At 41.0% G+C, this 57,671-nt stretch carries 50 protein-coding genes and 4 tRNA genes (2 of these 54 running past the window's edge); 39 read left to right on the plus strand and 15 right to left on the minus strand.

Annotated features, from left to right (window positions below; translation table 11 throughout):
- The 3 genes in view from P2W71_RS07090 to P2W71_RS07100 are tightly spaced (each overlapping or abutting the next) and all read left to right on the plus strand, a layout consistent with a single transcriptional unit that may run on beyond the window.
- Positions 1–505, plus strand: partial view of a prolipoprotein diacylglyceryl transferase family protein gene (locus P2W71_RS07090; RefSeq protein WP_276368842.1) — the 3' portion only. 263 nt of this gene lie to the left of the window's left edge; only the last 505 of its 768 coding nucleotides appear in the window; its start codon lies beyond the left edge, outside the window; it ends in the stop codon at positions 503–505.
- Positions 495–1,892, plus strand: coding sequence for a radical SAM protein (locus P2W71_RS07095; protein ID WP_276368845.1), 1,398 nt, complete (start codon positions 495–497; stop codon positions 1,890–1,892). Before P2W71_RS07090 ends, P2W71_RS07095 begins: the two co-directional genes overlap by 11 nt.
- Complete coding sequence (locus P2W71_RS07100; protein WP_276368848.1) at positions 1,892–2,164, plus strand: hypothetical protein; 273 nt, start codon at positions 1,892–1,894, stop codon at positions 2,162–2,164. The genes P2W71_RS07095 and P2W71_RS07100 overlap by 1 nt, the downstream gene beginning before the upstream one ends.
- A gap of 121 nt (positions 2,165–2,285) precedes the next feature.
- Here P2W71_RS07100 and P2W71_RS07105 read toward each other — a convergent pair whose 3' ends face one another.
- The 4 genes from P2W71_RS07105 to P2W71_RS07120 all read right to left on the minus strand — a co-directional run bounded on the left by P2W71_RS07105 (position 2,286) and on the right by P2W71_RS07120 (position 7,050).
- Complete coding sequence (locus tag P2W71_RS07105) at positions 2,286–4,091, minus strand: SpoIIE family protein phosphatase (protein ID WP_276368851.1); 1,806 nt, start codon at positions 4,089–4,091, stop codon at positions 2,286–2,288.
- Between the two features lie 232 nt (positions 4,092–4,323).
- Positions 4,324–5,883 carry a SulP family inorganic anion transporter gene (locus tag P2W71_RS07110; RefSeq protein ID WP_276368854.1) on the minus strand — a complete coding sequence of 520 codons (1,560 nt, stop codon included), beginning with the start codon at positions 5,881–5,883 and terminating at the stop codon, positions 4,324–4,326.
- A gap of 84 nt (positions 5,884–5,967) precedes the next feature.
- Positions 5,968–6,882, minus strand: a complete 915-nt coding sequence (locus P2W71_RS07115; protein ID WP_276368857.1) for a DUF2652 domain-containing protein — start codon at positions 6,880–6,882, stop codon at positions 5,968–5,970.
- Positions 6,883–6,894: 12 nt separating this feature from the next.
- Entirely contained in the window at positions 6,895–7,050 is a 156-nt protein-coding gene (locus tag P2W71_RS07120) for a hypothetical protein (protein ID WP_276368859.1), read from the minus strand.
- Positions 7,051–7,182: 132 nt separating this feature from the next.
- Here P2W71_RS07120 and P2W71_RS07125 point away from each other — a divergent pair, with 132 nt between their 5' ends.
- The 11 genes from P2W71_RS07125 to P2W71_RS07175 all read left to right on the plus strand — a co-directional run bounded on the left by P2W71_RS07125 (position 7,183) and on the right by P2W71_RS07175 (position 18,356).
- The gene (locus P2W71_RS07125; RefSeq protein ID WP_276368862.1) at positions 7,183–7,677 is read left to right on the plus strand and encodes a hypothetical protein; all 495 of its coding nucleotides are present in this window, start codon (positions 7,183–7,185) and stop codon (positions 7,675–7,677) included.
- A 155-nt stretch (positions 7,678–7,832) separates the two neighbouring features.
- Entirely contained in the window at positions 7,833–8,702 is an 870-nt protein-coding gene (locus tag P2W71_RS07130) for a cytochrome c (RefSeq protein ID WP_276368864.1), read from the plus strand.
- Between the two features lie 168 nt (positions 8,703–8,870).
- Positions 8,871–9,170, plus strand: a complete 300-nt coding sequence (locus tag P2W71_RS07135; protein WP_276368866.1) for an antibiotic biosynthesis monooxygenase — start codon at positions 8,871–8,873, stop codon at positions 9,168–9,170.
- 1 nt (position 9,171) lies between these two features.
- Positions 9,172–10,344, plus strand: a complete 1,173-nt coding sequence (locus tag P2W71_RS07140; RefSeq protein ID WP_276368868.1) for an iron-containing alcohol dehydrogenase — start codon at positions 9,172–9,174, stop codon at positions 10,342–10,344.
- A 288-nt stretch (positions 10,345–10,632) separates the two neighbouring features.
- A tRNA-Cys gene (locus P2W71_RS07145) sits at positions 10,633–10,706 on the plus strand.
- A gap of 303 nt (positions 10,707–11,009) precedes the next feature.
- A complete protein-coding gene (locus tag P2W71_RS07150) occupies positions 11,010–11,873 on the plus strand; it encodes a hypothetical protein (RefSeq protein WP_276368878.1) in 864 nt (287 codons plus the stop codon).
- A 319-nt stretch (positions 11,874–12,192) separates the two neighbouring features.
- The gene (locus P2W71_RS07155) at positions 12,193–14,169 is read left to right on the plus strand and encodes a PAS domain-containing sensor histidine kinase (protein WP_276368881.1); all 1,977 of its coding nucleotides are present in this window, start codon (positions 12,193–12,195) and stop codon (positions 14,167–14,169) included.
- 364 nt (positions 14,170–14,533) lie between these two features.
- Positions 14,534–16,432 (plus strand): PAS domain S-box protein, encoded by a 1,899-nt coding sequence (locus P2W71_RS07160; RefSeq protein ID WP_276368884.1) that lies wholly within the window; start codon positions 14,534–14,536, stop codon positions 16,430–16,432.
- Positions 16,429–16,818 (plus strand): response regulator, encoded by a 390-nt coding sequence (locus P2W71_RS07165; RefSeq protein WP_276368886.1) that lies wholly within the window; start codon positions 16,429–16,431, stop codon positions 16,816–16,818. The genes P2W71_RS07160 and P2W71_RS07165 overlap by 4 nt, the downstream gene beginning before the upstream one ends.
- Positions 16,811–17,464, plus strand: coding sequence for a response regulator transcription factor (locus P2W71_RS07170; protein ID WP_276368889.1), 654 nt, complete (start codon positions 16,811–16,813; stop codon positions 17,462–17,464). Before P2W71_RS07165 ends, P2W71_RS07170 begins: the two co-directional genes overlap by 8 nt.
- 178 nt (positions 17,465–17,642) lie before the next feature.
- Entirely contained in the window at positions 17,643–18,356 is a 714-nt protein-coding gene (locus P2W71_RS07175; protein WP_276368892.1) for a response regulator, read from the plus strand.
- A gap of 1 nt (position 18,357) precedes the next feature.
- On the opposite strand, the gene P2W71_RS07180 is transcribed toward P2W71_RS07175, so the two are convergent.
- The 3 genes from P2W71_RS07180 to murF form a co-directional block, all read right to left on the minus strand.
- On the minus strand, positions 18,358–19,020 hold the full coding sequence (locus P2W71_RS07180; protein WP_276368895.1) for a DUF2461 domain-containing protein: 663 nt from the start codon (positions 19,018–19,020) through the stop codon (positions 18,358–18,360).
- A gap of 20 nt (positions 19,021–19,040) precedes the next feature.
- Entirely contained in the window at positions 19,041–20,255 is a 1,215-nt protein-coding gene (locus P2W71_RS07185) for a glycoside hydrolase family 172 protein (protein ID WP_276368897.1), read from the minus strand.
- A 61-nt stretch (positions 20,256–20,316) separates the two neighbouring features.
- On the minus strand, positions 20,317–21,600 hold the full coding sequence (murF, locus tag P2W71_RS07190) for a UDP-N-acetylmuramoyl-tripeptide--D-alanyl-D-alanine ligase (RefSeq protein ID WP_276368899.1): 1,284 nt from the start codon (positions 21,598–21,600) through the stop codon (positions 20,317–20,319).
- Positions 21,601–21,863: 263 nt separating this feature from the next.
- Here murF and P2W71_RS07195 point away from each other — a divergent pair, with 263 nt between their 5' ends.
- The 6 genes from P2W71_RS07195 to ftsY all read left to right on the plus strand — a co-directional run bounded on the left by P2W71_RS07195 (position 21,864) and on the right by ftsY (position 26,570).
- Positions 21,864–24,026, plus strand: coding sequence for a T9SS type A sorting domain-containing protein (locus P2W71_RS07195; RefSeq protein ID WP_276368903.1), 2,163 nt, complete (start codon positions 21,864–21,866; stop codon positions 24,024–24,026).
- Between the two features lie 166 nt (positions 24,027–24,192).
- The gene (locus P2W71_RS07200; protein WP_276368906.1) at positions 24,193–24,840 is read left to right on the plus strand and encodes an HAD family phosphatase; all 648 of its coding nucleotides are present in this window, start codon (positions 24,193–24,195) and stop codon (positions 24,838–24,840) included.
- 104 nt (positions 24,841–24,944) lie between these two features.
- Positions 24,945–25,187 (plus strand): 50S ribosomal protein L28, encoded by a 243-nt coding sequence (gene rpmB, locus P2W71_RS07205; RefSeq protein WP_276368908.1) that lies wholly within the window; start codon positions 24,945–24,947, stop codon positions 25,185–25,187.
- A gap of 15 nt (positions 25,188–25,202) precedes the next feature.
- Positions 25,203–25,385 (plus strand): 50S ribosomal protein L33, encoded by a 183-nt coding sequence (gene rpmG, locus P2W71_RS07210; protein WP_276368910.1) that lies wholly within the window; start codon positions 25,203–25,205, stop codon positions 25,383–25,385.
- Between the two features lie 2 nt (positions 25,386–25,387).
- The gene (locus tag P2W71_RS07215) at positions 25,388–25,543 is read left to right on the plus strand and encodes a DUF4295 domain-containing protein (RefSeq protein WP_276368913.1); all 156 of its coding nucleotides are present in this window, start codon (positions 25,388–25,390) and stop codon (positions 25,541–25,543) included.
- A 67-nt stretch (positions 25,544–25,610) separates the two neighbouring features.
- A complete protein-coding gene (gene ftsY / locus P2W71_RS07220; RefSeq protein WP_276368915.1) occupies positions 25,611–26,570 on the plus strand; it encodes a signal recognition particle-docking protein FtsY in 960 nt (319 codons plus the stop codon).
- Positions 26,571–26,572: 2 nt separating this feature from the next.
- Here the strand turns inward: ftsY and P2W71_RS07225 are convergent, their stop codons facing one another.
- Positions 26,573–27,283, minus strand: a complete 711-nt coding sequence (locus tag P2W71_RS07225; protein WP_276368917.1) for a DUF6048 family protein — start codon at positions 27,281–27,283, stop codon at positions 26,573–26,575.
- Positions 27,261–28,469: a DUF6452 family protein gene (locus P2W71_RS07230; RefSeq protein WP_276368919.1), complete on the minus strand. Its 1,209-nt coding sequence runs from the start codon at positions 28,467–28,469 to the stop codon at positions 27,261–27,263. Before P2W71_RS07230 ends, P2W71_RS07225 begins: the two co-directional genes overlap by 23 nt.
- A gap of 213 nt (positions 28,470–28,682) precedes the next feature.
- Between P2W71_RS07230 and rimO the strand changes: the two genes are divergently transcribed.
- The 3 genes from rimO (at position 28,683) to P2W71_RS07245 (ending at position 32,284) form a co-directional block, all read left to right on the plus strand.
- The gene (gene rimO / locus P2W71_RS07235) at positions 28,683–30,002 is read left to right on the plus strand and encodes a 30S ribosomal protein S12 methylthiotransferase RimO (protein ID WP_276368921.1); all 1,320 of its coding nucleotides are present in this window, start codon (positions 28,683–28,685) and stop codon (positions 30,000–30,002) included.
- Positions 30,003–30,073: 71 nt separating this feature from the next.
- Positions 30,074–31,642, plus strand: a complete 1,569-nt coding sequence (bshC, locus tag P2W71_RS07240; protein WP_276368923.1) for a bacillithiol biosynthesis cysteine-adding enzyme BshC — start codon at positions 30,074–30,076, stop codon at positions 31,640–31,642.
- 63 nt (positions 31,643–31,705) lie between these two features.
- A complete protein-coding gene (locus P2W71_RS07245) occupies positions 31,706–32,284 on the plus strand; it encodes a 5-formyltetrahydrofolate cyclo-ligase (RefSeq protein ID WP_276368926.1) in 579 nt (192 codons plus the stop codon).
- An 8-nt stretch (positions 32,285–32,292) separates the two neighbouring features.
- Here P2W71_RS07245 and P2W71_RS07250 read toward each other — a convergent pair whose 3' ends face one another.
- Positions 32,293–33,339 (minus strand): agmatine deiminase family protein, encoded by a 1,047-nt coding sequence (locus P2W71_RS07250; protein WP_276368928.1) that lies wholly within the window; start codon positions 33,337–33,339, stop codon positions 32,293–32,295.
- A 73-nt stretch (positions 33,340–33,412) separates the two neighbouring features.
- A tRNA-Val gene (locus P2W71_RS07255) sits at positions 33,413–33,487 on the minus strand.
- Between the two features lie 161 nt (positions 33,488–33,648).
- Here P2W71_RS07255 and P2W71_RS07260 point away from each other — a divergent pair.
- On the plus strand, positions 33,649–35,877 hold the full coding sequence (locus tag P2W71_RS07260) for a bifunctional alpha,alpha-trehalose-phosphate synthase (UDP-forming)/trehalose-phosphatase (RefSeq protein ID WP_276368930.1): 2,229 nt from the start codon (positions 33,649–33,651) through the stop codon (positions 35,875–35,877).
- Between the two features lies 1 nt (position 35,878).
- Here P2W71_RS07260 and P2W71_RS07265 read toward each other — a convergent pair whose 3' ends face one another.
- Together P2W71_RS07265 and P2W71_RS07270 are read right to left on the minus strand one after the other, a co-directional pair.
- The gene (locus P2W71_RS07265; RefSeq protein ID WP_276368933.1) at positions 35,879–36,640 is read right to left on the minus strand and encodes an SDR family oxidoreductase; all 762 of its coding nucleotides are present in this window, start codon (positions 36,638–36,640) and stop codon (positions 35,879–35,881) included.
- Positions 36,641–36,679: 39 nt separating this feature from the next.
- Positions 36,680–37,192 (minus strand): YdeI/OmpD-associated family protein, encoded by a 513-nt coding sequence (locus P2W71_RS07270; RefSeq protein ID WP_276368936.1) that lies wholly within the window; start codon positions 37,190–37,192, stop codon positions 36,680–36,682.
- A 112-nt stretch (positions 37,193–37,304) separates the two neighbouring features.
- Between P2W71_RS07270 and P2W71_RS07275 the strand changes: the two genes are divergently transcribed.
- From P2W71_RS07275 to P2W71_RS07295, 5 genes are all read left to right on the plus strand, one after another.
- Positions 37,305–37,754: a MarR family transcriptional regulator gene (locus P2W71_RS07275; RefSeq protein ID WP_276368938.1), complete on the plus strand. Its 450-nt coding sequence runs from the start codon at positions 37,305–37,307 to the stop codon at positions 37,752–37,754.
- Positions 37,755–37,819: 65 nt separating this feature from the next.
- On the plus strand, positions 37,820–38,401 hold the full coding sequence (locus P2W71_RS07280; protein WP_276368940.1) for a nitroreductase family protein: 582 nt from the start codon (positions 37,820–37,822) through the stop codon (positions 38,399–38,401).
- Positions 38,402–38,491: 90 nt separating this feature from the next.
- Positions 38,492–40,768 carry a TonB-dependent receptor gene (locus P2W71_RS07285; protein WP_276368942.1) on the plus strand — a complete coding sequence of 759 codons (2,277 nt, stop codon included), beginning with the start codon at positions 38,492–38,494 and terminating at the stop codon, positions 40,766–40,768.
- 11 nt (positions 40,769–40,779) lie between these two features.
- Entirely contained in the window at positions 40,780–41,652 is an 873-nt protein-coding gene (locus tag P2W71_RS07290; RefSeq protein WP_276368945.1) for a DUF4249 domain-containing protein, read from the plus strand.
- A 41-nt stretch (positions 41,653–41,693) separates the two neighbouring features.
- Entirely contained in the window at positions 41,694–43,907 is a 2,214-nt protein-coding gene (locus P2W71_RS07295; protein WP_276368948.1) for a PQQ-dependent sugar dehydrogenase, read from the plus strand.
- Here P2W71_RS07295 and P2W71_RS07300 read toward each other — a convergent pair.
- Positions 43,904–44,401: a cupin domain-containing protein gene (locus P2W71_RS07300; protein WP_276368951.1), complete on the minus strand. Its 498-nt coding sequence runs from the start codon at positions 44,399–44,401 to the stop codon at positions 43,904–43,906. The two genes, P2W71_RS07295 and P2W71_RS07300, sit on opposite strands and share 4 nt — an antisense overlap.
- 120 nt (positions 44,402–44,521) lie before the next feature.
- On the opposite strand from P2W71_RS07300, the gene P2W71_RS07305 reads away from it, so the two are divergent.
- The 4 genes from P2W71_RS07305 to P2W71_RS07320 all read left to right on the plus strand — a co-directional run bounded on the left by P2W71_RS07305 (position 44,522) and on the right by P2W71_RS07320 (position 50,908).
- Positions 44,522–44,594: transfer RNA gene (locus P2W71_RS07305), tRNA-Lys, on the plus strand.
- A gap of 21 nt (positions 44,595–44,615) precedes the next feature.
- Positions 44,616–44,690 (plus strand) — tRNA-Val (locus P2W71_RS07310).
- Between the two features lie 271 nt (positions 44,691–44,961).
- Positions 44,962–48,966, plus strand: coding sequence for a response regulator (locus P2W71_RS07315; RefSeq protein WP_276368953.1), 4,005 nt, complete (start codon positions 44,962–44,964; stop codon positions 48,964–48,966).
- 88 nt (positions 48,967–49,054) lie between these two features.
- Entirely contained in the window at positions 49,055–50,908 is a 1,854-nt protein-coding gene (locus P2W71_RS07320) for a PAS domain S-box protein (protein WP_276368955.1), read from the plus strand.
- Between the two features lie 85 nt (positions 50,909–50,993).
- On the opposite strand, the gene P2W71_RS07325 is transcribed toward P2W71_RS07320, so the two are convergent.
- Positions 50,994–51,374, minus strand: a complete 381-nt coding sequence (locus P2W71_RS07325) for a hypothetical protein (protein WP_276368957.1) — start codon at positions 51,372–51,374, stop codon at positions 50,994–50,996.
- Positions 51,375–51,505: 131 nt separating this feature from the next.
- On the opposite strand from P2W71_RS07325, the gene P2W71_RS07330 reads away from it, so the two are divergent.
- The 6 genes from P2W71_RS07330 to P2W71_RS07355 all read left to right on the plus strand — a co-directional run.
- A complete protein-coding gene (locus P2W71_RS07330) occupies positions 51,506–53,947 on the plus strand; it encodes an aminotransferase class I/II-fold pyridoxal phosphate-dependent enzyme (RefSeq protein WP_276368960.1) in 2,442 nt (813 codons plus the stop codon).
- Between the two features lie 103 nt (positions 53,948–54,050).
- The gene (locus tag P2W71_RS07335; protein ID WP_276368962.1) at positions 54,051–54,962 is read left to right on the plus strand and encodes a glycerophosphodiester phosphodiesterase family protein; all 912 of its coding nucleotides are present in this window, start codon (positions 54,051–54,053) and stop codon (positions 54,960–54,962) included.
- A gap of 84 nt (positions 54,963–55,046) precedes the next feature.
- On the plus strand, positions 55,047–56,045 hold the full coding sequence (locus P2W71_RS07340) for an adenosine kinase (RefSeq protein WP_276368965.1): 999 nt from the start codon (positions 55,047–55,049) through the stop codon (positions 56,043–56,045).
- A gap of 99 nt (positions 56,046–56,144) precedes the next feature.
- On the plus strand, positions 56,145–56,306 hold the full coding sequence (rpmH, locus tag P2W71_RS07345) for a 50S ribosomal protein L34 (protein ID WP_025538858.1): 162 nt from the start codon (positions 56,145–56,147) through the stop codon (positions 56,304–56,306).
- 50 nt (positions 56,307–56,356) lie between these two features.
- Positions 56,357–56,731: a ribonuclease P protein component gene (gene rnpA, locus P2W71_RS07350; protein ID WP_276368970.1), complete on the plus strand. Its 375-nt coding sequence runs from the start codon at positions 56,357–56,359 to the stop codon at positions 56,729–56,731.
- Positions 56,712–57,671, plus strand: partial view of a S41 family peptidase gene (locus P2W71_RS07355; protein ID WP_276368973.1) — the 5' portion only. It continues 690 nt past the right edge of the window; only the first 960 of its 1,650 coding nucleotides appear in the window; it begins with the start codon at positions 56,712–56,714; the stop codon falls past the right edge of the window. Before rnpA ends, P2W71_RS07355 begins: the two co-directional genes overlap by 20 nt.

Here is a 57,671-nt window from a genome sequence, read left to right on the forward strand (position 1 = left end):
TAAAACTATTGTTGGAGGTCTCCTTGGCGGATTATTCACGGTGGAGGTTACGAAGTATTTTCTGAATGAGAAATCTTCTTCAGGTGATCTATTTACTTTTCCTTTAATCCTTGCCATGATCCTGGGAAGAATAGGATGCTTTACGGCTGGTGTATATGAGCCAACATTTGGTATTGAGTCTAACCTTCCATGGGCAATGAATTTGGGTGACGGTTTGATGCGACATCCCGTTGCCTTATATGAAATTATTTTTCTTGTTGTACTTTGGATATTTTTATCACAACTGGAAAAGTATCGGCAGTTTGAGGGGGGCATACGATTCAAATTCTTTATGATTGCCTATTTGATTTTTAGATTTTTACTCGATTTTATTAAACCTACCCATGCTGTTTTGCTAAACCTCTCATCCATACAGCTTGCTTGTTTGGGTGGATTGCTCTATTACACCCGCACGTTATTTTTCATCTTCTATAATCCGCGTAAATTAATCCTGCATGCAAAATAATCGCGATTACATCTATTATGATCATACCATTAGCTTATGCAATGAGTGCCACAAAAGAATAGATGCCAAGATCATTTTTGAAAATGATAAGGTATTCCTTACAAAACGTTGTCGCGATCATGGCTTTCAAAAAGTGTTGATAGCCGATGATATCAATTATTACAAACAGATCAGGAATTATAATAAAGCGTCTGAGTATCCAATAAAGCCGCATACGGAAACTTATTTCGGATGCCCTTATGACTGCGGAATTTGTCCGGATCACGAACAACATTCCTGCCTCACTTTAATTGAAATCACAGATCGGTGCAACCTCACTTGCCCGACGTGTTATGCGAGCTCGTCTCCCACACACGGCAGGCACAGAACATTAGCAGAAATTGAATTCATGCTTAACGCGATTGTAAAAAGTGAAGGAGAGCCAGATGTGGTTCAAATCAGTGGGGGAGAACCAACAATCCATCCGGATTTTTTTGAGATACTGGATTTGGCAAACACAAAGCCAATAAAACACTTGATGGTAAATACGAATGGCATTCGCATCGCATCCGACCCCTTGTTTGCAAAAAGACTTGCGTCGTACATGCCGGACTTTGAAATATATCTTCAATTTGATTCTTTCGAACCTCATGTCTTGCAACAGCTGCGGGGAAAAGACTTAACAGATGTTAGAAGGAAGGCTATTGAAGTATTGAACGAACTTAACTTGTCCACCACCCTTGTCGTTACATTGCAGAAAGATTTAAATGATGGCGAGATTGGTAAGATCATTGCGTATGCCTTGGATCAACCTTGCGTTCGCGGTGTTACTTTTCAGCCGACACAAATCAGTGGACGTTTAAAGAATTTTGATCCGGCTTTGCATCGGTTAACCAACACGGAAATAAGACGTAAAATTCTCGAACAGACTTCTATATTTAAATCAAACGATTTGATCCCCGTTCCTTGTAACCCGGACGCCTTAGTAATGGGCTATGCCTTAAAGACGCCACAAGGTGTGCATGCGTTGACTCATCTTATAGACCCTGAAATGCTGTTAAACAATTCGAAAAACACCATCGTGTACGAGCAAGACGAAAGGCTGCATAATTATGTCTTAAAATTGTTTAGTACTGGTAACTCGATCGATTCATTACAAAGTGAATTTCATCATCTTTTGTGTTGTCTGCCAGATATTATTGCGCCGGCGTTTTCATATGATAACCTATTTCGAATTATCATTATGAATTTTATGGATGCGTACGATTTTGATGTTAGGGCCATTAAAAAATCCTGCGTTCACATTGTAGATCCTTCAGGCAAGATCATCCCTTTTGAAACGATGAATTTATTTTATCGTTCTGAGTTTGCAAAAAAATTATCGGACCTTAAAGCAGCCGTAATATAATGGAAGAGATAAAAAAAGTGGCAGGAATCAATTTAGCTATCCTGTTAGGCTATATGCTTTTAATTAATGTTGCTAATACGGGGCCTGAGCGTGGGCTTGGGGTTGCTATTTTCTCGGCAATGCTGATCGTAGTTCAAGTAGGTTTGAATATGCTGGTCGCTATCATCTACTTTGTGCAAAAGAAGCGCAGTGCGAAGTCGTATTTGCTGAGCGCGCTTATTGTTTTAATAATTGGCTTTTCGGCGTGCCTTGGAAGTACAATGATTGAATAGGGTATTCGTGATAACCGATCGGTTGAGTTAATGACCGTGCTCCAAATTAATTATTGAATTCTTTGTTTTGGGACTGCGTTGACGATGTAAAATTAGTTCGTAATCATTCATGTAGGCTCCATTATCCAAGCCTCAGGCCCATTATCAGGATGTCATCAGTTTGCTGACGGGTGCCTCTCCACTCTTCAATATTTTTATGCAAAATAACTTTCTGTTCCTGCATGGGTAAATGATGAATTTCTAATAAGAGTTTGTTCAGGTTTTTAGCGGAGTACTTTGCATTATTTTCTCCCCCAAACTGGTGTTTATACCCATCGGAATATAAGTAAATAATAGTGGGCTCGGAGATGGAGATTTCATGCTTCTTAAAAGTGAAATCATGACCTACTTTCTTTCTTCCACCAACCGAATGAATATCACCTTTTACCTGAAACAGTTTATTGTCTTGAATATATATCAACGGGTTTTTTGCACCAGCGAACTCGAGAATTTTTTCGCTTTGGCGATATATGCATAAAGCTACATCCATACCGTCGTTATTGCCGCTGACTTCTTGTTTAAGTGCTGTGCGTATTTCGTGGTCGAGAGACTCCAGCAAAACATTGGATTTAGTTATTCCCTGATTAACGAGGCCGTTTAACACATTGATTCCAATCATCGACATAAATGCACCTGGGACACCATGTCCAGTGCAATCAACAGCAGCGAATGCAAACGCATCGGCCTGCGATTTTTGTTTTATATCAGAAAACCAATAGAAGTCTCCACTTACCGTATCGCGCGGTTGGAAAAGAACAAATGAATTGTCGAGAATCTGGGGATACTGTTCAATTTTTGGAAGCATAGCCTCCTGAATTCTTTTTGCATAGTTAATGCTGCTCTTAATGTTTTTATTTTGCTGCTCAATTTTTTTATTGTCCTTATGTTTTTTCCGATAGCTGATAATCAATACAGCGATCAATGCTACAGACAACAGCGTCGCTACCATTATGGCGTTTCGTACGATTGCTTCATTTTTAATTCGGGCGTCCTGCTCTTTGATTTTTATATCTGCTAACTCATTGTTCTTCTGAAGAAGATCAATTTCCAGCTGGCGATTTCTGCTGATCGCTTCGATTTGCTTCAGTGAGTCGGTGGTAGCTAGTAGGGAGTGCGTTGTTTCTTGCAAGGTGCTCTCGGTCATTCGGAGAGAAGCATTGGTTTGTTGCAGCCTCTTATTTTGTTCCGAAAGCTTGGCCTGCGTAGCTTCTTTTTCTAAACCAACGGTCAGAATGTGTTCTTCCAATTCATTAATCTGCCGCGTCTTCAATGCATTATTCTGTTGCGCAGATATAAGCAGATTTAATTGCGCTTTATATTCAACCGACTTCTTTGTGTTACCTTGTTTGTTGTGATATTCTGATAACAACTGATAGCAGCGTTGCTGTAACAACGTGTCGTTGTTGGTTAAGGCTAACGACAAAGCTTCTTCTGCAAACTCAATTGATTTTTTAAATTTTTCCAAATAGCTATAAGTGATAGCAATATTGAGTAATTCTCCCTTCATGAGAATTGGGTCATTCATTTTTTGTGAAATTGTTAAGGCGCTTTGAAAGTTTTCCAATGCTTTAGCATATTTCTTAGCGTCTGTGTAATAGGCTCCCAACTGGTGAGACACTGAATACAAGAGACCTTGATCCCGCGATTTTTTTGCGTGCGCCAGAGCTTGATTTAAGTAATCCAATGCCTTAGGCGAATCCTTGGCCTCATTATAAGTCTTTGCTATTTCGTAGGCAAACTTGGCAGCTCGTGGATAATCTTTATTGCCTTCGGCTTCGTGATACAGCCTAAGGATTTCTGGTGCCGGGCCTTGCGACTGAGCTTTAGAATTTTGCTGTATTGCAAATATAAAAATTATACAGAAAGCGAAGGATTTAAAATTTGTCAAAGAGAGCGATTGACATTGGGAAAAGCACAAAACAGCGTTGCACATAATGGCAAGCAATTTTGCGAACTTACCCGATTAAATGGCAGGTAAAAACAATGGAAACTTACACAGGCAAGAAGGCGAGTCAGCCTCTGGTATTCACCAAATAACCTTAGCTGGACACGGGATTAATGCTTGTTTCCAAATTCGGGATAGAGCCATAGTTGGGATTTGCATTGGTGTCGGTGCGATTTCAGTGTAATCCAATTGTTTCCACATCCGGTATCCCTTTCATCTGCAGTTGGATGTGTCTATTGGCGGCCTTTGTCTTAAAATCGTGAAAGATTTCAAGTACATCATTATCAATATAGACACTATTCTCTCCGTCGATCTCTACGATGGAATATGCCGGTAGGTCTTCAAGCATTTGGCGAAATCTCTTTTTGTTCAGGAAGCTTACATTAAGCGCTAGTTCAATCGTGAAATGTTTTGTATGGCCCTCCAATCTTTCATGCAACGTATACCCCGCACGGTAGGTATGTTTTATAAGATAGAAAATGGCGTATGCCAGTCCAATAAGGACGCCTATCAGAAGGTCCGTAAAAAGAATGGAGATCACCGTCACTACGAATGGCATAAACTGTTCGCGACCTTGTCGATACAAAGCACGGACCATTTTCGGTTTTGCGAGGTTATAGCCTGTACGAATGAGAATTACAGCCAATACACAAAACGGGATATATTTTACAAGGGGTGCAGCAAAAAGCACAGTAAGCAACAACCAGATGCCATGGAGAAAAGCAGAAGCCTTTGTCTTTGCGCCTGCTTCGGCATTAGCCGAACTCCTAACGATAACGGAAGTAATTGGAATGCCGCCAGCAATTCCACTAACAAAATTTCCAACGCCTTGTGCAATCAGTTCCCGATTTTGCGGAGTGATGCGATTTTGAGGATCAAGTTTGTCGATGGCTTCGATACTCAATAACGTCTCTAAGGTTGCAACAAAACAAATTACTACCGCGTATTCCCAGATTTCTCTATTGGTGAACAAGGCTCCGAAATCAGGAAAGCTCAATTCAGCGAATATATTCTCAGGAATGCTAACATATTGGGATGGGGTCAATGCTAAGGAAGGAATGAAAACATGAAACGCTAATGCAATGATAACGCCAGCGATAACAGTTACAAACGATGTTGGGAGGAAGGAAATCTTTTTAGCGACTTTTTGTTTCCACAGAATCAAAATTATCGAAGACAATGCAGCAATGAGAATCGCCCCTGCTGAAACATGTTCATGCAAGCCGGTGATCTGCTCAAAACCATGGCGAAAAGTGAGAATGTTAAAAAGTTCTTCCTGCCAGAAGTCCGGCTTGTCATAACCAATTAAAAGCGGAATCTGTTTCATGATCAAAATTATGCCGATTGCAGCAAGCATTCCTTTTATGACTGACGATGGAATGAAATGTGTAAATCCGCCAAGGCGAAAAACGCCCAGTAGTATTTGCAGCAATCCTGCAATGGCCACCGCTAAAAAGAAAATTTCCATTGCGCCTAATTGTGTAATAGCATCTGCACAAATGGCCGTCAGTCCTGCGGCCGGCCCACTTACGCTCAGTGCTGATTTACTAATGGTTGAGATCACCACGCCTCCAATAATCCCGGCTAATAAACCTGTATACACAGGTGTGCCAGAAGCTAACGATACACCTAGGCAAAGTGGCAGGGCCACAAAAAATACGGTGATGCTCGATTTAACATCGTGGTTTACTATAGTGGATAACACATACTTTTGTTTTCGACTAAGTAGGTTCATAAAATTATCTTGATGAATAATAAAGTAAAGCAAAACTCCAGGCTTAGGCGAACAAATGCCGAATTTTGTTTCGCAGTATCTTTGCTAAGTATGAAGGGCGCTTGGTATTTTAAGATCCTTTACCAGGTTATCAAGGTTTTGAGAAGACTTCCTAAAGGTATTTTCCAGTGACCTTTTTCGTGTTAATCTAAAGAACAGCTGAGCCAACGGACTGCCCTTTACATAGTAATCAAGCGTGAGGATTGTTTTTTTTACATCGGCTCGTTCAAGCGTGTATCGTGTACAAAACACTTGCTTTTCATCCGACTCGGTAAATTGAATTTTATGTTCGCTATAATGATAATCGCTTGCGTGAATTATGTATATGCCCCGATCTGTTACACATCGACATTTCATTCCAACGCGAGGTAAATAATGATTTAGCGCTTGTATGGATAGGATCCCGTCCTGCCAGCGATGCCGATAGCGAAAATCGCCCGTTGCATGAAAAAGCGTTATGATGTCGGTTGGATATTCCCGATGGATCGAAAATACTTTTGACATTTTACTCAGGTCAATAAACGAAGGGATTTCCGGCTGTATTTTATTTCGAAGCTGACCAAGTTGTGCATAATGGAAGGAGATATCTCCGGTTTCTGTTTGCTTGGAGCTGCTTTGCCATTTCATCCATTGTGCAAAATCCAGTTGCTTTTGATCATTTAACAAGTTTTGGGTTATCAGCCAGTATTCGTGTCGGGGAATATCATTTTTTAATAATTGATGTGCGACAATAATATCCTTCCCAAGAAGCTTATGGAAATTCTTTACTTTATATTCTGTGAACTCACCGTAATGGGTAATAATCTTCAAGGTTAAATTAATGGTAGAGATACAAGCTTCGCATTGACAATAACGCTTGTTGTCGTAAGCGATGATGTTGCGATGGAATTCAACAAACATTTTCTCCACCTGTTTATATACTTCTTTTAGAGTTGGAGGGTCACCGAATTTGTAAAACAAAATTGCATCACCTTAAATTTCGGAGATCTCCAAACCCAGATCATTGGCATTAATAAGGATCTCTAATAACTCCTGAATGATCAGACGGCTATGATCAATTTCTGTTTCCGTTACGAACTTGGAAAACCCACTGATGTCCGGTATAAATATGAGACCTTCGTTTTTCATTTACGTAAAGTTACGCAACGCGAAGATTCCCGTCGTGAATGGGCATTTTATTTTTACCCCCGCGCTGATCACAATTGGTACTAAAGTACTAATGGAGGAAATGTTTTATGAGCCTAGTTTTGCTCCAAAAAAATGAAAAAGAATTATTCCCTATCTGTGTTCGCCTTTGTTGTTTTCGGATGCCTTTCTTTCTATAGTTTCGGCACAGCGATGATGGATTATTTCCTGTTATATCCGTCTCGATTTTTTGTTGGGGAAAGGGAGTTTGTCACATATCACAAATTTCTCGAATCTGCGATTCTCCCCATCAGCGTTTTTCCCTTTCTGTTTATCATCTTATTGAATATGGTATTGCTTCGGTTCACGCCGGATCAAGTGCCGAAATGGCTTCTTTGGACATCGCTGGTGTGCCTTGTGTTGGATCTTATTTCTACGGCATTTTTTCAGGCCCCTTGGAATTTTGAATTAAGCGCAGGAAAAAATATTGAATTGATGCAAAAGATTACCGATACAAATTGGGGTAGAGTAATTTTGGAATCGACACAGGCGATTCTGGTTGGTATAATGTTTTATAGGAATGCTACACCCTTGTATAGGTCACCCGTTAGTAACGCAGACCAACAATGAAGAAGTACATTTTTTCCCATGATGAGCGAACTTAATCGAAAAAAATATTTCTATTTTGATCAACCTCCTCAAAACATGTTCGTATACATACCACTATTATGATATCGTCTTCCGGAATCTCGAATAAGATCTATTAAATTATCATCCTTTAATTTATGAAAATTCTAAAATGGATTGGTTATGCTCTGCTAACCATTCTGCTCCTTGCTACAGCTTTTTACATCAAAGCTTACGTTTCAACAGAAAACCGGTTGAGCAAAAAGTATAACTACACGTTGCAACCATTCGAGGTAAAAACGGATTCTGCGATTGTTGCCGAAGGCCATCGGATATTGAAAACCAAGGGCTGCAAAAGTTGCCATGGCGAAGATCTTGCTGGGAAGGTATGGCTCGATGATGCAATGTTAGGCCGCATTGTCACGCCTAATCTGACGAAAGGCAAAGGTGGCTTACCTAAGGATTACAGTACTCATGATTGGCTTCGAAGCCTGAAGCATGGGTTAAAAAGAGATTCAACACCGTTGCGCATTATGCCCTCACATGAGATTTCCCATTTAGGGGAAGAAGATATGAACGCGCTTATTGCATACCTCTCTCAACTTCAGCCAGTAGACCATGAGTTACCAGAGACCAGTCTGGGAGTTTTAGCCTACGTGCTGACGGACTTGGATCAAATACTCCTGATACCGGCAGATAGCATTGATCATTCAAGGCCATTAACAAAAGGAGTATCGCGAGAAGTAAGCGTAAAATTTGGTGAATACTTATCAGCGAATTGTTCAGGGTGCCATCGTAAGAATATGAAAGGCGGACCTCCGTTAGCTCCTGGATTTCCTGTAGTAGCCGACATATCAAGCACTGGTAATCCCGGTAAATGGTCGGAAGAACAATTCATCAATACCTTAAAAACCGGTACTACTCCTGAAGGAAAAAAACTAAAAGCTGAAGAGATGCCTTGGATTGCTTTCAAAAATTATAATGAGACAGAGATGAAAGCATTGTATCTGTTTTTAAAAAGTATGTAACGCTATATAAACCAGAAGGTCGGACCGCAGTTGCCTTTAGCCAAAGCACTGCGGTTTTTGTGTTTTTATGCATGTGTTAAGATCGAGCATACCATTCGTTCCCGAAAGAGCTGTATCTTTTGATCTCTGGCTTTTGCCAGCTACCTTTGATTATACAAGGAAAAAACTATGACAGCAACGTTTGTTCACGTTTATGTTAAACCCGAATTCATCCAGGCTTTTATAGAAGTCACACGGGTAAACCATGAACATTCTGTGAAGGAACCCGGAAATCTGCGCTTTGACATTTTGCAAGATGCCAAGGACCCGGGAAAATTTGTTTTGTACGAAGCATATGAAACGGAGGAACAGGCCGCTGCGCATAAGGGCACAGCACATTACTTAAAGTGGCGTGATGCAGTTGCCTCGTGGATGTCAAAGCCCAGAGAAGGTTTGAAGCATGCCTTGTTGTACCCAGCTTCAAATTGACATGCAAGGTTCGTTCAATTTTTCGCACACACCACAATTGCATTTTGGCCCTGGAAAAATTTCCGATTTACTGTCGATCATTAAACCATTTGGTTCAAAAATCTTGTTGATAACGGGCGCAAAATCTTTTACATCGTCACCATATTATAAAAGCATTTTAGAACAACTTCAGGCTGGCAACATTTTTTGTGCTCACCACACAATAGATAGTGAACCAAGTCCGCGGATAGTGGATGACGCAGTTAGAAAATATGCACACATTGAACTGAACGTTATAATCGCTATAGGAGGCGGGAGTGTGTTAGATGCAGGGAAAGCAATTTCTGCGATGCTACCATTAAATGAGCCAGTAAAAAATTATTTGGAAGGTGTAGGCACACAATCTCATCCTGGAAAGAAGGTTGCCTTTATTGCTGTTCCGACCACTGCGGGTACAGGAAGTGAAGCAACGAAAAATGCGGTCATTTCGGAGACTGGAGAGTTCGGATATAAAAAATCGTTGCGGCACAACAACTTTGTTCCGAACGTGGCAATTGTTGACCCGATGCTTACAAGGAGCTGTACGCCAGCGATAACAGCGTCAAGCGGTATGGACGCCTTCACACAGTTGTTAGAGTCCTACCTTTCAACAACGGCGAATCCAATGACCGATGCCTTAGCTTACAAAGGATTAAGATATGTCTCCGATTCATTGAGGGCCTGCTATCAGGATGGCACAAACCTTGATGCGCGTACAGGCATGGCGTTGGCAGCTTATCTTTCGGGCATCACATTAGCTAATGCCGGCTTAGGGCTGGTACATGGTTTTGCCGGTGCCATCGGAGGTTACTTTCCGATTTCGCATGGAGTGATCTGTAGTTCATTGATGACGGCTACAAATAAAATTACCGTCCGCAAATTGCGCCGTGAAAAAAATAATGACGAAGCATTGGCTAAATATGTTCAGATCGGAAAATTGTTTGCAGGTAATGAAAACAGGTCTGATGGTTATTACATTGATTATCTCTTAGACACTATTCAAGTATGGGCCGAAGAGATGAAGATCCCAAGATTACGGCAGTGCGGAATCGATCCAACCCATTTTGGAAAAATCGTTCAGTCGTCTGATAACAAAAATAATCCAGTTGCATTGAATGCGGAAGAGATGCTTGAAGTGCTGACGATGGCAAATTAATTTGCTGTGCGTCTGGTCGGATGAAACTTAATGTAGCTATACTCCGTTCAATGAGCATCAAGATAATTTTTTTCCATGTGATGCTTATGTTGAAAAAAGTTATCTTATCTTTGAGACAACAAAAAGCAAAATGAAATCAGGTAACAACATATGTATCAAGCGTTGTCAGCAGCTATGCGACAAGCAATACTATAGGTATGCCTGGAAAGAAATGTTATGATATAGAACTACAATCAATATTTATAACACGAAGCCCCGGGCAAATTTGTCCGGGGCTTTTTGTTTTACGTCGGTGTACCCAAGTGGTTTAAGGGATCAGTCTGCAAAACTGAGACTCGTGGGTTCGAATCCCACCACTGACTCAGATATCCAGCCGTCACGTTAAACGCGTGACAACCTGCACACGTAGTGCAGGATGGCTGGATTGCGTAATTGAGTTTTTTGTACACCTGTATACATGATCTTCTGTTCTCGAATATAAAATATCATCTCAGCACTCGCACGATAGGCGTAAAATTCAATCTGGAGTTTTTCTTTTAAAAACGCATTCAAGCTGGATGATTTGCCATGACATTATTATTTGCCATGACGAAAATTATTGAATAAACCTTCATGATACATCGTAGTCTAAGTGGTAAATTAGTTCATCAAAACACACTGATCCTATGAAATTGCGCATCGGTATTCTTGGCATTTTTTTTCTCATTACTACGTTGGTGGCGGCTCAGGAAGTTGTTGACTCAACGGGTCTGCCTGGTGATAATTTTAGCCTGGAAGGGGCACTTGAACTTTTTAAGAAATCAGAATCTCCAGAGGCATTTGAAAAAATGTTAAATGCCGAGGATAGTAAGGTAAATAACCTGGACTTAAACGGTGACAGTGAAACTGACTACATCAAGGTGATAGATAGGACCGATGGAAATGTGCATGCATTTGTACTGCAAGCGATCATTTCCGAAACCGAATCCCAGGACATCGCCGTGATTGAAATTGAAGAAAAACATGATAATGAAGCTACGGTGCAAATTGTCGGGGATGACGATATTTATGGCGACCAAAAAATCGTTGAACCCTTGGAAGAGATCAAGACACATGCAGGGGCTAAAACGCAAACGACAGTTGTTAACGTATATACCTGGCCCATGGTGCGATTTGTTTACGGCCCGTCATATCGCGTTTGGATCTCTCCATGGGGCTGGAGGGCCCGGCCAGTTTGGTGGCATCCCTGGAGACCTGTGAGACATCATGTTTTTTTTCACCACCACGCTCCATACCGACACCGTTACGTTGTAGTTCATACTCATAGAACAGTTCGTGCGCACAGCGTGTATGTCCCAACCCGTACAACTTCTTTAACCGTGCAGACAAGACATCGTGAACCTGTGAATCATTATCGTTCCAACAAAACGTCGAGGACAACTACCATTACTTCCTCACCGGGTAAAACCACCCGCAAAACAACCACCGTGCGGACGAAAGATGGTAAGAAGTCTAAAACGGTGAAGCGAAATTCGCGATCGAGGAATTGAATACTCCTAAGTATCGGGATGTAAGGTGTTGTCGATTATTTGCCACATTTTGGTAAATCGTTCTTGCAGGGACTGAAATCAAACGTCGCGGTGCTTTCCCAAAACACGCGACGTTTTTTTCATCGTCGTGATATTATGTTACTTTATACTGTCAAACAGAATATAACGTTTTAACTACAGATTATCGGATCATTCAGCCCCGTTGTCGATTAGGATAAACAATCAATCTTAACATGGGTTAACCATTTTAGGAAAAACATAGCTACCAGCCTTTGCCTAATACTTGAATTCATGAATTACCTTTTTTGTTAATAGCGGCATGAAAAACAAGGTATTTTTTGGGGTACTTACCATTTTTTTTACGACGTCTTCGGTTGCCGCTCAGGTGTACAATCAAAACAAGTTATCCTCTCCTTCATGGCCCTATGTGTTGGGAAGTTTTGTTGCAGGCATTTCTTTAATACTTATTCCAATCATCATCTGGCCCTATGTCGCGAGGAGCAAACAATGGAAGTTGGTTCACAAGAGTGTATTTCTCTTAGCACTTTTGAGCGGTGTCATCGGCATTGGTTATTTTTTTGACCTCATGAACTCCCGGCCAACCGCTACTGGTATTGAATTATGGTTCCGGTTATTGATAGCGCTGGTTTCCTTGGTCGCGTTATTTCTGGTATTGAAGGTGGCACGAACGGCCTTTGAAGAAACAAGTCCGGTCGGATTAGAAAAACTTGTTGCCGATCGAACAGCAGCGTTGAGTGAGTTGAATAAACGTTTAGAACTTGAAATTGAAAGTCGTAAGCTGGCCGAAAAAGAAGTAGCAAAACGGGAGAAACGTTTTCGTGCTTTGATAGAAAACATATCAGATGGCATTGTACTGAATGACGAAACGACAAGAGTATTATACCAAAGTCCTTCAGTCACCCGAATTCTCGGATATACGCTTGAAGAGCGGCATAATCAGCCAGTGATGAATAATATTCATCCGGATGATAAAGAAGCTTTTGCAAAATTATACGAGGACCTTGCAACGTTACCCGGTCAGCCCCTGCCTTTTCAATTAAGATTTAAACATAAAAATGGTCACTTTATCTGGTTGGAGGGAGTCGTGACCAATCTATTGCATGACCGTAATGTGAATGGCTATGTAGCGAACTACCGGGACATTACAGCCAGGAAAGAAATCGACGACAGGCTCGTGCAAGAACGATATTTACTTAGAACCTTAATTGACAATCTACCTGATTACATTTATATAAAAGATACCGAACTGCGCCATGTCATTAATAATAAGGCTAACGTTGAGTTGATTGGCGCCTTGAACGAGGCGGAGACTATCGGAAAAACGGTACTGGATTATTTTAGTGCTTCAATCGCGAAACAATTTATGGAAGCCGATCGCACCGTTCTTTCTTCCGGACAACCAGTATTGAACTTAGAAGAAAAAATTATTAATCGCAACAATGAAGTGCGGTGGGTGCTGACTTCCAAAATCCCACTGATAGAACAAGATAAAATCTCGGGGCTCGTTGGTATTAGCAGAGATATCACCGAGCGAAAAAAAGCAGAGGACTTGTTGAAAGAGCTGAATGCTTCCTTGGCATTGCAGGCTTCAAAGTTAGCGGCTTCCAATACCGAGCTTGAGCGTTTTGCCTATGTAGCATCACATGATTTACAGGAACCTTTACGAATGGTCAGGAGTTTTCTTCAACTTTTGAAAAAGAAATTCGAAGGGAATCTTGACGACCAGGCTCAACAATTTATTGATTATGCTGTCGACGGTGCCGAAAGAATGAAGCAGCTCATTACAGACCTTTTGGAATATTCGCGTATTGGGGTTGTTCAGGAAAAATTTGAACCGGTCGACATGAATGTGGTCGTTCAACGAACCATAGAAATATTACAAGAGCCTGTCCGCAGTTCCGGAACTACATTCCAGATAAAAACCTTACCTGTCGTTGCTGGCATCAAAACGCAGTTGGGGCAGGTTATGCAAAATCTGATTAATAATGCCATCAAGTATCGAGGCGAGCTGCCTCCTCAAATTGCCATCGATGCTATTGAAGAAGGAACACAATGGAAATTTGCAGTCACGGATAATGGAATGGGTATCGATCCCCGTTTCTCTGATAAGATCTTTATGATGTTCCAGCGACTAAACACTAATGCTGAATCCAAAGGCACAGGTATCGGTCTTGCAATTTGTAAAAAGATTGTTGAAGGACATGGGGGTAAAATTTGGGTTGAATCTAAACCAGGCCTCGGAAGCTCCTTCTACTTCACCATCAGTAAAAGGTAGTAGCTATCCTCGCTTAACCCCGTGTTTCCACGGTTTATCGTTAAATTCCAGCGCTTAATTGTAAGCGTACTTTTGGGGCCGAAATGGTAAACTTTTACATTCAAAAAGTTAGGTATTTGCATATAAAAATAGCGTAGCTGTTTAAGGGCGCGAAGTTGTTATGCTAAAAAAACTTGAATCAACAGGTTTTACATCTCCAGGCGCAGATAAAGCATGAAAGGATACCGGTAATTATGTTAAAAGAGGTTCGTGATTCCCAACGAAATTCCAAATCATTATACGGTTTTACCAGTAATCTGGAGGTAAACAGCGCTGCTATCGAAACAAATGGCAAAGGCCAATTTTTAACTGAGTTAGGCATACTATGAGCTTTGAAGAAAGAAAAATGCTTATTGTCGAGGATAATCCTGGGGACCTGTTCCTGGTTAAGGAGTTTATTAAGCGAACCTCATTGCCGACTTTTGAAATTTTTCATGCGGATACCGTAGAAAAAGCTGTTTCCTTATTGAAACAAAATAGTTTCAACCTTATACTGTTAGACTTGTTCCTTTCGGACAGCGAAGGGATTAGTACGTTTGAAAGAATTTACCCCTTATCGGCCAATGCCCCCGTAATTGTATTAACTGGGTTGATAGATGAAAAAATAACTTCTGAAGCTTTAAAAAAAGGGGCGCAGGATTATCTCGTCAAAGGCGACTACGATAAGAAGCTTTTGGAGAAAACAATTCGGTATGCCATTGAAAGAAAACAAAACCAGGAGTTACTAAAACAATCAGAAGAAGAATACAAACTTTTATTTGAAAACAATCCGGTTCCCATGTGGGCGTACGATGTGAAGACGTTTAAAATCGTCACCGTTAACGCGTCGGCTATACTATGCTATGGGTACACACGGGAGGAGTTTTCCAGGTTAACGATTCAGGACATATTGCCACCTGAAAACGTTGTTGAGTTACTTCAAAACGATTCCCTTCGTAAAACGGGTCCTTGGCGACACAAACGCAAGGACAATTCTATCATTTATGTCGAAATTGTCTCTCATGATATCGTGCTTGGTGGCGTTGGGTCACGCCTGGTGGCCGTTTATGATGTAACTGAGCGCACAAAAGTTGAAGGTCATTTGCGTTTACTTGAATCCGTAATTACGAATGCCAATGATGCCGTTCTTGTTACTGAAGCACAAAGTATTGACCTGCCTGGGCCTAAGATCGTTTATGTTAATGAAGCTTTTACGACCATGACGGGCTATACGGTAGAAGAGGTCATGGGTAAAACACCCCGCATATTACAAGGACCGAAAACCGAAAGGAAAGAACTGGCGCGTATTCGTGAAGCGCTGGTGAATAGGGAAAATATTGAAGTTGAAATTATCAATTATAAAAAAAACGGTGAAGAATATTGGGCCAATTTCACCATTGTTCCGGTTACCGATAAGGAAGAAGTACTCACTCATTTTGTCGCGATTCAACGCGACGTAACTGCACGCAAACGGCAGGAAGAAATGACCAGGGAAAATTTAGAACGTCAGGTGAAAGAAAGAACACGCGAACTGAATGAGGCCTTAAGCAAAGAAAAAGAATTGGTTGAACTTAAAAGCAAGTTCGTAGCAATTGCTTCGCATGAATTCAGGACACCATTGGCCACCATTAATTTTGCGACAAACTATCTAAAAGATTATTTAAATAAACTCCAGCCCGCTGACATTAATAAAAAGCTTGAAAGCATTGAAAAGCAGGTAAAGCACATGACTTTCCTTTTGGATGATGTGTTAACCCTGGGAAAAAGCGAATCAGGAAAAACAAAAGTTGTTGCTAAAACAATCGACATTCACGACTTCTTTCAGAAAATTGTCGAAGAGGTTTTGTATAGTACCAAATCATCTCACACTGTTACATTTACTTTTGACAGCCCGGTCCGCGAAATTAAGATCGATGAAAAACTGCTTCGAAATGTATTCATCAATTTATTAAGCAACGCGATCAAATTTTCTCCTGATGCATCAGAGGTATCGCTGGCGGTGCGAACAGTAAATAATCAGTTGTTAATTTCCGTTAAGGATAGCGGAGTAGGAATTCCTACTAATGAATTCGACAAAATTTTTGATCCTTTTCACAGAGGATCTAACGCTGGGGCTATACAGGGAACGGGACTTGGATTGTCGATTGTAAAAAAGGCAGTTGAATTGTTGGAAGGTGATCTCGGTTTCAAAAGCGAAGTTGGGAGAGGATCTGAATTTACGGTTGGATTTAAAATTAGCGCATGAACAAAGTATTGCTCGTAGAAGATACCCCCTCGTTAGCCACGGAGATCATGGACATCCTCCGTATGGAAGATTTCGATGTGTCGCTGGCAATTAATGGCTTAGATGCGCTGAACAAGTTGAGAATACAATTATCTGATATTGTCATCTCAGATTTATTTATGCCAGAGATCGACGGATTTCAATTAATTACGGAACTAAAAAATGATGATAAACTGAAGCATATACCGATCATTATTCTTTCTGCTCGTACAACGTCTGATACTATAGAAAAAGTAAAGGAATTAGGTGCTGATCTTTTTCTACAGAAACCATGCGACAGCAGGCATCTGGTTGGTTCAATAAAAAAAGTATTAATTAAAAAAGAAAGAGTAAATACAAATGATTAAGCTATTTCTAGTTGATGATCATACGCTCATGCGTGATGGCATTACCTCCATGCTTGCGGATTGTGAAGATATTAAAGTTGTTGGATCCAGTCCAACAGGAGAGGAGGCAATTAATAAAATTCAGGAATTACAACCGGATGTAGTTCTGATGGACATTATGCTTCGCGGAATGACCGGGATTGAAGCAACTCGATGGATAAAAGAACAAGATAAAAATGTAAAGGTTATTCTTGTTTCCATGGAGGTGAAAAAAGAATTTCTGTCTGCTGGCATCCAATGTGGTATTAATGGGTATATCCCAAAAGATACCGATAAGGAAACTATGATACACGCCATCCGAACCGTGTATGGAGGAGAACGTTATTTTACCGATGCGATAACCAAATTGGTTTTCGAGGATTTCTATGTTCACGAGAAACTTAAAAATCCTGAAACAACCAGGCTCCCTAACGACCTGACTAAACGCGAATATGAAGTTTTGGGACTGGTGGCAATGGGTAAAGGAAATAAGGAAATCGCAGAATTATTATTTATTAGTGTAAAGACTGTGGAAACACACAAGGGACACATCTTGGAAAAACTTGGATTAAAGAATTCTGCCGAGTTGATCAAATATGCGATTAAAAACAATATTGTTCCCGCTTGATTGAAATTTGAGGAAATCTTTACTAATACTTACACCGTTTTGAGACACTCGTAGAATGTCGATATATTAGTAGTGCTTTTAAAAAACCAGAGATTACGATTGATGATATGACTTGGTAGCATTGTATGTATGAAGCAGTGTGCCGTAGATAAATTTTTTGGGATTACCGATATAATAAATGGAATCTTTAGGGCCACATCAAATATTATTCGTAGAAGCAGATTCGGCAAATACAATTGTTGCTAAGCAATTGTTAACGGGATGGGGACTTCATGTATCGATTGCAAAAAATGGGAAAGAAGCGATAGAGTTAACAAAGACAAATATTTTCGATCTTATTCTGATGGCACTCCAATTGAATGATATCGATGGTATAGAAACAGCGCGTATCATACGAAGATTGGGAGATCAATTTCAACATGTGCCCATTATTGGTCACAGTGCCGATCCAATAACAGCCGACTTAAAGGGAAATGAGCTAACTGATTTCATCTTAAACCCTTTCGACAAAACTGAACTTTATAACAAATTGAAAAATCACTTAGATAAAGGACAACCGGATATTGTCATGCAGAACTTAGACCGTTGTACTGACGGAGATATCGAGTTCAGGCGCGAGCTGGCTCAGCTGCTGGCTAACAATATTATTGAGTTGATGACCAATATTGATCGGGCTCTTAAAAATCATGACCCCCAGGTTTTTACAAGAGCTGTACATAAGACCAAGACGACCTTGAGTATTTTAAATGATGCCGACCTGACTGAAGACATTAAAATTGTTCAGGCGAAAATGAAAGAATCAGAACCGTTAGATTTAGATCGATACGTTGAAAGGCTGACCAACAGGTGCAGAAAAACAATAAATATCCTTAATACAATTTCTGCGCAATAGTTCAGGATAGCCCCTCCGTTAAAAAATCATTCAAAGGCTTCGCTGATTTCATCGAATCTACAAGCTTGGACAAAAACTTTTTGTCTGTTACCTCTGAATCTTTGAAGTTACGAATCACCATGAAACTTTTCAGCTTCAATAATTCGATATGCGGGTGATCTTTGGGATACCCCTTAGGCATGGTTTTTAATTTATCCTCAGCCCAAAATGTGCCGAAGGATTTCTTAAATGTTTTCTCGTTCGCAATTTCCGTCAGCCTATCGCCATTGTAATCAATTTCCTGGCGGATCTTTGTGAGATTTTCCGCGCTGGGAAGGTACAAGCCAACAGCGAGTATCGTCTTATTTCCAGGTTCAATTTGAAGATAATATCCAGGAATGCCTGTGCCTTTTCCCGCGGCAGATAATCCGGCACTGATAAAAGTCTTGTAAGGCGTTTTATCTTTGCTGAATCGGATGTCGCGGTAAATCCTGAAGACAAGTTTTTTCGGGTCAAGGCCCGCAAGGGATTCATCGAATTGAATCATTTTATGCAGCAATTCGCCAATAAATAATTCAAATTCATTTTTTATTTCAAGATAGCGTGGTTTGTTTTTTTCAAACCAATCACGATTGTTATTTCTCGAAATTTTTCTCAAGAACTCAAATGTTTTCTCAAAATCCATACTAACTTTTTTAAACAACACTAATACTTTTCAGGCAATGCTGCCACACGGCTTCTCACATCTTGCAATGCCGGTACCTGGGAAGTAGGTGCTGATAAATAAAAATATGCTGTGGCTGAAACGTCGTCCTGGCGATAAAAATTAGTCCAGCCGTCGGGAAAATTTTCGTCATTCAATTGAGGAGGCGTCGACATTTCAAAAAGCTTTGTAAACTCCTTTCCAGAAACCGTGACGGGTATTAAGGGAGCACCGTTTTTTACATACTCACGAACTTTGTCGCGCATTTCGCCCCCCATAATTTGAATCGTCACTTTACAATCCCTGCTAAAGTATACGGGATCAGGAACATGATATCGGTAGAACGCCCATTGTCTGGTTTTTTCATCTGCTACAAGACATCCCTGATATTGATGGGTGAATAGACCCTGTCCCCAGCCGGTCCCTATATAATCTTCCGTTCCGGTGCCGTTCAACGTTGGCAAATCGCCATCGCCATCAAGATAGATTTTAACTTCACCTTCTCCCCACCAGCTATTTTGATATAGGGGATCCGTTATAATGCCCATGTTCATGCCTAGGAATCTACCTTTTCCTTTCACTAAAGGAAGGATTTCAAAATCTTTTCCTAATTCAGTTTTCGTAACCCGATTCCAATAGGCATGAAAGTAAGCGATATCTTCTGCATGCGATTTTACCTGTTGGTAGTTTATATCATAAAATAAAGTAACTGGTTTATCACTTTCGTTTTTTATCGTTACCCTGGCCGCTTTGCGATAGGGCATGGGAATGTATGATGTGAACGAACGCCCTTCAGGATCTGAGAACAGGGCATTTTGAAACGCAACCTTTCGACCAAGTCCGACTCCAAAAAAATCTCCGAGAGGTACGGACACAGCTGGTTTTGCGCTGCCGTCCCAATACATCTCAAGTCGTAGAGACCGCAGCATTGCAGGCGATCGGTCATTAATGGTCATCCACATGCGTTGAATTATTCCAGCGCCTTTCGCATCCATTAATGTTTTTGTTTCCCCGGGCGCAATATTTTCTGACGGATGACCCTTGGCCTTTTTGTTTTCAGACCCACCAGCTCCTTTTTTAGCGGCAGGATTTTCAAAGCTTGACCATCGGGTTTCAGTATCGATGGGCATCTTGTAAAGTTCCTGCCCTGATGCTGGCCCATATGAAATCATCATTAACAGTAAGAAAAAAAGGTAAAGGCACGTATATGTTTTCATGTTATTCATGTACTCTTTGATCTATGTACTTCGATCTATGTACTTCGAAGCGATTTAAGTTTTATAAATACTCAACAATGGTCTCCAGTCCAATACCTCTAGAAGCTTTCACAAGTATGGTCGCATCATTTATCGGATATTTTTTTATCGCTTCCACCAACCCTGTTTTATCTTCAAAATATTTCGCCTCTGGGATTTCGGACAACGCAGCCTTGAATAGTTTGCCACATAAGTAAACCTGATCGAACGCTTTTTGATGGATTAGTTTCCCAAGTTGTCTGTGTTCCTTTTCTGCTTCACCTTCCAACTCAAACATATCGCCGAGAATAAGAACTTTGTGACTCGCCTTCATGGATGCTATGTTCTCGACTGCGGCTTGCATGGAACTTGGATTCGCATTATAGGCATCAAGGATAATAGTGTTGCTGCCTTTCCTGAGCATTTGCGATCGCATATTTCCAGGTTCGTAAGCCTCAATCGCCTGGTTGGCAAGATTAGGATCAACACCAAAATATTTTCCGATGCATAAAGCCACCATGATATTCTCAAAATTGTAAGCACCTATCAGTTTGCTTTCAACTATAGCACCATTCTCTGCCTTGATTTTGACAAATGGATCGGCACCGACCAATTCGCCATGATAATAATCGCCATCTCTGGGGTAAAAGATTGGATTCTTAAACCGCTTCGACATGTTAGCAAGGATTTCATTTTGTGCGTTAATAAAAACCGTCCCGCCACAATCGATCAGGTGTTGATATAGTTCCGATTTTGCCCTGACAATATTTTCAAAGCCTCCGAACATTCCAATGTGTGCACGCCCGATATTGGTGATGAATCCATGAGACGGATTTGCAATAGAACAGAGTAAGGCAATTTCGCCAACGTGGTTAGCGCCCATTTCGACAACGGCTATTTCGATGCGCTTATCGATCGCCAGTAGGGTCAGCGGTACGCCAATGTGATTATTCAGGTTTCCCTTTGTAGCATAGGTATTAAACTTTTTACTTAACACCGCATGCAACAGCTCTTTGCTGGTTGTCTTTCCATTCGAACCTGTTAATCCGATAACGGGAATGTTTAATTGATCGCGATGGTAGCGCGCCAATTGCTGAAGTGTTGCTAAAACATCATTCACAACAATGCACCGGTCGCTAGTGGCGTATTCGCGTTCATCCATAACAACGTAACTTGCTCCCTTCTCAATTGCTTGTGAAGCAAAAGTATTCGCATTGAATTTGTCGCCTTTCAAAGCAAAAAAAATCGAACCTGCACTAATTTGCCGGGTATCGGTAGAAACCTTGCCTGATTCTTGAAACTTGTTGTATAGATCTTTTATGTTCATCGTCGGAAGCGGTTAGAATGTTTGAGTTGCTGCTTTGCAGGTTATTAACAGAAAAGATGTCATTGGGATATTGTGCATGGGCGTAGATGTTTAGAATCCTTGAATAAAATTTATGCAGCCTTTGCCTATTTTCCTTTTGGCGAAACTGCGCGAAAGTTATCTTGCAAATAAGACAACAGCGCGCGTTTGACCAACGTTATGGATAAAGAAAAGATTTAATGCTTAGGTTTCTTTGGCCCTTCTTCTTGTTTTTGCCTGCCCCCATGATGGCACAATTTACTTATGTAATGGATCAAAACATTGCGGTAAAAGATAAACAAGGGCGGGTGCTGACTATGCCCTGGGCTGGTGGTCTAAATGCGGCCCATTATAACACCATGGATTTAAACGGAGACGTAAAGGATGATCTGGTCATTTTTGACCGCATGGCCGATAAACTACTGACGTTCATCAATCAGGATAACAAGTACATTTACACGCCCGAGTATGAAGCATTTTTTCCAGACGATATTACAAACTGGCTTTTGTTGCGAGACTTTAACTGCGATGGCAAAAAAGATATTTTCACGGGCAATATTTTTGGGATAAAAGTTTTAATGAACGTTACTGCCACAGGCGAGAGCATATCGTGGAAGCCATTTTCATTTGCAACGGGTTTCCCCGGTTCTAAAAGTGAAGTGTTGCTGACGAAAGGATTCTCTGGTAGAATCAATTTGCAGCTTCAGCCGGACGACCTTCCCGCGATCACGGATGCGGACGGCGATGGTGATCTAGACATTTTTAATGTCCGTTTTGTAGGACAAGGCACCCTGGAGTATCATCAAAATTTTAGTATGGAGCGTTATGGTACGTGCGACTCACTGGATTTTGAAAGGGTAACGCAAAAGTGGGGAAATTTCACTGAATGTGACTGTGCAGAATTTGCATTTAATGATGAAGACTGCGCACCTGTTGGTGGACGCACCAAACACCAGGGGGGGAAGAGCTTGTTGATGATCGATGTCGATGGCAATTCCAATCTGGATATTTTATTTTCTGAAGCTGAGTGCACCAACTTGTTTGTCTTAAAAAATGAAGGAACAACACAGCATCCCATAATTAATTCACATAACACCTTCCCCGCGGCGACACCCATTGATTTCCATATTTTCCCTGCCGCTTTTTATGAAGACGTGGATTTTGACGGGATAAAAGATTTACTTTCTATTCCCAATATTTTTTCTAAAACGATTGAAAGTCAAAGTGCCGATTTGAGTCATTCGAACTGGCTATATAAAAATAACGGGTCAAACACTTCTCCTGTTTTCAATTACGTTACAAACGCTTTTCTTCAGGATCAAATGATCGATGTTGGTGATAATGCTGTTCCGGCGTTTATCGATCATGATGGAGACGGCGATCAGGATTTGTTCGTCAGTCATAATAATACGCCAACTGGTATTGCAACGGTAAGGTTATATGAAAACGTGGGTACACCTGATGCTCCTGCATTTTCATTGACCAATGAGGATGCCTTTGGGTTTTCCAACTTGACGTATTACAATCTTAAAATTCAGTTTGCGGACATCAACCGTGATTCCAAACGCGATCTTGTTTTCACCGCCACAAGCCTGATCAATGGTCAGACGAAACTATATTTCATTCCTAATAAAAGTAGCTCCACCGTTGACTTGAATGGACAAGAGATTCAGGAGGTTAATATCTCCATCCTTTCGTCGGAAAATGTTTCCGTTGTTGATGTGGACAGTGATGGATTTCACGATTTACTCATTGGAAAGAGCAATGGAGCCCTTCAGTATTGGCGAAATCAAAAACAGGCTGAACCGTTGTCGTTTTCCCTGGCGGACGACACCTTCCTGGCGATCAACCCGAACGTTGTGCGTCAGAATATTACAAGTACGTCGGCTGATTTGGACTCGGATGGAAAAATGGACTTAATCCTCGGTGATCAACACGGGGTGTTGAATATTCTTAGCAACTTCCGCGACGCTGTCGATACAACCGGACAAATTTCTGATTTGATTTATAATAGCTTGACAAAGCAATATGAGTCCGGAAACTTAGGCGGGCGTCTCTGGCCAACAACAGCAAATATTTTTAATACCAGCAAACCGTCGATCATTGTCGGAAACGTGCTGGGGGGAATTCACATACTTCGAAATGATGAGGGAGAATCTTTACCGAAAGAGCCTGCCATATCCATTTATCCGAATCCTGTATTCAAGGGCGAATATGTTACCATTGAAATAGATCGGGCCGCCACTGTGCAGGTTTTTAATGCCCTCGGCCAGGTAGTAACGTCTGCCATAAAGCTTTATGGTAACGAAAAAAATATTTTAAAAACCCCATACCTGGGGGCCGGCGTATATTTGTTGAGATTCACAGCTTCGGGCAGATCCTTCGTGAAACGCCTCGTCATTTACTAACGGTTTTCGTGTCACCTTTCATAACCCCTACACTTCCGCTTTTTGTTCACGCAATACTTTTACCTAAGATTTAAAACCTATTTCAAATTTCTCGAATCCTGCCATCTTTGCACGGGTTTAACCACCCCACGATTTATCTAAAAAACTCTTCGAAAACTTCACACGCATGGATTATGCTTTTATATTCGACATGGACGGCGTCATTGTCGACAGTAACCCGACACATAAAATAGCCTTGAAACAATTTTGTAAGGAACACGGCTATGACCTTTCTGAAACCGATCTGCGGGAGAAAATTTACGGAAGAACAAATAAAGATTGGTTGTTGAATTTGTTTGGGGACCTTGATGAGCAAACCATAAAGAAATATGCCGAGGAGAAGGAAGCGCTGTTTCGAAGTTTATATTCCGATATTAAACCTGTCAGGGGTCTAATTGATTTTCTGAATGCGTTGGACACCCTCAACATAAGTCGGGCTATTGCTACTTCTGCGCCGCGCGCCAATGTTGACTTTACACTCGAAAAAACGAAGACGGAGCAATATTTCCCTACAATTCTTGATGATTCATTCGTTACCGAAGGGAAACCAAATCCGCAGATTTACCTCAAATCTGCGCAAGCATTAGGATTTAATCCTGCTAAGTGCATCGTTTTTGAAGACTCGCTTTCAGGCGTCAAGGCAGGTAAAAGGGCGGGATGTAAAGTAGTGGGTATTACTACCACGCATACGGCGGAAGAATTAAACGAAACAGACTTTATAATAGAACATTTTGAAGGTTTAGATCCTCAATCCTTGATTTCTCGACTTTATTAGAGTTAAAGCAGGGATTATTTTAATATGGCGTTGGATTATTAAGTTGAGGTAGCGATATTTGCAATCCGTTTTGAAAAACGGGGATTTTAAAACATTTACGAAGTATGGCACGAGTTTGTCAAATAACAGGAAAGAGACCCCAGGTAGGGAACAATGTTTCTCACGCTAACAATAAGACAAAACGAAGATTCTTACCGAACCTTCAAAAAAAGCGTTTTTTCCTCCCAGAGGAAAATAAATGGATAACTTTAAAAGTATCCACAAAAGGAATTAAGACTATCTCAAAATATGGCGTTTCAGCCGTATTGAAGGAAGCTAAGGCAAACGGATACCTGGTGTTGAAATAAAAAAGTAAAGGAATCATGGCAAAAAAAGGTAATAGAATACAGGTGATTTTGGAGTGCACTGAGCACAAAAACACGAACATGCCAGGCATGAGCCGTTATATCACTACCAAAAACCGGAAAAATACAACTGAGCGGTTGGAATTGAAGAAGTACAATCCGATCTTGAAGAAATATACCGTACACAAAGAAATTAAATAATTATGGCAAAGAAAGTTGTTGCGTCCCTTAAGAAAACAGACGGAAAGAGCTTTGCAAAAGTGATCCGTGCTGTGAAGTCTGAAAAGACAGGTGCCTATACATTTAAAGAAGAAATTGTACCTGCTGACTTGGTAAAAGAAACACTTGCTAAGAAGTAATCTGCTTCAAAAGAATTTGAAAAGTCCCCAAGAGGGACTTTTTTTGTTTTAAAACAAATCTTCGGTTATGGCAATATTCGGTAATCTGTTTTCCAAAGAAAAAAAGGAGACACTCGACAAAGGTCTTCAAAAATCAAAGGAAAGCTTCTTTGGCAAACTTGGAAAGGCTTTGGTGGGGAAGTCTACTGTCGATGATGAAGTGCTGGATAACCTGGAAGAGATATTAGTCACCTCAGATGTAGGCGTAAGCACCACTTTAAAAATCATTGATCGAATCCAGCAACGTGTGGCCAGGGACAAATATTTGGGAACTTCGGAGTTGGACAAAATATTAAAAGAAGAAATTGCCGCTTTACTTGCTGAAAACAATACCACCGACATCAGTGATTTTGATACGCCTGCGGATAAAAAACCGTACGTTATCATGGTGGTTGGGGTAAATGGTGTTGGAAAAACAACAACCATTGGAAAACTGGCCGCACAGTTTAAGAAAAAAGGAAAAAAAGTTATGCTTGGTGCTGCGGATACATTTCGGGCCGCAGCTGTAGATCAACTCATTCTTTGGGGTGAACGTGTGGGTGTACCCGTGGTATCAAAAGGGATGAATACTGACCCATCAGCTGTTGCCTTTGATACAATCAAAGCGGGTGTCGACCAGAACATGGACATTATCATCATTGACACCGCAGGCAGACTTCATACGAAAGTAAACTTAATGGCCGAGCTAACAAAGATCAAACGTGTGATGCAGAAAGTTATTCCTGATGCACCCCATGAAGTGTTGCTCGTATTGGATGGCAGCACTGGTCAAAATGCAATGATCCAGGCGACAGAATTTACAAAGGCCACTGAAGTAACTGCATTGGCTATCACCAAACTCGATGGCACTGCGAAAGGCGGTGTAGTTATCGGTATATCAGACGAGTTTAAAATTCCCGTCAGATACATTGGGGTCGGCGAGAAAGTAGATGATTTACAAACCTTCAACAAAGTCGAGTTTGTAGACTCATTGTTTAAGAAAAACTGAACTTATTTTTTGTCACGTACTATCACTGGTGGCTGCTTCCGCACTGGAATCCTGATAAAAATCTGATAGTTAAAACCCCAATAAGAATCTTTATTGGTGCGTCCATATCCAGGGACATCTGAAGGAATAATGTTTTCGGTGTTATCATGTTTTAACCCAAACTTAAAACGCGCGGTATAACCCATCCATATCATTCGCCAGATTTTTACCCGTAACCCAGTCGTTAATTCAAACCAGTGTGCATTGATGCCGCTATGAGCATATTCTAAATTTTCATAAGCGTCTGTGACATCGTTATAGGCAACCACATTTAAATTTTCAGAAAAATTGGCTTTTCCATAGCGGGCGCCAAGGAAGAACATGTTTCGATCTAAATCTTTTAATAAGAAATTAACATCGACACCCACTCTCCAATACGTGCCGTCATTGGAATAATTGCCTGAATCACTTTTAAAAGTTCTTGCCCATGACCCATAGTCAAGAGCGAGATAATAACGGTAGAAATCTACATCAGCGTTTACCTCCCATCCGCTAAAATTATCCTGGAACTGTGTTTTAAAAAGGCTTATTGCGTCTGTGCCGATGCGTATACCGGTAGGGATGTAACTGTGTTTCACCACCGAGTCGGCACGTACTGAATCGCTGCTCTGTGAAAAGCCGCTTATTGCCATTATCCACAGCAGGAATATGTTAATCAACCGTGATTTCAACATTTGTTTCGGTTGGGAATTGAAGGGTGGTACGAGTGGGCAGTACATTTATTTTTCCGATGTCTGTTACCTCGGCTATGTTGGTTATCACAGGGTTTTCGCAAGCATTGAAAGGCGTAAGTTCGGTTCTTGTATATCGAATGCTCAACGTATCGATGGTATCATCCTCATATTGGATATAAAATGTGGAAACATCGGATGCTAAATCCACAGGAAGAACGACGCTGCTGCCCGAGTAGGGAGGCTTTATCAAATTTCCAGGGGCGTGATCAGCTGTAATGCTTTTAATGTTAACCACCTGTGTAGCCGTGCCCTTTTTAAAAGCTACCTGGAGCAAATTGGTCTTGGGGCAATCAAAAATACGGAGGTTTGCGACCTGTGGGTCCAGCAGCGATCTAACCGGTTCATCCAGTGCGTCAAGGCCGAAATTGATGGAATCAAAGGTATGCTCCCTAACCCGGAGATCGGTTACAAAAGTTTGTACGCCGCAGGCCTTATAGCGCTGTTCGGTTACAAGAGAATACCGCACGACCAAGGTATCTTGGGAAACATCGGTTTTAAATACATAGGCACTTTCATTTTCATTCAGGTTAACGGGTAGCTTCACAGTTGCGGATCTACCCGAAAACACAATATCCGAATAGTCCAAGGTTATCGATTCAAATGGATGACTTATGAAACTGCTTCGTGGGCTCGATATAATAATGCCATCGCTCCGCGCGAACAATTGATTAAAATTAAGAGTAAGCGTGTCGGTTTCTGGGCATCTGTATATTTCAATGTTTGTCCCAACTCCCTTTGTGGGTGTTGAATTGACGATCCGAACTGAATCAAAATCATGGTCAAGTATTCGAAGGTCCGACAACTCAAAGCTTGACCCGCAGTCTTCCGATATGAATTGATTTTTTACCGTATACCCAAAAGCCAAAAAGTTTTTTTTATCGTTTTCGCCGTCAAAAATCAATACTCCCTCTTTTTCAAAATAATTAAGCTTGGCATTAAAGGATGTGATGATATTATTTTCGCCTTCTTTGATGAAGTTTTTTAATAAAACAGAGTCGCCTTGTCCGGTTCCAATTACCCGGAAGGTAACACCCAAAACATCGTTGTGCAGTTGAAAACAGTCTGGTTCATCCAGGCAGGATGTTGCTAAAAGAAGAGAAAAAATGAACCAGCTAAGTTTTTTCATTTCTATCAAATGATGTCTATCAATTCACTTACCCGTTGGTTTTTAGTGAAATATCTAACCACGCCTGTTAAATCAGTCCAAAACATGAAAAACATATTCGCTATGGCGATTCTTTGGCCGAAATTGCGGCTGTAAAGATAGGTTAACGCTCCGAAGGCCAAATTCTGTGCCCGTTTTATTTTTAGTATTTTTGCGGCTTTAAAAGGATAGATTTTGAAGACCAAGGGAAATAGGAGGAATAAGGTAAACATCGTTACGCTGGGATGTTCTAAAAACCTGGTGGATTCAGAGGTGCTTTTAACGCAACTCCGCGGTAATGGCATTGACGCCGTACATGAATCCAAAACAGACGATGCGAATGTCGTGGTGATTAACACTTGTGGCTTTATTGACAATGCGAAACAGGAATCCATCGATACAATTTTGCGCTATGTAGATGCAAAAGAAGAAGGAATCGTAGATAAGGTTTATGTTACCGGATGTTTGTCTCAACGGTATAAAGACGACCTGGAAAAAGAAATACCCAATGTGGATGCATGGTTCGGAACTCGGGATTTATCCCGAATGCTGAAAGTATTCAATGCCAATTATAAACAAGAACTGATTGGCGAACGGATTCTTACCAATCCGAGCCATTATGCATATTTAAAAATCTCTGAAGGATGTGACAGGCCTTGTTCGTTTTGTGCGATCCCGCTGATGCGGGGAGGGCATATTTCACGACCTATTGAAGAACTTGTTCTAGAGGCGAAAAATCTGGCCAAACAAGGAACAAAAGAATTATTGCTGATTGCTCAGGATTCCACTTATTACGGGCTTGATCTTTACAAGAAAAGAAATCTGGCTGAACTTCTTTTACGATTATCTGATGTTCCTGGAATTGAGTGGATCAGATTGCATTATGCCTTTCCTGCCGGTTTTCCTATGGACGTTCTGGATGTAATGGCGGAACGTGGCAACATCTGCAACTACCTGGATATACCGCTTCAGCATGCTTCAAGTCGTATGCTCCAGTTAATGCGTCGGGGAACTACACGCGAAAAAACAGAAGAGTTGCTGAATTCTATTCGTGCTAAAGTGCCAGGAATCGCCATTCGTACTACGATGATTGCCGGTCATCCGGGTGAGCGTGAACAAGATTTCGAAGAGTTATTAGATTTCGTCAAAAAATCACGGTTTGATCGATTGGGAGTGTTTACTTATTCACATGAAGACAATACACATTCTTATACGATGCCGGACGATGTTGCTGAGGATGTGAAGCAGGAGCGTATGGAAGCAGTTATGGAGCTTCAGGAAAACATTTCGTTGGAACTGAATACAAAAAAGATCGGACAGACCTTTAAAGTGTTGGTGGATCGGAAAGAAGGAGGAGTATTTGTCGGTCGGACAGAGTCAGATTCGCCTGAAGTTGACAATGAGGTAATTATTAAGAGTGAAGAATATTTACGAATCGGAGACTTTGTAAATGTGACCATAACCGCAGCATCGGAATTTGATTTAACTGGTGAAGTAGCCGTTGTGCCCCAGTAAGTCCTAACCTAATCTGATATTTGTCGTTATTGCGTTTATGGTTTTTAATATCTTCAATCTTTGTTCATACCATGCAGCTTAATAAAATCACGCTGGCTGATACCCGTGCCTTCAGTCCTTTTTTTCTGGATTATATTGAGCAAAAAGAGTTATTAAAACCGTTCTATAACCGGTTCCCTTCCCTGGAGAATTTTAAAGATCAAATTGGTGAAAAATCCAGAGCCTTTCCCGATGCTAACCGCGAAGTCCTTGTAACGGCACTGCAAAAACAGTACGACGGAATCACCCTTTCAAAACAGGTATCCGAAAATATTTCAGCGTTAAGCAGCAAAACAACATTTACCGTAACAACTGGGCATCAGTTAAACATTTTTACAGGTCCGCTATATTTTATTTTTAAGATCGTTACCGTAATCAACACCTGCAAAAAATTAAAAGCACAATATCCTGATTATAATTTTGTGCCCGTGTATTGGATGGCATCTGAAGATCATGACTACGATGAAATAAAATATTTCAAGTTGTATGGAAAGAAGTATGTGTGGGAGACGGATCAGGCAGGCGCTGTTGGGAGGTTTCACACAAAAGGACTTGATACAATAGCCAATGAGTTACCAGGTGAAATAAAAATCTTTAAACAAGCGTATAGTAAGGGAAGGACCCTTAGCCAGGCCGTTACTTATTATGTAAATGAATTGTTTGGAAGCGAAGGGTTGGTGGTATTGGACGCCGACGCCCACGGGTTGAAGATGTTGTTTCGTGATGTAATGGAAAAGGATATTCTCGGCCAGACATATAAAGGAATTGTTGATCAGACAAATGGGAAGCTGCAGGATTTAGGATATAAAACGCAAGTCTATTGTCGAGATATAAACTTTTTTTACCTGGACAAAGGTCTTCGCAGTCGAATAGAAAAGCATGGGGATGAATTTAAAGTAATTGATACATCCCTTTCATTTACTTCAGACGAAATTAAAAGGCTTATAAAAGAAGAACCGGAGAAGCTTAGCCCGAATGTTATTCTCCGTCCGTTGTATCAGGAATTTATTTTGCCGAACCTGGCCTATGTTGGTGGGCCGGCGGAAGTAATATATTGGCTACAACTGAAGGCAATGTTCGATCATGTGGGCACACCATTTCCAATTCTTATGCCCCGCAACTTTGGATTGATAATCGATCATGAGATCAACCGTAAATTCTTAAAGACAGGACTGGAGCTAAAAGATTTATTCGAAGAGAAAAATTTCCTTTTCAATCACTGGCTGTTAAAACATTCTGTCAGGAACCTTACAGTAGGTGCCGAACGGACAGAGGTTAGTAAAATTTTCGATCAGCTTCAGGAACGAGCACTTTCAATGGATAAGTCGTTAGGACCTTTTGTAGCCGCACAAAGCCAACGAACATTAAACAGCCTGGAAAAAATAGAACGCAAGATGATTCGTGCAGAGAAGCGGGTACATGCGGACAAATTCCGGCAGATAGAACACGTAAAAGACTCATTGTTTCCTGGCGATGGCTTGCAAGAACGTTCAGATAACTTTCTCAATTTTTACTTGCAAGACCAGCACTTTATAGAAAAGCTCATTGATACATTCGATCCCCTCGATTTTCAGTTTAATATCCTGCGTTATAATGCATAATCAAAAATCGAGAACGCAAGAATGTATTTTTGGAAGAAAACTTATGGCTACTATATTTGAGGCATGACCAAAGCCGAACTCAGAAAATTTTTTCTTAACGAGCGACTTTCACTTACAGAGACTGAGTTAAATCAATATAACAGAGAAATCTGTGACAACTTCTTCTCGCAATTAAACCTGCAAAATGTTAAGGTTCTCCATTCTTTCATCCCAATGGAAAACACAAAGGAACCGGATACATGGAGGATTATTAACAAAATCAAAAGCGATTTTCCTGCCATCAAAATATCAATTCCGAAAATTAACGTACAGACTATTGAAATAGAAAATTATTTTTTTGAAGGCCCACAGCAACTCAAAACTAATGCCTGGGGAATTCCTGAGCCGCAATACGGAATGCCCACAAAATCAGTTGAGATTGACATGGTGCTCGTGCCAATGGTCATCGCTGATCGACAAGGACACCGGGTAGGCTATGGGAAGGGATTCTACGACAAGTTCCTGGCTACCTGCCAACCTTCCTGCATACCTGTTGGACTTTGTTTCTTTGAACCGATTACACGTATTGATGATATCAACGACCTCGATGTGCCTCTAAAATATTGTGCTACCCCGACGAAAGTGCATCGTTTCGCGCTGTAGCAAATCATTTATACCGTGGGCTCCTGTTGACTCAGACAATGGAATGATCCTAATCCCCAAATAATATCCCAGGAATCCAGGCCAATCACTTTTCGATCTGAAAAACAGGATTGAAGTATTTGAATTGCGCGATCGTCATTTTTATCTCTGAATGTTGGAACGATGACATACTTGTTGCCGATGTAAAAATTTGCGTAAGAGGCAGGCAGGCGCATATCTTCATAAACCACAGCAGACGGCATTGGTAATTCAACAATGTCTATTGCTTTACCGCTTTCCAGTCTAAGGGATTTTAAAGCTTTTAAATTCGCCTGCAGTACAGAATAATTTTCGTCTTTTTTATTTTCTTCTACAACTGTTACGACTGTTGTTTCATTAACAAATCTGGTTATGTCATCGATATGACCATCGGTATCATCTCCAATGATGCCATCGCCGAGCCATAAAATATTTTCTACGCCGTAATAGTTGTGCAGGTATTGTTCAATTTGTGATTGATTCAAATGCGGGTTTCGATTGATGTTTAACAGGCAGGACGAAGTGGTAAGTACTGTACCCTTCCCGTTAAAATCGACTGAGCCTCCTTCCATCACTATCCCTGGATAAAACACCGGGATGTTGTAGTGCTGCGCAATGAGGGTTGGGATGTTGTCATCTAGATCGAATGGAGGATATTTGCCGCCCCACGCATTGTATCCCCAATCAACGATAACTTTTTTCTGCTCGGCTTTGGAATTGATCAGGAAGGCAGGACCATGATCTCTGCACCATGCGTCGTTGGTAGGATGCATGAAAAAATTTATGTTACCCAAATCCGCGGAGACTTCCTTTAAGTAGCGCAATACTTCTTGCTTCATTACTTCATCCACCACGTTAATATTAACTTTCTCGCCTTCGGCAAGCAATTTTATAAACTGTGCATATACCGGGTAGATAGTTTTTATTTTGCCTGGCCATGAGGCTTCCTTATGAGGCCAGCTTAACCAGGTTGCATCATGTTTTGCAAACTCTGCCGGAAAGTAATAGCCTAATTCTTTAGGAGTTGGAAGATTCATGTTAACAAGCGTTTGACATGTGGAGTAGATTCAAAAGCATTAAATGAAAAAAGCCTCAAGTGAGGCTTTTTCGTGGGAGCTGAGGGGTTCGAACCCCCGACCCTCTGCTTGTAAGGCAGATGCTCTGAACCAGCTGAGCTAAGCTCCCTTTATTGGGATTGCAAATGTAAAAGAGATTTTAGTTTATACAAAAAAACTTTTTAGTCAAACATAATTGTTTGATTCGATAGTCAGGTAACCGTTAATTGCGACCGTAGAAAACGTTGGATTTGAACAATTTATATTCATTGGTTGTCTAATATAGTAAGCATGAACCAGGAAAGTCTATCAAAAATGACCGAAAGCACAACTTCAAGGCTCATACTCGTCTCTAACCGATTACCGTTACAGCTTGTTGAGGAAGACGACAAAGTTACCATTAAGCAAAGCGATGGAGGATTAGTAACCGCTTTGAAAAGTTATTTCGAAGAAGAATCCACCAAGGGTACTTTCCAGCAAAAAATTTGGGTTGGTGCCGCGGACTTTCCCGAAAAACGGTGGCTGAAATTAGATCAGAATAACAGCGATTTTAAGGTTGAACCGCTGTTCATGGATAAGAAAATCTATAATAAATATTACAATGGATTCTGCAATGCGACCATTTGGCCACTGTTTCACTACGTTCCTTCGTATGTCGTTTATGATCAGGATTTTTTTGAGAATTATGAATTGGCAAATCAGCTATTCGCTGACCACCTGTTAAAAATTATTAAACCCGGCGATACTATTTGGATTCATGACTATCAACTCTTTTTAGTTCCCGGGTTAATTCGGGAAAAAATGCCGGAGGCAACCATCGGTTTTTTCTTGCACATTCCTTTTCCATCGTTCGAGATCTTCAGGTTGCTTCATCGCCCCTGGAAGGAGAAAATTATTCGCGGGCTATTGGGTGCCGATCTGATCGGATTCCATACACACGAATACGTGCAGCACTTTTTGAAATCAGTCAGGATGGTCATGGGATACGATCATCAGTATCGTGTTATAGCATTTGAAAACCGTATCGTGAAAGCCGACTTGTTTCCGCTGGGTATTGACTTTAAACGTTTTAATTCATCCACCAAACGTCCAGCCGTACTGGAAGCGCGGAATTCTATCTTAAAGAATTTCCCCAAGAAAAAAATAATATTTTCAGTTGACAGACTTGACTATACGAAGGGTGTAACACATCGCCTCTCCGGCTATGAAAGGTTCCTTACGCTACATCCCGAGTGGCTAGAGAAAGTAGTCTTTATCTTAGTGGTGGTGCCTTCACGCCAAATAATTTCCAAATACAATGAACGTAGGAAATTGATAGAAGAACAGGTTGGAAGTATCAATGGGAAATATTCTACGCTCTCCTGGCAACCCATCATTTATCGTTATAGCCAGATCGATTTCGATGAGCTTTGTGCATTGTATCAAACGGCGGATGTGGCCCTGATTACACCCTTACGGGATGGAATGAATCTAGTAGCCAAGGAATATGTTGCCTGCGCTGTTCATCAAGGTGTCCTTATTTTGAGTGAACTGGCCGGGGCGGCAAATGAACTAGGCGAAGCGTTGCAGGTGAATCCAATGGATGCAAACGAGGTAGCCAGTGCCATTCATCAGGCGTTGACGATGCCTCTGGCTGAGCAGTTATATAAATTAAACTCTATGCAAAAGCGTCTGTCTGATTACGACGTAGTGAGTTGGGTTAATGATTTTTTAAACCAGTTGTTGGAAGTAAAAAATCAGCAACACTCAGAAGAAAGAAAATATGTAACGTCTTCTATCCGCAAGGAAATCGTGAGAAACTTCCGGCAGGCAAAAACGCGCAATTTGCTTTTAGATTATGACGGAACGTTGGTTCCGTTTGCCCGTTATCCACGCGAGGCTATGCCGGATAAAAATTTGTTGAAACTTCTGGCAACGCTCGGATCTGACACCAGAAATAACCTCACAATAATCAGTGGCCGTGATGCCTCCATATTGGCAGAATGGTTTAAGGATGTACCTGTAAATCTGGTGGCAGAGCATGGGGCTGTAATTAAACGTGTGCAGCAAGATTGGACATTGGAAAGAGAAATCGATCAGAGTTGGAAACCATTGCTGCGTCCTACGTTAGAAATGTTTACCAAACGAAGTCCACGTTCTTTCATTGAAGAAAAAAATCATACCCTTGCCTGGCATTACAGGAATGTAGAGCCTGAATTGGGATTCATTCGCTCGCGTGAATTATTGGATAGTCTTTTTCACTTAATACGAAACGGACAGCTCCAAGTCATCGATGGCAATAAAGTGATTGAAATCAGGGCAGCAGGAATCGATAAAGGCGTAGCAGCAAAAAAACTTATCGATGAAACAAATAGCGATTTTATCCTAGTGGTAGGCGATGATAAGACGGATGAAGATATGTTCAGATCACTGGCTGATAGGGCATTAACCATTAAGGTAGGACCAGGGCACTCGAGCGCTAAATATTCTGTTTCCAATCAAATGGAAATTATTAAGCTTCTTCACGATTTTGCTGAATAACTTAATAGGGCGATGGGCTTGTGCTCGTCCAACCTCCATCTACTACCAAGGATTGTCCAGTGATATGACCTGCCTGAGGTGACACTAGAAACAGTGCTGCATATGCAATATCCTGAACGGTAGCTGGTCGGCCAGTAGGAGTTATTCGTGACCATGTAGCTTCATAATCCTGATCGCTCGCGGTTCGTTCTGTCAACGTGGCGCCTGGAGCAATTGCGTTTATCGTTATGTGAAAAGGTGAAAGTTCAACAACCAATGTTTTCGCCAGCATTTCAAGCGCGGCCTTAGACATTCCGTACGCCGCTAAATTTTTATGCGCCTGATGTCCGGTTACTGAAGACATCAAAAGAATTCGACCTGAACTCTTCAACTTTTTCATTTGAATTGATGCGGCTTGGGCTAGGAAAAAACTTCCAGCTAAATTCAGTTTCATCACCTTGTCAAAATCCTCCGGTTTATACTCAAAAAAATCTCCAAATAATGTGATGCCTGCATTAGCAATCACTATGTCAAGTTTTCCAAACCTCGTAAGACTCTCCGCCACCAGTCTTTGTATGAACGTTATGTCAGAGGCATCTCCTGAAAAGGGTAGGCAGATATTGGGATCCGGCGAAACGCTAGCCGCAGCGTTAATGGTCATTGATTCATTGATATCATTCAAAATTACCTTCGCGCCGCGAAGCACAAGCTGCCTGCATATTTCCAGTCCTATGCCTTGGCCCGCACCTGTTACAATTGCAACTTGTCCCTGAAAATCATTCATGAGTGGAAATATTTTAGTTTTTAATTCTTTATATTAATGTTAGCTCACTACGTTGCCTTTGTTCGCACGAATCATTTCTCCGAACCCTTGTTTTTTATTTAAGCCTGTAACAGCCATCACTATTCGTTTCGTTTTTGTCTGAACTGTTTTTGCGCTTTCAATCCAATTGCTAAAGTAATTTTGATGAGATTTTGGGAGAGACTTAAAAAATGATAAGGCCTCAGGATCTTCCTTTAGACATGCGATCAGATCTTTGGAAAGGGCAGGCGCACGGTTATCCAGTTGCATCGTTACTTGCACTTTATCACCTCGATTTTTTTGAATTAACTTTCGGATTTTGCCATTCACCGGAAGTATAAAACTTCCATCGCCCATAGGCAATAATGCAACTTTTTCGAAAGCATAATTGTCAATCGTTCCCTTAATCCGGAATGAAACCTTGCAACCAGGATTTATTTTTTCGGCCTGTGCAGCGCTTAATTCAATATAGGACCAACCAGATTTTTCACCTTTTTTTTCGAAGCGGAGAATCGTCGTTGCGAATTGAATCATATGCTGGCAATAGCGTTTTTTTAAAAGAAACCAAGACTTAATAGCCGCATTAAAGCTCGGAAATTTTGGGAACTCCTGATTAATATTGTACAAATTGAATGTACTTTTAAACATGACTTTAGAACAGGAACTTAAGCAGGAAAGATTTACAAACGAATATGAAAAGATGGTGGTAAATATTCTTTTTACCAGCAGTTGGTTGGCTAACCTGAACGCTTCTCGATTAAAGCCTTTTGGACTTACTCCGGAACAATATAATGTACTTCGAATTCTGCGTGGGAGCCACCCTCAACCCATGATGTTGGCCGAGATTACTTGCAGAATGATTGATAGAAACAGCAATGCCACCAGGTTGGTAGAAAAACTGCGACAGAAAGGATTTGTTAAACGTGAAATTTGTGAAAATAACCGACGACAAGTCGATATTTCCATTGTGGAACCCGGCCTGAAAATTCTCCAAGAAATTGACAATAGCCGGGATCAATGGCTTGAAAATCTAAAAACGATCTCCAAATCGGAGGTTGAGGAACTTAACAATGTGCTGGATAAGTTAAGAGGTTAATTAAACAGACGGAAGACATATTGCTACTGAAGATGGCAATGGTTTTCTTAAAGGAAACGGACTTAATGCAAAAGTCAAATCAATTTCAATATCCTGTTTCAGATCTGATCAAGAACAGAAGGAGTCCGCGTGCGTTTTCAAATCAGCCTATTGAACCGGCTAAAATATATTCATTATTTGAAGCAACAAGGTGGGCGCCGTCTAGTACCAACGAGCAACCGTGGTTATATGTTTATGCCACACATGACCAAACAGAACTTTGGACGACGCTTTTTGATTGTCTTAATGATGGAAACAAACTTTGGGCAAAAGATGCACCGCTGCTAATTTTAACTTTGGCGCGAAAGAATTTTTCGCGATTCCCTGGAGCGAATGCCCATGCCATGTATGACCTCGGTGGTGCAAATTCGTTTCTATCCCTTCAAGCAGTCGAAATGGGTTTGCAGGTGCGACAAATGGCGGGATTCAATCTCAGCAAAACAATTGAGCGGGTAAGAATACCTTCAACGTATGAGGTAGGGGTTTTTATTGCTGTTGGATATCCAGGCGACCCTGAAATGTTGCCAGAAAGACTAAAGTTACGGGAATTGGAGCCGCGCGAACGGTTTCTCCAACAAGAATTTGTGATGAACAAGGCCTTTGATTAAAGGCGGCGATAGTTACATTGCGAATCCGGATAAGATATTATCAAGTGTGGTAGGTTAAGCTTTTGAATAACATATTCAATCCCAAGCTGTGTGTTAAAATATCTATTTTTTTCGTTGACCTTAATTTCCGGCGTATTGCAAGCGCAGGATATCGACGTAACCGGCATCGTTCACGATAACGAGGGTCAACCTCTACCGCAAGCTCATGTCGTAGTACTTCCTGATTCTATTTTTACCTTATCGGATGTTGAAGGTGAATTTAAGATTAAAGTTCCTCGAGGTGAAAAACAAATACATGTTTCATATGTAGGATTTGAGAATTTTAATCGGGCCATCAAGTTTACCCGCGATACAACACTTACGGTTTCTTTAAAATCAAAAGCCAGTCAATTACAAGAGGTAGTTATTTCCAGTACCAGAAATCCACAGCAGGAAATTTTTGAAGAAAATCAAACCAGTAAACATGTCCTGACGCAAAGTGATATTAATGCGATTCCTGTTTTAGGAGGCGAGGCAGATGTGATCAAAACGTTGCAGCTGTTACCGGGAACTGTTCGAGGCATTGAAGGAAGCAGCGACTTGTTCGTTCGTGGAGGTGCCGCAGATCAAAATCTTGTTTTACTTGACGATGCTCCGATTTACAACACAAGCCACTTGTTCGGATTTTTGTCTGTTTTTAACGCCGACGTCTTAGATCGTGTGGAAGCCATCAATGGCGGATTTCCCGCCGAATTCGGTGGACGGTTGTCATCTATTTTGAATGTGGGCACAAAGTCTAATATCCCTCAGAGGACCGCAGTGTCCGGCGACATCGGACTAATAGCCTCCAGGTTATATGTGGAGCAACCTGTCGTAAAAGACAAAGCAAGTTTTTGGGTAGCCGGGCGCCGGACATACATCGATCAGGTGATTCGTGCAACGGGAGAAGAGTTGCCATATTATTTTTACGATTTCAATGGAAAATTTATTTTTAAGCCTACTGATCGCGATGAGATTCAGTTTAGTCACTACAGCGGTGAGGATTTGCTAGATCTTTTTCGAGACCGCAATGGTGATGGTGATGGGTTTTTGACCACCTACGCTTCCGGCAATAGCAGCCAGTCACTCCGTTGGAATAAATTACTCAAACACAACTGGCATAGTGCAGTCTCACTGACGCGTACAAAATACCGTTATAACATTCTTAATGCATTTGAAGAAAATGAATTGATAGCCCAATCCGATATTGAAGATTATGGCGTTCGCTTACTCCTTCAAAAGGATTCTGTGGGAAACGGAAGCATAAAAACCGGCGTAGATTGGACGCGACACCAAGTCAGCCCCAACGTGATCAACACAGCAGGATCCATCAGCGAGTTGCTAAAAAGCAGTTCAACGCGAGGGCGAATTGCCGATGAGTTTGCTTTTCACATTCAATATGATTGGTCGCCCTTTGAAAAGATCCAAATTAATGCTGGATTACGTATATCGTCGGCAGTGGTACTTAACAAAAATTATTTCTTCCCGGAGCCGCGCCTTTCAATTCGGTATGCCTTGCACGATGATGAAGCATTGAAATTTAGTTATTCGCGCATGGTTCAATACATGCATCGGATATCTAATTCTGCTGTATCCTCGCCAACAGATATATGGTATCCCGTAACTGACAGCATTCGTCCACAAACGTCGCATCAGGTGGCGCTGGGTTGGCAACGAAATCTTTCAGATGAAAATATTTTTTTGAGTGTAGAAGGCTATTATAAAACCATGCATGAATTGGTAGGCTATGAAGAGGGGACTAATCTTTTTCTAAACACAGACTTTGAGTCAAAGCTTATTCAGGGTCGAGGTGAAGCTTATGGTGTTGAATTCTTATTGAGAAAGAATTCGGGCAAACTTACAGGGTGGGTGAGCTATACATTGTCGTGGTCGAACCGTCAATTTGATGAGATCAATGGAGGCAGGTGGTTCCCTTCACGTTACGATCGTAGGCATAACGGTGCCGTTGTGGCGCAATATGCATTTAATAAGCGATGGGCAGCATCCATGGTTTGGGAATACATATCAGGGTCTAGGTTCACGCCAATCATCGGACAATATGCATTGCTCGCGCCAACATTGACAGGCGCTGACTTGATACCGGTTTATTCCGGAATTAATCAGGTAAAGTTATCAGCTTCACATCGCCTTGATGTAGGCTTAAAATTTAAAAGTAAACCCGGCCGAAAGTTTCAATGGCAATGGTTTGCCGGCGTCTATAATGTCTACAATCGTGCAAATCCTATTGGGATTAATATTGAGCAAGATGAAGTTGATGGATCGCTTCGGTATACACAACCTGGTTTGTTTGGCTTTATTCCTTTCTTGAGTTATGGCTTTAAATTTTAAAATGGGAAAAAATGAGGCGAGGTGTTTGTAAATTAAGTGTGGTTCTGTTGAAGCAACTTCCCTTGGCAATGGTTTTGATTTTGTCTGGCTGTCTTCCAGATCCGTTGGACGTGAATGGTCTTCCGGTTGTGAAGCCGCAAATTGTGGTGTCAACACAAATTATTCCTGATCAGTCTTTAATAGTCTTTTTGACAAAAACTTTTGGAGCACTTAATGGCAGTGACGACAGCGACCCAGAGGAATTGTTAAATCAAATTGCGGTTGATGATGCGACCGTTACCATAAGTGGCCCAGGTGGTACTTACGAACTATTGGCGCTGGAAAATGGGCTCTATGGTGGCTTGATTATTCCATTTGAGGAAGGCCAGGAATATGAATTGCGTGTGACTAGCGCATCGTTGGGCGAAGTAAAAGCAACGACAACTGTAAAACCATTGGTTACCTTTGAAGACATAAAGGCGGAATTAGTTTTCAATGGATTTGACGATACGCTGGCACAAATTACTTACCGTTTGTCGGATGCTTTGGAGCAGAATTGGTATATGATAAATGTGCAACAGATCGAACGCGATGAATTGGTTGATAATTTATTAAATCCACGTGCTTTTATTCGCCTATTGGATGATGAAGCTTTTAATGGTGAAACGTATCAAGAGACTTTTCGCGTTTTCCCGCGCGACTTTATTCCTGGTGATACCATTGCTGTTTCACTTTCAAATGTCAGCAAGGAATACTATGATTTTATTAATCTTCGGCAGGAGAATCGATTTAGCTTTGTCGAATACTTAAGTGAGCCGGTAAATTATCCGTCTAATGTTGTTGGGGGCAAAGGGTTTTTCAATCTATATATCCCGGATGTTGAAACTTTCATTCTTGAATATTAGCAGAACATGCAAATCGAATAAGTTTTTTTTCAACTTAATATATGCTAAAGTTTCATACTATAGTGTTAGTCGTATTGCTGGTGTGGTGTAACAACCGCGTTGGTGCACAGAGTTATCCTGCAGACTTTGCTCAAGTACTAGTTACAAATGGCATTGCCAATCCGACCGCCATGGCATTTGCTCCTGATGGACGAATCTTCGTGGCGCAGCAGGCGGGAAGACTTCGCGTGATAAAAAACAACACACTGCTTCCGACTTCATTTGTTCAGTTAACAGTAAACGCTACTGGCGAACGTGGCCTCATTGGCATTGCACTGGATCCCGATTTTGTTTTAAATAATTACATTTATCTGTATTACACAGTTCCGGGAACACCTGCCCATAACCGCATCAGCAGATTTACAGCCAATGGTGATATTGCCCAGGCGGACAGTGAGGTAATTATTTTAGAACTCGATCCCCTTAGTAATGCTACCAATCACAACGGTGGGGCCATGCATTTTGGACTAGATGGGAAACTTTATGTTGCCATCGGCGAAAATGCAAACTCGGCACACGCTCAAAACCTAGATACATACCATGGAAAGTTGTTGCGCATCAACAAAGACGGCAGTGTACCCGGAGGTAATCCGTTCCCAACTGGCAGTGAGCAACGTAAGAGAGTTTGGGCATATGGCTTGCGAAATCCATACACATTTTCTATTCATCCTGAAACGGGCCGAATTTTAGTAAATGATGTGGGTCAGGTCACGTGGGAGGAAATTAACGATGCGACTACCGGCGGAAAAAATTTTGGCTGGCCAACAACGGAAGGAAAGTTTAATGCCGCTTCTTTTCCAAATTTAACAAATCCTATTTATGCCTATCCTCACGGAGGCGGTGATGGAAAAGGTTGCGCCATAACAGGAGGAACATTTTTTTACCCCTCAAATACAAATTACCCAGCCGAGTATTTCGGAAAATACTTTTTTCAAGACTTGTGTAATCGATGGATTAATACGTTGGATGTTATGGCGACTACTACCACCAGATTTTCTTTTGCTACTTCAATTGGTGGTAACAGCTTAGCACTCTCAGTAGGACCCGACGGAAACTTATACTACCTCAGCCGGTCTTCAAGTGCCTTATATAAAATTATTTATAATAGGGCAACCAGTCCCTACATCATCAGCCATCCGGTATCTTTAACGACCGCCGAAGGACAATCGGCAATTTTTAGCGTCAATGCATTGGGATCAACGCCGTTTAACTATCAATGGCAGAAAGATGGAATTGATATACAAGGTGCAGTGAATGATTCACTCATCATTGAAAATGCGCTGCTTGAAAACCAAGGCGAATACACGGTGACCGTTTCAAATGCAGCGGGAGTGTCCACCAGCAATGCAGCGACCTTAACAGTGATTGAAAACGCTTTACCCGTCGCTGAAATATTAACGCCCATGTTGGGTGCAACTTATGTTGCAGGCACAGAGATTGAATTTGCAGGCGTTGGAAATGATGCTGAAGATGGTCCATTACAGGCCACAGCTTTTCATTGGGAGATCAACTTTCATCACGGAACACATCAACACGATCAACCGGCCATCGAAGGCGTTAAGAACGGTGCTTTTGTAATCCCGAATGAAGGCGAAACTTCTGACGATGTCTGGTATCGTGTCATCCTTACCGTCACGGACTCTAAGGGAATGGTGGGTAAAGATTCCGTTGACATATTTCCAAAAAAATCTATTATCACGTTAACAACTGATCCACCTGGGCTGGAGGTACTTGTCGATGGGCAAGCCTCTGCTACCCCGCTCGAAATATCCAGCGTTGAGGGTCTTCTCCGGACCCTAAGTGTCAATACACCACAACAACTTAATAATGTGGGCTACGAATTTGCATCATGGTCTAATGGCGGAGAGATCACACAGGTACTGGCGACGCCGGCTGAGGATCTTTCTTTGATCGCAAACTTTTCTATCATCGTGGCCGTAGAGAGCGACCCTGAGCCGGGGGATGTTGTGCTATACCCCAATCCATCTAAAATGGGTTGGGTTGTTATCACGCTGTCGGCAAAGGGGAACCAAGGGGTGACGATTCAACTGGTAAACCTGCTGTCTCAAGTTGTAGCGACTCAAGAACAACATCTTACTCATGAAGAAAATCATATTCGATTTAATTATGGTAAGCAGGCCCGAGGAATATATTCAGTAGTGGTCAAGGCAAAGGACAAGACAATTGTAAAGAAATTATTAATCCCGGAAAACTAGACCGTAAGGTCGTTAATGATTTCCTTGTGGCGAGGAAAGTCAAGCAGCAACTTCGCTCGGTCTGCTAGTTCAAAGTCCTTAAAATCGAAGCCTGGTGCCACCGTGCAGCTCGACAAAGTGTAAGTATCCGGCTTAATAACTTTGGCGCCAAACCAGCAGTTGGCAGGAATCACCACCTGCAACGAGTCGCCTTCGTGCGCGTTGTCACCTAGCTTTACCACCTTTACGGTTTCCTTATTAAGGATGTAAATGTGCAAGGTACTTCCAGAATGAAAATGCCAGAGTTCGTCTGATTTGATCCGATGAAAAAGAGATTTATCTCGCGACCGTAACAAAAAATAAATGGCGGTGGAGAAATTCCTGGGAGCGTCAAAGCGGGAAGGCAGTCCGCAGATTTGAATATTTTCCTCAGATCGGTAAGTTTCCCGGTAAAAGCCCCCCTCGGGATGCGCTGTCAGGTTAAGATGTTGTATCCAATATTCGGCCGGCCGCATAATTCACTTCCGATTTCAAAATGAGCATTCGCAAATATATAGTTTCCACGGCTATTTTAATTCAGATTAGATTTGGTCACTAACCTATGAAGTGCTTACTTTGCAGCCCAATAATTTCTAGACTCCGTAGCTCAGCTGGTAGAGCAATTGACTCTTAATCAATGGGTCGAGAGTTCGAATCTCTCCGGGGTCACTTTCTTGGTTGTATTGCCAAGGGTAATTAGCTCAGTTGGTTTAGAGCACTACCTTGACAGGGTAGGGGTCACAGGTTCGAATCCTGTATTACCCACACGGCAAAGTGTAGCCCCGTCGTTTTCTTCAAGTATCACAACAAAATTTTTAGAATCTATTCACCGCAAAGAAGGCACAAAAAGCCAGCAACACTTTTCTATTATCAGATAGATTACTAGATTGAGTTGCACTGACCCCGGTACGCGATGCTTTTTCTTAGACATGTACTGGGAGTCGTTGGCGCTATTTAAGGCATAGCCGTAGCGTTAATTTCATTTTATTAAGATTGGTAGCGATCTTTATTGTTGTGTTAAACAAAGCTTGGTTGAATGAAACTTCTTAAAAACCTCTCTATTCGTAATAAGTTAGTGTTGCTCTTGGTTTTGCCTTTGGCTGGACTTCTTTATTTTCAGCAAAGATCAATCATCAACGAGTTCGACCGAAAAGAAAATAATAAACTGCGAAGTGACGATGTAACTAAAATAGATCTTATCACATCGTTAATCAATGAGATCGAGAAGGAAAGTATCCTGGGGAAAAGCATTTGGTTGAACAATCAACCTGCTAATAATGAATTGACGGACCAGCAACAGCAAACTGAAAAGGAACTTGAAGCGTTACAAAAATTTTATGCTGAAGACCCGTCTGTGGTTGAGCGGATCGAATTTCTCCAGAGTATTACCCAAAGCAGAAATTCGCCCGATTATTTTCCGCTTCATGCGCATTCCATTAATCTGAAACTAATAAACGAAGTCTCCGAAATTGCAAAATCATTTGATGATATCGAATTCAAAAACCAATTGCATGCCTTGGTAGCACTCCTATATGGAAAAGAGTACTTAGTGCAAATGCAAAATCTTTGTTTGGATCATGAACGTGAACTTCCACCGCAAACCCTTTTTATCTTTTCAGAACTGAAGGGAAAATACGAAGTAAGTGTCGATGCCTTTACTACAACTGCAGGACCCAAGATAATCGACTTTTTTGAAAATGAGTTTGTGTCTGTCCCCTCCGTTATCAGGTTGAATAAGACGTTAGACAGCATGGTGATGGCCCCAACTTCAGAAGCGACGTTGAGTCTCAGACGTGTACATCGCATGGCGAGCGATATTGCTTCTAATATTAATGCCTTAAAAAAAGTTGAGGCCTTTGTATTAGAAGAGAACAGAAATAACATCAAGCATGAAAATGAAATTATTGCGAGCAATATTTTAAGAAAAATAGTATTAACACTAAGCATTTTGCTAATCATTATCACCGTTGCAGCAATTGTTATCAAAGCCGTTGTGAATTCAGTAACAGAGATAAAAGATGCTACGGACCGGATTACTGGAGGCGATATTGATTTTGCTTTGAGCATTGATTCAAGGGATGAAATGGGAAAACTTGCCAGCTCATTCAATAAAATGGTTACTGTGTTTCAAGATTATATCCACGTTGCCAATTCCATAGGAAGGGGAGATTATAATACTGAAATAAACTTGAAAAGCAGTAAGGACTTGCTCGGCAAGGCGCTTATTAATATGCGTAACAATCTTAGTAACCTTTCCAAGGAAAAAGAGACCCGGACTTGGTTGTTGAAAGGCAATAATGAACTGAATGACAAGCTACGTGAGGAAAAAGATGTGCGAAGCCTTGCACAGGATATTATAACACAAGTTGCAACTTATCTGAACAGTCAGATAGGAGCGATTTATCTTTTTGAACATGGGCAACTCAATAGAATCGGTAGTTATGCATTAGACATAAAGACTGCTCCGGAGTCCTTTGCGATTGGTCAATCGCTTGTCGGGCAGGCGGCACTTGACCGGCGGCCAATAGTATTTAACGAGGTGCCGCATGATTATATCAAAATTCAATCTGCACTTGGCAGCGCAGTCCCTTCGCATATAATAGTTTTTCCTTTTTTGTATGTTGGAAGAGTTAAAGGTGTTATAGAGTTAGGTTCCGCCAAAGCGTTTACGGCGCTTGATGTTGAATTTTTACAATTGGTTGGAAACAGTATCGCAATAGCCTTTAATTCCTCGCAGTCCAGGTTTAAGTTAAAAGAATTATTAGAAGAAACGCAACGACAAGCAGAGGCGTTGGAATCACAACAGGAAGAGTTACGGCAGTTTAATGACGAGCTCCTCGAAAAAATAAATGCAATTGAAAAGTCGGAAGCGGAGCTCAAAGTGCAGCAAGAAGAACTTCAGCAATCAAATGCCGAATTAGAGGAGGCAGCAAGTATATTAGAAAATGAAAAACAGTCTCTTGAAAAATCAAAGGCCATTGTCGAAGCCAAGGCGCAAAATCTCGAATCTGTCAGCAGGTACAAATCAGAGTTTTTAGCCAACATGTCGCATGAATTGCGCACACCTTTAAACAGCATTTTGATTTTAACTCAGCTATTAATTGAAAACAAAAATGGAACGCTCAATGAAAAGGAAATAAAGTATGCTAATGTTATTTACAATTCAGGCAATGAATTGCTTACACTTATAAATGACATACTTGATCTATCAAAAGTTGAATCCGGAAAAATGGAACTCTCTTTGGAGGAGGTTACCATTGGTGAAATTTTTACGGATATGTCGATGATGTTTTCACAAATTGCACACAATAAATCAGTCGATTTCAAGATTGATGCTTCAACAGTTAAAGACACCGTACTTTTTACAGATAAGCTGAGACTTGAACAAATACTTAGGAACTTATTGTCTAACGCTTTTAAGTTCACACCGTCCAAGGGAGAAGTTACACTGTCGATACGGCGTCCAATATCCGGTACGTTGAACCTAAAGAAATTAGATAATATATCCGACGTGATGGCCTTTTCTGTTGTGGATACAGGCATAGGCATTCCAAAAGATAAACAGGAAATTATTTTTGAAGCCTTTAGACAGGTTGATAGCACAGACAAGCGAAAGTATGGAGGAACCGGTCTCGGTTTGTCGATATGCCGCGAGCTTTGCGAATTGTTGGGTGGAGAAATTCAGTTGACAAGTGAAGAAGGAAGGGGAAGCACATTTACATTGTTTCTCCCGGTAAATTATAAAGCCAATAAAGATCTTACTTTTAATATTTTGCCTCCGGCAAACGAAAAAAAACCGCTAGAAATTTTCAAAGAGCAGGAGGCATTCGTCGACGATGACCGACTCTCCGTTACCGAAAAGGATAGAAAAATTCTGATACTGGAAGATGACAAAGAATTTGCCCAGATCATTTTAACATTCGTACGTGATCGAAATTATAAAGGAATTATTGCGCATCAAGGTAACGTAGGTCTTAGTTATGCCCGACAGTATAAACCTGATGCAATTCTTCTAGACATGAAGCTTCCGGTAATGGATGGAGAAGAGGTAATCAAACAACTGAAGAGTGACCCCCTATTACGACATATTCCTATACAAATTATTTCGGGCTACAGTCGCAAAAAGCAGGCGATGAGACTGGGTGCCTTTGATTTTATAAAAAAGCCGGTCACGAAAGTAGATTTACAAGCAGTCTTTGAACGTCTTGAACAATTTACGAAACGCAGGTATAAGCATTTACTGATCGTGCCTAAGAATGAGGAAGAAAATAAAGCGATCTGTGATTTAATAGGCAATGGTGATGTAGAATGTTTTTCCGCATTGTCCGGAGTCGAAGCTTATGAAAGACTAGTGGAAGGGACATTCGATTGTGTTGTGCTTGATATTGAACTCGCTGATATGTCTGGAATTGAGTTGCTTGAAAAAATCAAGTTGAACGATCAATTCAATAAAATCCCAATAATTGTTTTCTCGGCAAATGATCTGACAAGAGAGCAACAGAAAAAATTAAGTACGCTGGCTAATAGTGTTATCATAAAGACTGCTTCCTCGTACGAAAGATTGCTTGATGAAACAACCCTTTTTCTTCATCGTGTTGAAACAAACTTGTCTCCCGAGAAGCAAAATATCATCCGTAAACTCCATCGTGCGGACGAAGTGTTAAAGGATAAGACCGTTTTAATTGTTGACGACGACTTTCGGAATATCTATTCCTTAACAAATGTTTTAGAAGAGGAAGGTATGCATTGTCTTACTGCCGAAAATGGTAAAGAGGCATTAGAGATATTGAACAAAAATAACAATGTCCATATTATACTCATGGATGTAATGATGCCTGAAATGGATGGGTATGAGGCAACGTTAAATATTAGAAAGTCTGGTAAATTTCCGAAGGTACCCATCATTGCTTTGACGGCGAAAGCAATGAAAGGAGATCGGGAAAAGTGTCTTGCGGTTGGTATGTCTGACTATATTACAAAACCGTTGGACATAAGTCAGCTTTTGTCGCTGATGCGGGTTTGGCTGTACAGCAAACAATGATAATGACGCCTCGATCGTTATTTAAAACTATGTTCAAATAAATTCGAATGCAAAATAGGCGATGACGAAGATGTTTAAATGATGTCCAATGGAGAACGTGAATAATAGATCCTCTACGATACTTTTGGTGGATGATCGTGATGAAAATATACTGGTGTTACAAGAGTTGTTGGAGAAAGATGGACGCAATTTTTTAAAAGCCGGCAGTGGCAACGATGCTCTTAAACTGGCACTGCGACAAGAAATTGATTTGATAATATTAGATGTCCATATGCCGGGTATGGATGGATTTGAAATTGCTCGAATATTAAAATCAAATAAACGAACCAAGGATATTCCCCTAATATTTGCAACGGCAGAAAAAAAAGAAAATAGTTTTATTGTAAAAGGGTTTGAAGAGGGTGCCATCGATTATCTCTACAAGCCGCTCGATCGCGAGATAACCAGAGCAAAAGTAGCGGTACTGCTAACGTTGCAGCATCAACGGAAGGAGCTGGTTGAAAAAAATATATCGCTGGAAAAATCTGCCCTTCTCATTAATAATTCCGCAGATATCATAGGCATTTTGGATGCCAGAGATTTTACAGTGAAAGAGGTGAATAGAGCGTGTAAACATATTTTAGGATATGCACCCGAAGAAATGCTTGACATTTCACTAAGTAAATTCATTTCAGAAGAAGGGAAAATTTTGTTAGAGCAGCAACGGGCAAAAGATCTGGAACGTTTTTCCTTCGAAACACCTGTTCTTGATAAGAAGAATAAAATGAAATGGTTACAATGGAATATTGTCAACAAAAACGATAAATGGTTTTTCAACGCAAGAGACATCAGTGAGGTAAAAAGAGTAGAAAAGATAAGAAATTCACTTGCCTCTATTGTAAAGCAGTCGAAGGATGCAACGTATATTGTCAACAGCAACGGCGATATTTTTTCATGGAATGATGGGGCGAGGCAAATTTATGGATATACAGAGACGGAAGCACTTGCCATGAAGGTGTGGCAGATTATTCCGGAAGCCTTTCAATCAGAAATGTTAGATATCATTCATTGTGCATTAAATGGTGAAAACGCTGGGTCGCACGAAACTAAACGAGTTGCCAAATCTGGAAACCTTATTGATGTTTTGGTTTACTCTTCACTTATTGTTGACTCAGATAGTGGGGAAAAATCAATTGCCATAACAGAACGTGATATTACCCACGAAAAATTAACCGGTGAACAGGTTCGTCAATTAAATCTTCATCTTCAAAAAAGTATTATTCAGTTGGAGGCCGCAAACAGCGAATTGGAATCATTTTCATATTCTGTGTCCCATGACTTACGCGCCCCGCTTAGAGCAGTGAGTGGGTTCACGCATATTTTGGAGGAGAGCTATTTACAAAATGTAGATGAGGAAGGGAAAATTGTTTTCAATACGATTCAAAGGAATGTCCGGAAAATGAGTCAACTCATAGATGACCTTCTTGATTTCGCCCGACTAGGGAGGAAAACCGTCCCCAAAGACAAAATTGAAATGGATTCCTTGGTGAAAAAGATTGTTGATGATTTAGGTTTGGATACTACGCGAAAAGCAAACTTCATTATTCACCCGTTAAGTACTGCGTTAGGTGATCAGGCTTTGCTGACACAGGTATGGATCAATTTAATCTCAAATGCGCTGAAATATTCACGCAATGTAGCGGAAGCAAGAATAGAAATTGGCTCTTATCAAACTGATGAAGAAATAGTTTTTTTCATTAGAGACAACGGAGTTGGTTTTGATATTAAATACGTGGAAAAATTGTTTGGTGTATTCCAACGCCTCCACAGTGAACGAGAATTCGAAGGCACAGGCATCGGTCTGGCTATTATCAAACGGATAATATCAAAACACGGCGGAAAAGTTTGGGCTGAAGGAAAACTGAATGAAGGCGCAACATTTTATTTTTCGTTGCCAAATTAATTATTGGCATAATAAAAACTTCTTGTCCGCAGGATTGTTTTATGATTATTGTATTGGAAGAATCGTTACTCGAATATCAATGAACTTATCCAATTAATTGGTTAAGATATTCCAATGCCTCTCGCTTGTCAGTGAACATTTTAGTAGGCGTTGTAGGCTTGTTAAGACCCAGATAAAAATTCCCTATGATCTTGGTCATTGGGGAATCAACAATAATAGCAACGCCTTTTGTATATGAAGAACCTTCTTTGGCCAAAAAATCACGAGCTTCTTTATCAGCCTTTTTCATTTCGCGTATATCGCAGTAAACAGGATAGTCAACCTGCTTCTGAAATTTTATTCTGTCTGCTACGATTTGTTTTGCGGCGTGAAGATCTAGACTGGTATTGGGTTTATACACGAAGTACACAATTCCTGCTTCTAGCCAAAATTTCGCGTATTCGTTTTCGAAGCTTGCGTTGTTCATAGTGGTTTTAAGGGGTGTCAAAATTAAGACATTTAGCGGATTTTAAATACGCGAAATGCGGAAGTAGTAAGCAAGAGTTATGTGCTCAACCGTATAAGCAAACCAACAAGCGAAACAAAAACCCTTCAGATATGGCAAAGTTTAAGCATAATGATTTTTTGGATACGGTAGATGAGGTTTTTACCGATGCAAAAAAAAGCGGCGTGTTACATCTCTATTCCGAAGACGATGCCTTTACCGGTCGCAATATTAGGATAGGCAATAGGGATCTCTATCATTTCGGAACGACTGGCTATTTGGGCTTGGAACAGGATCCTCGATTAAAAAAAGCCGCTATTCAGGCAATTGAAAATTATGGAACTCAGTTCCCGCTGTCAAAGTCCTACGTCTCGTTTGTCTTGTATAAAAGTTTAGAGGAAAGGTTGAATCAAATGTACGGGAATCCAATTGTTGTCACCAAGAACAGTACGCTTGGACATATCGGTGTTATCCCATGCGTTGTGCGCGACGAAGATGCTGTCATTATTGATCATCAGGCACATTGGAGTATGCACAATGCATGTCAATTATTAAAACCGCGGGGTATACCTGTTGAGTTGATCCGCCATAATAATCTCAATATGTTGGAGGACAAAATTAAGGAAATGCAAACCACCAAAAACAGAATATGGTACATGGCGGACGGGATTTATTCGATGTATGGTGATTGTGCTCCTATTTCGGACTTGATGTATTTGTATAATAAATACAATCAATTTCACCTATATTTTGATGACGTCCATGGCATGAGTTGGATCGGTAAAAATGGAACAGGATATGTGTTAGATCAATTAAAAACATTACCGGAACGCGTTTTACTTTTTGGTACGCTTAGTAAATCGTTTGGCGCAAGTGGTGCCGTGCTGGTGTGTGCGGATGTCGACATGCACAGGCGTATCAAGACCTTTGGGGGTCCACTGACATTCTCCGCACAACTTGAGCCCGCCTCCGTCGCGGCAGCGATAGCCTCAGCAGACATCCATCTTTCCGACGAAATATATCGCATGCAAGATGAACTTGCTGATAATATCAGTTACTTCAACTCGCTGTTAAGTCAAACCGATTTGCCATTAATTGAAAAAAATAATTGCCCAGTTTTTTATATCGGAACAGGGATGCCTGTTACAGGATACAATTTTGTTAACCGCTTAATGAACGAAGGCTTCTTTGTTAATCTCGGCATTTATCCCGGAGTACCGGTGAAAAATACTGGTGTTAGACTCACCATCTCACGCCATAACCGCCGCGCGGAAATGAAGGCTTTGGTGGAGGCGATGGTCCATCATTACCCCAAAGCATTAGAGGATACCGGAACAAATGAAAATAAAGTTCGCAGGGCGTTTCATCTTCCGCTGCAGGAGAAAGATAGTCCGGCTGAAACCCTCCCTAAAAACCTGACCATTGAACATCAGCGTTCGATATGGTCCTTAAAGAAGGAGTTCTGGAACGAATACATGGGCAAGCAAAGCGTATTTGATTGGGATGGGCTGGCGTTTTTGGAGGAAGTATTTACCATGAACGAAAAGCAAGAGCACAATTGGGCATTTCATTATTTCGTTATTAAAGACCAGCAAGGTGATCCGCTATTGATCACTTTTTTTTGTGTAGCGTTATGGAAAGATGATATGCTGGCCCCGGCTGCGGTCTCACTTCAGCTGGAAGAAAAAAGAAAGCAAAACCCTTATCATCTCACATCAAATGTAACGGGCATGGGATGTCTGTTTACAGAAGGCCAGCACTGCTTTATGAATCAAGGCCACCCTCTGTTTAATGAAGGATTAAAAATTTTATTAGATCACGTCGAAGTTTTGGATGTCAAGTTGAACACGTCGATGATCGTGCTACGGGATTTTTTACAAGACAATCCATTAAACGAGTTTTTTCACAATCACGGATTTTTGAAAGTCGATATGCCTGAAGCTTGCGTTATGGAAAATTTGAAATGGAATAATCAAGAAGAATATCTCGCCTCATTGTCAGCGCGCTCGCGTAAACACTTCAAAGCCGACATTCAGCCTTACGAAGGGTTCTATGAGATAGTTTGCAAAGGAAATCCAGCCGAGAGTGAAATCGATGTTTTTTATGAACTCTATGAAAACGTGAGAATGAAAAATCTGGACCTGAACACATTTTCATTTCCCAGAAAATTGTTCTCTAAAATGTCGGAGCACCCTCAATGGGAATTTATTATTGCTTATTTGAAACCTGAATATGATATCCGTGAGCAACGTATTCCAATCGGTGTCATGTTTTGTTACAAGAACATGGGCCATACTTATGTCCCTTCTTTTATTGGTATGGATTATAGCTATATTCAGGAATATCAAATCTACCGACAGCTTTTATACCAGACTATTAAACGCGCTCGAAGTTTAAATTTCACTAAAATTGATTTTGGAATGACGGCTGCCTTCGAAAAACGAAAAGTTGGTGCGACGATAATTCCAAAGGTAGCTTATGTACAGGCTAAGGATAATTTTACTTTGGAATTAATAGGTGGAATGCAAAACAAAATTCCAGTCAGTACGCATTAATCATTAGTTGTTAACTTTAGATGTAAGAGGTCTCGTGTTCTATTATTTGAGAATTTGAGTCGGTCATTCTTGTTGCATGAAGATGTGGACTCTATCTTTACGTATGACTTATCGACTCGTAATTATAAGTGTGCTATTTATTATGGCATCGCCCGCGTACACACAATACATTCCCAAGTTCGATGTACAAGGACACCGTGGGGCAAGAGGGTTAAGGCCTGAAAATACGATACCTGGCTTTTTGCTAGCGATTGATTCCGGTGTAACAACAATAGAATTAGACGTGGTGATTAGCAAAGACAAACAAGTACTGGTTTCGCACGAACCTTGGATATCGTCAAGCATCTGCCTGGACCCCACAGGCACTCCGTTAGAACTAAAACAGGAAAAGAAACTAAATATATACCAGCTGACTTACGATGAAGTAAAGCAGTTCGATTGTGGCTCACTTGGGAATAAAAATTTCCCGCAACAGGAAAAAATCAAAGTTTCTAAACCTTTATTGAACGATGTCATTGTTGCCGTTGAAAATCATATCAAAAGCTATGCGTCATACGAGGTGGATTATAACATCGAAATAAAAAGTACTCCTGACGGCGATAAAAAATTTCATCCTTCCGTTGAAGAATTTTCGGACCTGGTTTATAACCTGGTAGATCAGTACATTCCCCTTGAACGGCTAGTGATTCAATCTTTTGATTTCAGGGTGTTAAAATATTGGCATCATAAGTATCCGCATATACGTCTGGCGGCGTTAGTGGAAAATACTAAATCGATTGAGAGCAATCTAAATACATTAGGATTTAAACCTTCTATTTATAGTCCGCACTTTAAGCTATTATCAAAAGAAAAGGTGCGCTACCTCCATGGGCAGAAAATTAGAGTAATACCATGGACGGTCAATGAAGTTTCAGATATGCTTTCACTCAAAGGGATGGGTGTCGACGGGTTTATCACAGATTATCCGGATCGGGCAAAGAAGTACAAAATGACGCTCAACATTCAGCGACCTTAAACATCCTGAATAATCCGCGACCAAAAAATCAATGGATAGCAACAAGTCATACGATCTTGTTGTATCATTGCAAAAATTTTTTTAATGAAAAGGTACGACGTTTACGGCATTGGAAATGCCATTGTTGATATTATCACTGAAGTAGATCATGACTTTTTTGAAAACAATAATGTCGAAAAAGGGGTAATGACTTTGGTTGACGAGAAACGCCAGCTAGAGTTGATGAAAGCCATCGACATGCAGAAAAGTAAAATGACTGGCGGGGGCTCTGCAGCAAATACAGTCGTAGCCGTCAACCAGTTTGGAGGAAAGAGTTTCTATTCATTATTGGTAGCGCAAGATGATCTCGGGAAATTCTTTCTCGATGATTTGAAATATAACGGAGTAGACACAAACCTCACATTCGAGCAATGCCCTCCGGGACACACAGGCCGATGCCTTGTGATGACTTCGCCCGATGCCAACCGCACATTGAACACATTTTTAGGTGTAAGTTCATTCTTATCAAAGAATCATTTGGATGAGGAGTCTATCAAAAACTCATCCATTGTATACCTCGAGGGTTATTTAGTGGCGAGCCCTAAAGGATTAGATGCCCTAAAGGAGGCTAAAAGAATGGCAGAGCAAAGCAAGGTCGATGTTGCTTTGACCTTCTCCGACCCTAGCATGGTAAAGTACTTCTCCAAACAAATGGAAGAAATTGTAGGCGCCAGTGTCGATTTGCTTTTTTGCAACGATGAGGAGGCATTGATTTTTACAGGAACATCAACAATAAATGAAGCGCGTCAAAAACTACAGCAAGTAGCAAAAAAGTTTGTTGTCACCTTGGGCGCAAACGGGGCACTAATTTTCGACGGAGATACATTCATCAATATCGAGCCTTATAAAGTTGAAGCAATTGATACAAATGGCGCGGGGGATATGTTTTCAGGAGCATTTTTGTATGGAATCACGCACCAGCACAGTTTTGCAGAGGCCGGCAAGCTAGCTTCTCTCGCGGCGTCTAAGGTGGTTACTCAATTTGGACCGCGCCTGGAAACATCAAGGATCAAAAAGCTCCTGGTTGATCTCAGTAAGCACTAATGGCCAGGAGTCAGAAAAAAGGAGCTGGGGGTTGTAAATCCCGAAAATCCTAGGCATCTTTGCAGCCCTTTTTAAATTTTTACAGTTAATAACAACGCGATGAAACGTACATTTCAGCCCTCCCGCACAAAAAGAAAGAATAAACACGGATTTCGTGAAAGAATGGCTACTGCCAATGGACGCAGAGTGCTTGCAAACAGGAGAAAAAATGGCCGTAAAAAACTAACTGTTTCCAGCGAGAAAACGGTAAAGCATAAGTAATCTCCAGTCGGCTTTTTTGAACCCCCGACGGCGATTCATTAATTTCAACCATGGGGAAGTTTACGTTCAAAAAAGAGGAAAGACTCTATAAAGAAAAAGTTATTCAGGAACTCTTTGAAAAGGGTTCCTCTTTTTATTTATACCCTTTTAAGGTCTTTTTTTTGCAAAATCCCGAGCCTGCTTATCCGGCTCATCAGATTTTGATTTCGGTATCTAAGAAAATTTTTAAGAACGCGGTGGATCGTAATCTCATTAAAAGAAGGATTCGTGAAGCCTATCGCCTAAATAAGAGTATGCTTGTTGAGCGAAACAAGTTGCTCATTGCGTATATTTATAGTGTCAAAGAAATCTTGCCATCCGCGCAAATTCACGAAAGACTTGTAAAAACGTTCAAACGTTTGGATTATGTGGAGAAGAAAAAATAAATGGCTGGTCGTTATATTTATCTTTCTTGTTACTGCCCTTGCGTTCCGGAAACCTGCTGAAAAATATTTCGACATCGCCAAAAGCCTTGATATTTTCGCTACGCTTTTCAAAGAGGTTAATGCTTATTACGTTGACGAAGTTGAGCCACGAAAACTAATACGACATGGTATCGAGGGTATGCTCGAATCGCTGGACCCGTATACAGATTATATTCCTGAAGACGAATTGGAATCTTTTCAGATTAGCACTACAGGTCAATACGGTGGAATTGGCGCACTAATTGGAATTGTGAATAAAAGAATTGTTGTCACACACCCCTATAAAAATTTTCCAGCATATAAAGCAGGTATAAAAGTAGGTGACGAAATTATTGCTGTAAATGGTAAAAGCATTCAAGGAAAGACGCCTGCGGAAATAAGCGCTTTATTAAAAGGCGCACCAAAGACGAATTTAGAGATAAAAATTAAACGGTCGGGTACCTCTGAAACAACCACGTACCAAATAAGTCGCGAAAAAATCAGTATAACAAATCTTTCATTTTCAGGATTGGTCGAACCAGGTGTGGGCTATATCAGGCTGGATGATTTCACTCCCGGTGCGGCTCGCGAAGTTTCTGACGCCGTGATTGCCTTAAAACAAAAGGGAGCATCTAAAATTATCTTGGATCTACGGAATAATCCGGGAGGTTTGCTTCATGAGGCCGTTAACATTGTTAGTTTATTTGTTGAGAAAGGTCAAGAGGTTGTTTCAACAAAAGGCAAGGTCGAAGAATGGAATAAAACTTATAAGACACTCAATCAACCTATCGATAAAAAAATGGGAATTGTGGTTTTGGTTGGTGAAGGAAGTGCGTCGGCATCCGAGATAGTAGCGGGGGCGTTACAAGATTACGATCGTGCTGTGCTTATAGGGCAGCGGACCTTTGGCAAAGGATTAGTT

The organism is Chryseolinea sp. H1M3-3 (genome assembly GCF_029360725.1).
Classification (GTDB): Bacteria; Bacteroidota; Bacteroidia; order Cytophagales; family Cyclobacteriaceae; genus Chryseolinea.

Bases quoted from the DNA above. Each gene is read 5' to 3' on its own strand.
- P2W71_RS07150 (WP_276368878.1), top strand. From the start codon at position 11,010: ATGAAATTGCGCATCGGTATTCTTGGCATTTTTTTTCTCATTACTACG.
- P2W71_RS07320 (WP_276368955.1), top strand. From the start codon at position 49,055: ATGGAGAACGTGAATAATAGATCCTCTACGATACTTTTGGTGGATGAT.
- P2W71_RS07130 (WP_276368864.1), top strand. From the start codon at position 7,833: ATGAAAATTCTAAAATGGATTGGTTATGCTCTGCTAACCATTCTGCTC.
- P2W71_RS07315 (WP_276368953.1), top strand. From the start codon at position 44,962: ATGAAACTTCTTAAAAACCTCTCTATTCGTAATAAGTTAGTGTTGCTC.
- P2W71_RS07340 (WP_276368965.1), top strand. From the start codon at position 55,047: ATGAAAAGGTACGACGTTTACGGCATTGGAAATGCCATTGTTGATATT.
- P2W71_RS07155 (WP_276368881.1), top strand. From the start codon at position 12,193: ATGAAAAACAAGGTATTTTTTGGGGTACTTACCATTTTTTTTACGACG.
- P2W71_RS07260 (WP_276368930.1), top strand. From the start codon at position 33,649: ATGAACCAGGAAAGTCTATCAAAAATGACCGAAAGCACAACTTCAAGG.
- P2W71_RS07170 (WP_276368889.1), top strand. From the start codon at position 16,811: ATGATTAAGCTATTTCTAGTTGATGATCATACGCTCATGCGTGATGGC.
- P2W71_RS07165 (WP_276368886.1), top strand. From the start codon at position 16,429: ATGAACAAAGTATTGCTCGTAGAAGATACCCCCTCGTTAGCCACGGAG.
- P2W71_RS07120 (WP_276368859.1), bottom strand. From the start codon at position 7,050: ATGAAAAACGAAGGTCTCATATTTATACCGGACATCAGTGGGTTTTCC.
- P2W71_RS07325 (WP_276368957.1), bottom strand. From the start codon at position 51,374: ATGAACAACGCAAGCTTCGAAAACGAATACGCGAAATTTTGGCTAGAA.
- murF (WP_276368899.1), bottom strand. From the start codon at position 21,600: ATGAACATAAAAGATCTATACAACAAGTTTCAAGAATCAGGCAAGGTT.
- P2W71_RS07230 (WP_276368919.1), bottom strand. From the start codon at position 28,469: ATGAAAAAACTTAGCTGGTTCATTTTTTCTCTTCTTTTAGCAACATCC.
- rpmB (WP_276368908.1), top strand. From the start codon at position 24,945: ATGGCACGAGTTTGTCAAATAACAGGAAAGAGACCCCAGGTAGGGAAC.
- P2W71_RS07280 (WP_276368940.1), top strand. From the start codon at position 37,820: ATGCAAAAGTCAAATCAATTTCAATATCCTGTTTCAGATCTGATCAAG.
- P2W71_RS07290 (WP_276368945.1), top strand. From the start codon at position 40,780: ATGAGGCGAGGTGTTTGTAAATTAAGTGTGGTTCTGTTGAAGCAACTT.
- rpmH (WP_025538858.1), top strand. From the start codon at position 56,145: ATGAAACGTACATTTCAGCCCTCCCGCACAAAAAGAAAGAATAAACAC.
- P2W71_RS07095 (WP_276368845.1), top strand. From the start codon at position 495: ATGCAAAATAATCGCGATTACATCTATTATGATCATACCATTAGCTTA.
- P2W71_RS07275 (WP_276368938.1), top strand. From the start codon at position 37,305: ATGACTTTAGAACAGGAACTTAAGCAGGAAAGATTTACAAACGAATAT.
- P2W71_RS07295 (WP_276368948.1), top strand. From the start codon at position 41,694: ATGCTAAAGTTTCATACTATAGTGTTAGTCGTATTGCTGGTGTGGTGT.
- P2W71_RS07175 (WP_276368892.1), top strand. From the start codon at position 17,643: ATGGAATCTTTAGGGCCACATCAAATATTATTCGTAGAAGCAGATTCG.
- P2W71_RS07125 (WP_276368862.1), top strand. From the start codon at position 7,183: ATGAAAAAGAATTATTCCCTATCTGTGTTCGCCTTTGTTGTTTTCGGA.
- P2W71_RS07300 (WP_276368951.1), bottom strand. From the start codon at position 44,401: ATGCGGCCGGCCGAATATTGGATACAACATCTTAACCTGACAGCGCAT.
- P2W71_RS07110 (WP_276368854.1), bottom strand. From the start codon at position 5,883: ATGAACCTACTTAGTCGAAAACAAAAGTATGTGTTATCCACTATAGTA.
- P2W71_RS07135 (WP_276368866.1), top strand. From the start codon at position 8,871: ATGACAGCAACGTTTGTTCACGTTTATGTTAAACCCGAATTCATCCAG.
- P2W71_RS07195 (WP_276368903.1), top strand. From the start codon at position 21,864: ATGATGGCACAATTTACTTATGTAATGGATCAAAACATTGCGGTAAAA.
- P2W71_RS07215 (WP_276368913.1), top strand. From the start codon at position 25,388: ATGGCAAAGAAAGTTGTTGCGTCCCTTAAGAAAACAGACGGAAAGAGC.
- P2W71_RS07335 (WP_276368962.1), top strand. From the start codon at position 54,051: ATGACTTATCGACTCGTAATTATAAGTGTGCTATTTATTATGGCATCG.
- P2W71_RS07250 (WP_276368928.1), bottom strand. From the start codon at position 33,339: ATGAATCTTCCAACTCCTAAAGAATTAGGCTATTACTTTCCGGCAGAG.
- bshC (WP_276368923.1), top strand. From the start codon at position 30,074: ATGCAGCTTAATAAAATCACGCTGGCTGATACCCGTGCCTTCAGTCCT.
- P2W71_RS07200 (WP_276368906.1), top strand. From the start codon at position 24,193: ATGGATTATGCTTTTATATTCGACATGGACGGCGTCATTGTCGACAGT.
- P2W71_RS07245 (WP_276368926.1), top strand. From the start codon at position 31,706: ATGACCAAAGCCGAACTCAGAAAATTTTTTCTTAACGAGCGACTTTCA.
- P2W71_RS07160 (WP_276368884.1), top strand. From the start codon at position 14,534: ATGAGCTTTGAAGAAAGAAAAATGCTTATTGTCGAGGATAATCCTGGG.
- P2W71_RS07180 (WP_276368895.1), bottom strand. From the start codon at position 19,020: ATGGATTTTGAGAAAACATTTGAGTTCTTGAGAAAAATTTCGAGAAAT.
- ftsY (WP_276368915.1), top strand. From the start codon at position 25,611: ATGGCAATATTCGGTAATCTGTTTTCCAAAGAAAAAAAGGAGACACTC.
- P2W71_RS07330 (WP_276368960.1), top strand. From the start codon at position 51,506: ATGGCAAAGTTTAAGCATAATGATTTTTTGGATACGGTAGATGAGGTT.
- P2W71_RS07100 (WP_276368848.1), top strand. From the start codon at position 1,892: ATGGAAGAGATAAAAAAAGTGGCAGGAATCAATTTAGCTATCCTGTTA.
- P2W71_RS07185 (WP_276368897.1), bottom strand. From the start codon at position 20,255: ATGAAAACATATACGTGCCTTTACCTTTTTTTCTTACTGTTAATGATG.
- P2W71_RS07265 (WP_276368933.1), bottom strand. From the start codon at position 36,640: ATGAATGATTTTCAGGGACAAGTTGCAATTGTAACAGGTGCGGGCCAA.
- P2W71_RS07225 (WP_276368917.1), bottom strand. From the start codon at position 27,283: ATGTTGAAATCACGGTTGATTAACATATTCCTGCTGTGGATAATGGCA.
- P2W71_RS07270 (WP_276368936.1), bottom strand. From the start codon at position 37,192: ATGATTCAATTCGCAACGACGATTCTCCGCTTCGAAAAAAAAGGTGAA.
- rpmG (WP_276368910.1), top strand. From the start codon at position 25,203: ATGGCAAAAAAAGGTAATAGAATACAGGTGATTTTGGAGTGCACTGAG.
- P2W71_RS07140 (WP_276368868.1), top strand. From the start codon at position 9,172: ATGCAAGGTTCGTTCAATTTTTCGCACACACCACAATTGCATTTTGGC.
- rnpA (WP_276368970.1), top strand. From the start codon at position 56,357: ATGGGGAAGTTTACGTTCAAAAAAGAGGAAAGACTCTATAAAGAAAAA.